We start from the raw sequence: 57048 nt of genomic DNA, 5'->3' as shown, positions 1-57048 counted from the left end.
GCCACGCCAGCCGTAGATCGACTGCCAGTCGTCCCCCACGCACAGCAACGAAGAGCGTTGCGCCCCGCGCCCTACATGCATGGCCGGGCCCCGGCTGCGGATTTCCCGCAGGCTGGCGCGAATCCACGAGACGATCTGCGGGGACACGTCCTGGAACTCGTCGATCATCAGGTGCGACATCGGCCGCAACAGCGGATCGCTGAGCAGCTTGAGGTTTTCCGGGGTGTTCTCACCAAACAGCGAAAACATGCGGTTATAGGTCATGATCGGCGGCGACTGGTCGAGCAAGTGGTCTTCCAGGGCCTTCCAGAAAATGCTCAGGGCCTCGAAGAAGAACCGATCAGGGTCGTCCTTGGCAAAACTCATCTGGCCGACGGCGGTGGGGACGTCGAGGCCGAGGTTCTCGATAAAGCCTGCCGCCATCACAAAACTGTCCAGCAGCGGCGCCGAGGCCAGCTCGCCCTTGACCTTGTAATCAAAGCCAGGCCCCGCTGTGGCGTCACCGGCCAAGCTGTTTAATAACCGTTTTGATGACTCATAATTATCTAACCATATCAACGGATTACGACAGAAAGCTTGAAACAAGGTGCGTTTCACCGCCCACTCTGCACGCACCGACAGTTTCGAGTTGGGACGACTGATCTGGGCGTTTTCGCGGGGATCGAAACCCAGCACCACCCAGGCGTCCAGCTCAGGGATGTACCCGTGACAGTGGAACTGCGCGCCATTGATCTCGACGGTCTGACGATTGGGTTCAATGCCTTTGATTGGCCAGACACCGGCCCTGAACCACAGGTCTTCGATCACATCGCAGAGTTCTTCATCACGCTTGGCAGCCAGTTCGGTCACCGCCATGCGCTTTTGCACGTCGGGGTGGTCGCGCTCCAGCTCCTTGAGTTGCAAGCCATGTCGGGCCAGCGGCGCAATCAGCTCGCGAAAACGTGCATGCTGGCCATAGAGCCGGTGATAGCAGGCATTCATCTGTTGACGCTGGGCATCGCTGATACGCAGATCGAACGGATTGCTGTCGGCGTCTTCGAAACCGGCACTCAGGGTCTCGAAGGCCTGTAGCCGCTCGAAGCCCGGCAGGCTGCGCACCATGGGCAGAATCCGCGAGTGAAAGGTACGCACCACGGCCTGGGCTTCTTTCATGCCAAGGGGTTGCCCCCACAGGCTGAGAACTTCCATGAGCTTATTGATGAAATCCTTGCGTGACTCACGGGTGAAGGTCACCACGGTCATCGAGCTCAGCTCAAACCCCAGGTAATGGGTCAGCAACAGGATGCGCAGCACCAGCGAGGTCGACTTGCCGGCACCCGCGCCTGCAATCACGGAGGTCGAGGGCGTGTCACTGAAGATCATCTTCCACTGCGCAGCACTGGGCTGGGCATGGGCCGGCAGCAGGCGCGCCACGTCAGCCTTGATACGTTTCTTGATCTCGGCGGTCAGGGGCAGGCGCCAGTCATCGAACAAGCTGTCGTCAACGCCGGGGGCACGGTGCTCCTCGGGACGAAAGTCACGGATCAACAGGACTTGGCGCCCTTCCTCGATGCCATCGGCCTTGCCCTCGCGGTAACCATATTCCACGCCGGCTTCATGCCCACTGCGGAACCCATCCGCCTGCCCGTGCAGCCACGAAAAACGGTGCTGCGCCCGCAAGCGCGTCAGACCATGACCAAACAGGCGCGCGGCCAGCCGCTTGAGCAGGGGCATTTCGGCCAGTGGGCGCAGTTCAGGGGGCAGATCAGGCTGTTGTTGCGGCACGCGGACTCCTGCGATGAGCTTGGCTTTGAAGAGTGCGCCATGGTCGCCGGAAACCGCGCGCAGTTCCAGCCAATTGCTTTGTTGTCATGCAGTTAGGCGATGAAGTGAAAGTCAAAACGCCGGCAACTCATCGAGAGAACCGATAGGAACACGGAAGTTTTTACGCTTTTTATCGATCTAGGGCTGTTGGATCATAGATGCCATCAACTGGAGACGATCATGCTTGAACTTCGACCTTTCAACTCCCTGGGCGGCGCCCACCATGGCTGGCTTGACGCTCATCACCATTTTTCGTTCGCCGAATACCATGACCCCAAGCGTATGCACTGGGGCAACCTGCGGGTGTGGAACGACGACATCATCGCCCCCGGCACCGGCTTCCCGCAGCACCCGCATCGCGACATGGAAATCATCACCTACGTGCGCAAAGGCGCCATCAGCCATGCCGACAACCTGGGCAACAAAGGCCGCACCGAGGCCGGCGACGTACAGGTCATGAGCGCAGGCACCGGCATTGCCCACAGCGAATACAACCTGGAGGCCACGCCGACGGAGATCTTCCAGATCTGGATCATCCCGAATGAAGCCGGCCTGCCGCCTTCCTGGGGGGCCAAGCCGTTTCCAAAAGGTGATCGCGAAGGCTTTGTAACCTTGGCCAGTGGCAAGTCCGGGGACAGCGAAAGCCTGCGCATTCGCGCCGATGCACGCCTGGTAGCGGCCAACCTGAAGGCTGGGGAAAGTGCCGAGTATGTGCTGGATAGCGGGCGTCGGGCGTACCTGGTGCCGGCGACCGGTGTGATTGAAGTCAATGGCTTGCGTGCGCAAGCCCGAGACGGCGTGGCGATTGAGGATGAGCAGGTGTTGCGGGTGACGGCGATTGAGGACAGTGAGATCGTGTTGGTCGACTTGGCCTAACATTGTCCCAATGTGGGAGCGGGCTTGCTCGCGAATGCGGTGGATCAGTCAACCTATTCAGCGACTGACCGTCCGCATTCGCGAGCACGTCGAATCGTCGCACCGCCGCTCCCACAGGTTATGTTGCAGTGTTACTGGGAGATAGCACCGTCTACCAACACCTGCGCCTCTTCCACCAGTTGCTTGAGGTGGTCTTCGCCAATAAAGCTTTCGGCGTAGATCTTGTAGATGTCCTCGGTACCCGATGGTCGCGCGGCAAACCAGCCGTTTTCGGTCATCACTTTCAAGCCGCCAATCGCCTGGTTGTTGCCCGGCGCGTGGCTGAGGATCTGCTGGATGCTTTCCCCGGCCAGTTGCGTGGAGGTGACTTGCTCCGGCGACAGTTTGCCCAGCAAGGCTTTCTGCGCCGGTGTTGCCTTGGCATCGACACGAATGGCGAACGGCTCACCCAGGGCGTCGGTCAGGCCACGGTAGATCTGGCTCGGGTCCTGGCCTTTGCGCGAAGTCATCTCCGCCGCCAGCAACGCAGGAATCAGGCCGTCCTTGTCGGTGCTCCAGACGGTGCCGTCCTTGCGCAAGAACGAAGCGCCGGCGCTTTCTTCACCGCCAAAGCCCAGCGAGCCTTCAAACAGGCCATCGGCAAACCATTTGAAGCCTACCGGCACTTCATACAGGCGGCGGCCGATGCGTGCGGCCACGCGGTCGATCAGGCCGCTGCTGACCACGGTCTTGCCCACGGCGGCGTCAGCGCGCCAGTCAGGACGGTTCTGGAACAGGTAGTCGATGGACACCGCCAAATAGTTGTTCGGTGCCAACAGGCCACCGGACGGGGTCACGATGCCATGGCGGTCGTGGTCCGGGTCGCAGGCGAAGGCCACGTCAAAGCGCTCCTTCAGGCCAATCAGGCCTTGCATGGCGAAGCTCGAGGAAGGGTCCATGCGGATCTGGCCGTCCCAGTCGACGCTCATGAAGCGAAAGGTCGAATCGACTTCAGTGTTCACCACGTCCAGGTTCAAGCGGTAATGCTCGGCAATCGCCGACCAGTAGCGCACCCCTGCTCCGCCCAGCGGGTCTACGCCCAGGCGCAGGTCGGCACTGCGGATCGCGTCCATGTCGATCACGTTGACCAGGTCGGCCACGTAGCTGTTGAGGTAGTCATGGCGATGGGTGGTGTCGGCCTTGAGGGCCTGCGCGTGAGTGATGCGCTTGACGCCGGCGAGCTTGTTGGCCAGCAGTTCATTGGCTTTGGCTTCGATCCACTTGGTGACGTGGGTGTCAGCCGGCCCGCCATTGGGTGGGTTGTACTTGTAGCCGCCACTCTGCGGTGGGTTATGTGACGGCGTGATAACGATGCCGTCCGCCAGGCCAGTGGTGCGGCCGCGGTTGTAGCAGATGATGGCGTGGGAAATGGCCGGGGTCGGCGTGTACTCATCACCTTCGGCCAGCATTACGTGCACGCCGTTGGCGGCCAGCACTTCCAGGGCGCTGGCACCGGCAGGCGTAGACAGCGCGTGAGTGTCCAGGCCGACAAACAGCGGGCCGTTGATGCCCTGGGCTTCGCGGTACAGACAGATGGCCTGGCTGATGGCGAGCACATGCCATTCGTTGAAGCTCAGCTCGAACGAGCTGCCACGGTGCCCGGACGTGCCAAAGGCCACGCGTTGGGTGGAGATCGCTGCATCAGGCTGGCCCGTGTAATAGGCCGTGACCAGTCGCGGGATATCCACCAGCAACTGGGCTGGCGCCGGCTTGCCCGCAAAAGGACTGATTGTCATGCATAAACCTCAAGAAGAAGGATTCGGAAAAAGTGACAGTTTACTGAGAGTTGGACTACTGCGCGACGGTATCGATCCTACATCAACAAGAGAAATTTCACGCGCTCAACCCACCTGTGCATGCCGCAGGGCTTCGCTCAGGGCAGCCAGGGTCATGTCCAGGTTGGGATGCCCCTGGAAGGTATGGCTGATGCGCACCTGCTGGTGATGCAGGCCGCTGAGGCTGAACAGCTCGCCGGGGGCCACCACGACTTGTTGCGCGAGCATGCACTGGAACACTTGGCGCATATCCACGGCATGGGCTGCCCTCAACCAGAACGCTGCCCCGCCTGCCGGCATGCGATAGCTCACCTGATGCCCCAGGTGCAGTTCCAGACGCTGGCTGACCGCCTCGGCTTGTTCCTGCAACAACAGGCGCAGGCTGCGCAGATGCTGGTCGATCCGCCCGCTGTGGTACAGGCGAGCGATCGCACGCTGGCGAATGGACGACAGCCGGAACGCCCGCAACAGGAACTGGCGTTGCAACTCACTGCTCATGCGCCGGGACACTACATAACCGTAAGGCGCCTCGGGGCCGAGCACTTTCTCGAAGGATGAAAACACAACCAGCCGTTCCGGGTTGACCAGCTCACGCAGTGGCGCCTGAGCCGCTGCGAAGCTCAACTCGCCCTGCGTGTCATTCTCCAGCAGCCAGCAACCGTACTGGTCCAGCAGCCGCGCGACGTCCAGCCGGTCGCGGGGATGCAGGGCCACCCCCGACGGTAGGCTGATGGCGGACGACAACAGCACCAAGTGCACCGGTTCTTCGCGCAGCAGCCCTTCCAGCAGCACCAGGTCGAGCCGCCCCTCAGCGGTCCACGGCAGCTCGATGACGCGCACCCCGGCATCCTGCAAGAGCCGCAGTATCAGCCAGTCGCACGGCGACTCGACCACCACCGTGGTGCCGCGCAAAGCCAGCACTTCGATGAGGATATCCAGCACACCACGAAGGTCGGCGCCAATGTAGACGTCGTCGGCGTGCCAGCAGCGGGTCGGCGAGGTGGTGTAACGGGCCGCCAATGCCGCTCGCAGCTCCCATACACCACAAGGCTGGGACCAGGGCTGCAACTGGCGTGGGTACTGGCGTACCAACTCACGTTCCAGTCGCAGCAGGGTTGCATCCAGTGATGCCAGCAGCGTGGGTTCATCGCCGCTGAGCACCACCATCCCCGGCCGACGAGTCGCCACGTACAGCCTTTCGAGCAAATCCCCCCCCGGCGATGTCGCCGGGCTGCCCGCCAGTGGCCAGGCGTAGTAACCGGACTTGGCCACGGAATAGACCCGTCCTTCCTTCTCAAGCAGCGAATACGCATATTGGATGGTGGAAATCGACACATTCAGGCGCTCGGACAACTGCCGCAGCGACGGCAGTTTCACCCGGGTATCGGTACTGACCTCATTGATCAGGTTGATCATGTAGCGATAGACCGCCTGATAGGCAAAGCCGGCCTGCCGCGTGCCGCGCGGAGTCATCGCCCGAACAGCTGGAAGGCCTGCGCTTGGCGTGGGGGCGTCGAGTGCGCCTGGCGATGGCTGCACGCGCCGTGGTCGGCGGCCAGCGGCGATGGCCGCTGGCGGTACAGGTGCTGAAGCAGCTGCAATGACAGCCCACTGGTGTCGACCACCCATTGCTGGAGCAGGTCGGCCGCGGGCTTGCCCTGGAGTATTTTGTGCAACTCAGGCAACGCCACCAGCATGCCCGGGTGACACTGGCGCAAGTAACCCTCCAGGCGCTCGCCGTGATGAATGAACGGCGAGAACAGCAGGCAGACCAGCGCCCCCTCCTCCACGCCGAAAAACTGCTGGGCATAGGCGGACGCCAACGCACGCCCCTCCCGCGTTGCAGCCTGGGCCAGCAGTTGTTCCGGAATCTGGCGATCGTGCAGGGCGTTGGCCGCTTGTATGACGAAGCTTTCAGCACCCGCTTCATAGTCCAACTCCCTCAGGCACTCCGCCTGCAGGCCCCGCAGGTGGGCCATCAACAACGGGTTGGCATACATCGGGTTACTGAAGTGAAAACCCAAGGGATCGGCCGCGTAAGCCATGAAGTCGTTGAGCAGGCTACTGTCAAGCGGCTCGATATTCTCCAGCAAGTCGGCAATACCGATGTAGGCCAGCTGACGATGCCCGCCCTTGCAGCGGTCATCACGCTCGACATAGTGCTCGCCGTACAGTTCACGGTAATAACCGTTGCTCCATTCGTCCATGCGCGCATACAGCCCATTAAGCGACGCAGGCTTGCCCTTGGGGATGACAAGGCCTGCGCTTTGCGCGGATTTTTTCAGCCAGGCCAGGAACTGGCTTTGCTTGCGTCCGGAGTCACCACTGACCACGGCGTGCACCCCGCCATTGTAGCTGGTGACACGCTGGTAGAAGTCACCCAGGGCCAGGTAGGTGTCATTGCACAGCGTGGCGCGTATGTCCCCGGACGTCAGGTGCCCTACCATCAGCCGGTTGCGCTGGCTGAGTTCAAGCCCGAGGGCGGATGCCGGGCGCTGATGGTTGAATGGCATCACTTCTTGATTGTCCACCATCAGCAGTTCGACCCTGGGATCGTCATGGAAGAACAGTCGGCCGTAGCCGCGTTGAAGTGTGTCCAGGCTGGCCTGGGTCATCCCGGCGTGGCGCAACGTGGCGACCCGCAGCTGGAACGTCCTGGGCGCGCGCCCGGCGATGGTCAATTGCGCGGCCCGCAACAAGGCCAGGGTGTAACTGCTGACTTCGCCGCCTCCATGGGCCACCAGCACCTTGTAGTCACCCACTTGTTCCATACCACCGGCAGCCACGACAATACGCTGGATCAACAGTTGAAGTGCGGTGCGTTCCGCACGGTTGAAGTGCCCGATCAAACGTTGCAGGACTTGCTGATAAACATAAGTCATGGCCTGTTCGTGAATAGCGCTCATCGTTCTAATACCTGAGTTTAAGTATAAGTTTCGAGCCACTGATAATCGTGTCTGCTCGACCTGTTACGGTTGTAAGAATGTCGCTCGACACAGGGGCCTTTCGATAAATAGACACTAGCACCCTGTAACAAGACGATCTGAACTGCATGCTTGACCCTCCAGAGGGCCTGCGCTGGCAAGGGCGCGGACACAGGGCCTCTTGGCGGCTCCTGGTAGCGCCTTAGGAGGATTCCGACAACTTCCTACACACTCTTAACCCTGATTTAAAAGATCTATCCCACAAATAAATCACGCCAACCGTTTCTGTTTGTACGGTGACAATTTGAGATCTCACCCGAAAACACTCTTCACCCTGATGCCAGGTAAATGCAGAGCCATTAGTTGCAGGAAGTGCCTGCACTAGAATAGTTGATTCAATCATTGCTCAGTCCTTGAGATGACAGTGACAGCACAATTATCAAGGCTGGAATAATGATTAACAGACACAGAACCTGGCCAAAAACCAGTTCAGATAGACAACCGACAGCGCGCGCAAGACGCACACACAAAGACGCCGCGCTGGGATTCAGGGCGGCGTGAGGGAGAAAGGTATCGTTTACAGGACTTGGCGGCGGTCGCGCGCGTCATGCAACGCGCAGGTTACGCCTTCCCAAATGGCGTATTTGCCCCATACGCCACGGGGTTGAAAGACTCGTTTAAGAATATTCCTACGCTTCAAACAGCTTCGACTTGCAACGCAACTCGTTCGCGACATGGGCATTCGTCCATGTAACGGTGCGCTTCCACGAACTGATTGAACGGGAACACGGTGGTCTTCAGCGGCACCAACACACGGTCTGCAGTCAGTTGGTTGATGTCACGCAAGGCCCGTTGCAAGGCAACCTGGTCCTGAATGATGCCCAACTCGGGCTTGCCCGTGAAGTTACCGATGCAGTGCACGAAGAACTGGATATTCTTCTGGAACGCCGCACACGCCGGGAATGGTGTCTGGTTGCCGCCTTGCAATCCGTACAGCACCAAGCTGCCACGCGGGGCCAACACATCCCCCAGCAACGACATCTGCGGGCCGCCCAGGCCATCGAACACCACGTCGACACCGCGGTTGTCGGTGAACTTGTTGATCTGCATCAGCAAGTCCTGCTCCTCAGTCACGATGACTTTTTCGGCGCCCAGGGACAGCAGGTATTCACGCTCCGCACTGTCTTTGGTCGCAGCAATCACCCGCACACCCAGGGCTTTGCCCAGCTGTACAAAAGACGGGCCGGCACAATGGCTGGCGTCGGTCACCAGGGCAAACTGGCCGGGCTTGACCCGCGCCAGGTCCACGTAGGCAAAGTAAGCAATCAGCAACGGCGTGTAGTGCACGCTGGCTTCAATCGGGCTCAACACATCCGGGTAACGGGTCAGGGCTGAACGCGGCAAAACAATCTGCTCGCCATACACCGGGTAATCATTGGGGCTCTCGGCCGGAAAACTGGCCACTTTATCGCCCACCGCCAAGTCATCCACGCCGTCGCCCAGGGCAACCACTACCCCGGCCATCTCATGGCCAAGCCCTGAAGGCAGGCGCGCATGGGAAGACGCCAGGTTCTGGCGCCAGAGAATGTCGTACCAGCTGATGCCAATCGCGTCGACACGCACCTGCACTTCGCCCGGTGCGGGCTGCGCGGCTACATGCTCTTCGCACTTGAGCACCTCGGCCGGACCAAACTTGTGAAAACGGATCGTGCGGGACATCGCAAACCTCGTCAAAGTAACCTCTAATGCCATGAACTCTATCTGGGCTTTCCGGGTAAGACCACCGGTCGCCGTTAATAGTCGACATGCCTGTCATTGATTCCGCAACTGAGGAATCGACCTCAACAATCGTAGGAAAACTCAATTAGCCGGTGCAGAGTACCAGTCTTTACCCGTAAGATTCATGCCGGTCATGCTTCTAAATGGAATCTGAAGGGTTCCAGGATGGCCGCTCACGTCAAGTTTGCTGACTCTTCCAGGACACAAGATGAACCGTAACGACCTGCGTCGTGTCGACCTTAACCTCTTGATCGTATTCGAAACCTTGATGCATGAGCGCAGTGTGACCCGCGCTGCCGAGAAACTCTTCCTCGGCCAGCCGGCCATCAGCGCGGCCTTGTCACGCCTGCGCGGGCTGTTCGATGACCCGCTGTTTGTACGCACCGGCCGCAGCATGGAGCCCTCGGCCCGCGCCGTGGAAATCTTCGCCCTGCTCTCCCCGGCCCTGGACTCGATCTCCACCGCCGTCAGCCGTGCTGCCGAGTTCGACCCGGCCACCAGCACCGCCGTATTCCGCATCGGCCTGTCCGACGACGTCGAATTCGCCCTGCTGCCGCAATTGCTCAAGCGCCTGCGTGCCGAAGCCCCGGGCATCGTGCTGGTGGTACGCCGCGTCAACTACATCCTGATGCCGGGCTTGCTGGCCTCCGGCGAAATCTCCATCGGCGTCAGCTACACCGCCGACCTGCCGGCCAACGCCAAGCGCAAGGTCCTGCGTCGCAGCCTGCCCAAACTGCTGCGTGCCGACAGCGTGCCGGGCTCCCTTAGCCTGGACGACTTCTGCGCCCGCCCCCATGCGCTGGTGTCGTTTGCCGGCGACCTGAGTGGGTTTATTGACGAAGAGCTGGAGAAGCTCGACCGCAAGCGCCACGTGGTGTTGGCGGTGCCGCAGTTCAATGGATTGGGGACGTTGTTGGCGGGCACCGACATTCTGGCGACCGTGCCGGATTATGCGGCTGAGGCGTTGACGTCGGCGGGCGGGTTGCGCGCGGAAGATCCGCCGTTGCCGGTGCGCAGCTTTGAACTGCACATGGCGTGGCGTGGGTCGCAGGATAATGACCCGGGGGAGCGGTGGTTGCGGTCGCGGATTCAGATGTTTTTTGGGGATCCTGAGAGTCTTTAGGCGTTGTAGGGCAGGCTGTTTATCTGATCATTTATGCCTTTTCATAGACTATGGGGATCCATCCACCTCCAGTTACTTCAACCTTCGGGAATTCCCAAATAGGCAATAACTTTCCCGAATGGCGCACTCGCCATGCCGACCGGAACGATCATTCCGGTGTATCCCGGCACGGGGGCGTTCACAGTAAGCACCGTCGCGCCTGGCTTCTCATTATCTGCTGAGACAATCAGAAAATACCTACCGTCCGCAGGTGCGACGCCGGACCATTCAATTGACAGGGGATTCTGCCCCTCCAGATGGTCGGCAACGAGCTTACCCTGCGAATCGACTACCGTTACGCGTGGTTTCAGTATTGTTTTCGAAAAACCGAAACACATGTTATTGCACATCGAAATGACGTTGATGACGTAGGTTTGGCCCTTGCGCAGTTTGAAGTCGAACACTCGGTAGTTACCGGGCGCCTGACCAACCTCGAGTCGAGGGTCAGATGCGTCGATCTCCCAGCGTTCTGGAAATAGACCACGATCAACCGGCAACGGCGTTGCGCGAGCCAACTGGATGGCTTGCTCGAATGAATGTGCAATAGGTGTAGTGGACGAGCTGACGGTTTCTTGATTGATAGCTGAGTGGTTTGTACAGCCCATCAGAAATGAAAGGACAATGACAGGCAGCAGGGATTTCAACATTGATATTCCTTAGAAAAGTAGCCAGTTATTCGCAACCGTGTCGCCGCTATTTAGCGCATACCAATATACGGGTCTGATACGGAGTCACCAAACTCAGATAGCGCGAGTGAAATCTCATTAAAAACTTCCGGCGACACGTCTTTAGGCAAGCGTGAGGCCAGGAAAGTTTTTATCGCCTCAAGCCCTAAGCTCGCCATTATACTAATAACTTCTTCAGCCTGTTCCAGATCATGCCCATTCCATAAAGACAACAAGCAATGTTCAATTCGCTGTCTGAGGCTGTTGTCTAACACGCTATAGGTATGCCACTGCCTGTCACTCAGTTGCACCAATGACTTTATAAGCTGCGCGCTGTACTTTTTTTTTGATTCGAACTCATCCAACAACTCTGCAAACGCCGTTTCAAGCTCCTCCCTGGTCATGAAATCTGGCAGCGCCGCGTAATATTCAAGATTTTTCATGTTTAGAAATCCACAGGTATATGGGTTGTATTCGAAGGCTTCCGGTAAAGCACGCCGTCTTGGCCCAGCAGTTTATTTCCTATTTTTATTTGCGCGGTCCATCCAGCACCCGAGTTCGAACCTACATGATTTATGGCAGCGTTCGCATCTGGAGCATGCCACTTTATCTCGACCCGCTGGCCATTCAACGTGTACTGGAACTTGCTACCGTCGGTGATAGTAGCTGAAGGTTTGAATAGATCTGGCGTGCCAGGCGGAACCAATTTTTGTAAATCTGCGGCGCTAATCCTACCATTATTAATGAAACTCTTAGCTGAAGCTTGAGCATCAAAAAAGGCCGCTGGCTTAATTGGTTCCGGTTGGTTTAAGTAGCCAAAGTCACCATCGGCTTGCGACGCAGGGGAACCCGGTTTTGAGGCCGGCGGAACAGCGGGCCCACCCCTGTCAACTGTAGTACCACCGGTGCCGTTTGGACCATCCAAGCCTTTTGCGCTGCCACTACTTTTTGCCGTATTAAACGCCGCAACAGCCAATCTGACTGCAACGACAAGCGCTGCAGCACGCTCCGGAGACATACCAAGCTTGGAGGCCAAAAGCTCGGTAACGGTGCCGGATGTAACGCCTGCCAAGTCATTCTGAAAACCGTAATTTTCGGCAATCAGCCTATTAAGCATGTTCGCAACGGCAGGAGGAGCACTGGCAGCCATGTCCTTGAATTTGGCCGAGTCCACCTCCGCTTCGCTCACGAGTTTCGAGATACGTGCGCAGGCGTTTATGTCATCTGCGCAGGCGACAAAGGCGTCAGCCGTCTGCTTCGCGCTCAGGTCGTGGTATTTCGTGTAACCATCTAACGCACATGCTGTGTCGTCACCGCACCCTAAAAGCTCCTTGGATGCCCGCTCCAGATCCGAATGGCTCAGATAGTTGTACTGAGTGGCGTTGGCCGCGATGTTAGCTGCGATTTCCGGATCGCCGCCCGTCACTACAGCCGCCAGAACCCCCAGCAGCTGAGACATCGCCATCAAGTTGAGTTGAGCCTGTTGATCGCCAGGTTGATTCGGCTTGTAGTTCGCTGGCAATGCCAACTCCGCAAGGTATTGCACCAGTGCTTCGTTGGCGCCGCCTGCCAAGGCACCTGTCTGGAAGTCGCCCCCCATGGCCATCGACTTCAAGCCACCCAGCAACGCATGGGCAGCAATCTTGGTGGGGCTACCGTCAACCAGATTGGTGTTACCGATCTGTTTGGCGGCCACGGCGCCGGCAATACTGATCACCGAGCCCAAAAGGTTGTTGGCAAAGTTATCGCCCAGACTGCCGCCGTTGATTGCGGTCTGCACGACCGTTTCGGCGCCGGTCTTGAGAACGACCTGGCCCACGCTGTTCCAGTCAAAACCCAAGGTGGTCGGGTCATACCCCATTGCCCCACCAATGCCGCCCATGAAGCCCGAGACGACATAGCCTTTCATTGCGTCTTTGCTGGTGATGTCTTTGAGCGTGCCGCCGAGGTTGCCTTTGTTACTGATCACACTGTTGACGGCTTTATTCATGACCGCCGCCAGCACGGCATCGGCAAACCCACCGGCAAACGTACCGGCGCTTGCCCCTACCATGCCGGCACCCAGGCCCGCACCGCCGGTGACTACCGCCAGCGCGATCGCCAGCACCACCTGAGCGGCGGGGCCAAGCCCCGAATGGGAATACTTGAAGTGGGTGTGAATTTCTTCGACGCGGCGCCAGTCCACATCACCGCGTTTCTCCGCCTCTGCCAGCCACGCCAACTGCGGGTCGGCAGCAACCATCGCGTTGATAGCTTGGTGGACGGTCTGTTGGTTGATCTGTTTGATATCGATGTTCAAGCCGTCAACGGCATTGATCACCAACTCTCCCTGAGCCGTCATTTGCGTCTGACGTACCGTCTCGTCGGTGTGCCCCTTACCCGACATTGAGGTCCAGGCCATGCTGTTCTTGGACTTCTCGTGACTCTCCTGGTGCAGGTCTTTCACCGCCTCAAAGGTGATCGAACCGCCACTGTCGATGATCAAATCTTTGCCACTGGTAAGCTTGGCCACCTGATAACGCTGGTCACCACCGCTGATCAGCGTCAGATCACTCCCCGTGGTGATCTGGGTGCCCACGTTGACGGTTGTGGTCACCTCATCGCGCTTGGTCTGCTTGCGCCCCCAACTGCCCTTGTCCTTTTTGTCATACAGCGAGTAATCGGTGTCCTGGGCCGCCAGTACGTCCAGTTTTCCAGCCGCTACCAGGTACGCCTCGTTGCCGGCATTGATGCGACTCGAGATCAGCTCCATATCTTTGCCGGCATTGAACGTAACGTCTTGCCCGGCGCTGATGACACTGGAAACTTGTTTGACGTGGTCTTCCTGCGCCGTGACCTTCTTCGACTTGGAATACGAATGGCTTTCGTCGGCAGCCGAAGTCACCGTCAGGTTTGCGCCTGCGTCAAAATCGATGTTGCGGTTTGCCTCTATTTGGCTGGCAACCACCGCCAGATCACGCCCCGCCAGGACAGAGAGGTCACGCCCCACCGTTACCTCCGAGCCGTACTGGGTAACGCTGTTGCTCTTGGCGCCAGCCACCACGCTGTTGTGCTGCTCAGCAGCGCCAATAATGGCATCCCGGCCCGCGGTAATCTTAGTGTCACCGCCACTTTGCAACGTACTGCCGGTGCTGACGAAATCCCGCGCGGCGTTGATGGTCAGGTCGTTCGCCGCCTCTATCCGAGCGCCGCTGTCGGCATACTCGTTGTGCCCGCTGTACCCTTTGTAATTGACGTCATTGCCCGCCACCGTGCGTTGGTTGATCACATCGCCGGCGACGGCGGTCATGGTGATGTCACGCCCCGCGATGACACCGCCCGCCTTATTGACAATGTCGTTACCTGCCAGCAGATCCAGGCGGTTACCAGCCTCGATCAAACCGCTGTTGACCAGATTGTTAAACGCAGTGGCAGAAAGGTTGTTGCTCGCCCGCAACGTACCGGCGTTATTCAGGTCCTTGCCGGCAATCAGCGTGACATCCGCGCCCTGAATCAGCGCCCCGTTCGGCGCCAGGCGATTGGTGGCCTGGGCCAGGTAAAGCACCGGCACCAGGACCTTCTCGCCATTGACCTCATGCTCTTCAAGCCAGACGATATCGTGGGTCAGCGCCGCGACCTGCTGGGACGTCAGGCTGACCCCCACCGACAGGTCGAGCTGTTGCTTGCTCTTGATGGCGTTGTCCATCAGGTACTTGTAAAGCGCTTCGTCAGAGGTCTGGCCATCGATGAAACGTTGACCGGTACGCTCGACCACCGCCTGCTGGATCAGCTTCTGCTCATAGAAACCGTCGCCCAGGCGTTTGGCGCTTTGATCAGGGTTGTAGCCGAGATTCGCCAGCAGGTAGTCCGAACTCATGAACTGCTTGAGGTCGGTGAGTACCGGGTTGGTTTCGATCAGGTACTTCTGCGGATTGGACCTGCCCGAGGTGTCCGGCAGGCCCTGCACGCGAGTGATGACCTGGCTGCCTACCGGCGAAATCCCGCCCACCTGACCCGGTAACTGGACACTGCCGGAATCACCCGGAGTATTGACATTGATCACGCTGCCGGACACACCGCCGCCCGTGGCCTGGCGGGTCGTTTGTTCGAGTTGAAGCGTGCTCGCGGCGATCCGCGCCGCATCGCTGAACTGCAGGTTGCGCGCCTGCACGTCATCCGCGCCCTGTTGCCGCTGGGCATTGCTGACTGCCGCGCTGCCCATGCTCCAGGTCTGTGACCCGGTGCTGGCTTGGCTGGCCTGGGTCGCAGAACCACCCTGCCCGCTCAGGCGGAACAGACCGTTTTGCCCGCTGGGCAGGCTGAAACCTTGGGACGCCAGCGGATCCACCCGCTGCTGGGCCAGGTTCGGCGGCAACTGTGGGTTCAAGTAGACGACCGTCGGCTTGGCCACGTTGCCGACCTGGGTACCGGCCCCGCTTTTCGTCGTCCCGGAGAACTGGGTATTGGCATGCAGGTTGCTGTTGTCGATGGTGTTCTTGGCGTTGATCTGTATCGCCTGGCCGGCCTGGACCACCGAAGCAACACTGCCACCCCCTGCGGTAAACACCTTGTTGTCACTGTTGAGGTTGCCCGCCAGGATGCCAGCAGGAACGGCCACATCCGGTCCCTGGCCGAAATTGGCGTTCAAGGTATTGGTTTTTTGCTTGCCGTAATCGTTGAGCTCGGTGTGAGTCCCGCCTTTATCGGGTTCATGCACGGTCTTGGTGTATCGGTAGACGTACTGGGAATATCGTCGCGCGTAAGCTTCCAGCGCGTCGCTCGACATGGTTTTGTTATTGAAGACATTGCGCACGCCGGTATAGACCCGGTTACGGGTGAAGTTGCCGGCCTCCAAGCCCAGGTTCTCGAAGGTGTCCACGTTCAGGCGAATATTCTTGCCGGCGGAAATCGTCGAGGCGGTGTTGGAAAAACGGCCGACATCACCCTCAATGTTTCCGGCCACCGCCACGCTCGCTCGCGTGCCGCTGATGGTCGACTCCGAGGTGTAGTTTTCAGCGATATAAAACGTACTGCCGTTAAACGTGATGTCGCCCGACACCAGCCGCTCTATGCCAATAACCCCTTCGGTCTTGTTGTTGAAACTGTTGGCCGACAGCGAGAAATCCCCATCAACGTTGATCGAGGACGCCAGGTTGGTCACGCTGTTGGCGCGACCGCCATTGAGGCCCGAGATGTTCAGGTTGCCGATGCTGTAGACATTGCCGTTGTTGTTGGTGAAGTCATTGACCAGCAAGCCCATGTTGCGGCCACTGAAGATCAGGCCGTGGTCGTTCACCAGGGTGGGCGTCTTCAGCGTCAGGTCCTGGGCCGCGCCCAGCGTGCCCGTGTTGCCGATGCCATTGGCGGTGACGGTCATCGAGCCGTTGGACGTCAGGCGCCCGGCGTTGCTCAAGCCACCGGCATTGATCGTGGTATCTGCGCCGCCGGCAATGCTCGTGGCAACGTCCAGGTTCACCTGAGCCGCGCTCAGTCCCAGGGTGCCGACGCTGCTGTAGCGCCCGCTGCCGCCGTAGGTGCCGCCAAGGGTCAGGTTGGCCGTGCCGTCACTGGCAATCAACCCATCGTTGTTCCAGTTGCCGCCGTTGCCGGTCAGGCTCTCGGAGGCCAGCAATTGCCCGCCCGCCGTCTGGTTAAGGGTGTTGACGTTCACCGTCAGGCGTCCGGCCTGGATCACGCTGCTGTTGGTCCAGCTGTCCGCCGTGAGCGTCAGGCCACCACGGGTGACCAGGCTGCCGCCGGCGTTGGTGATATTGGCGGTGCTGATATCAAAGGTGCCGTTGCCCACGTGCAGCAGGCTGCCGCCGAGGTTCTGGAAGCTGGCGGCATTGAGGGTCAGGTCGCTGTTGGCGGTTTCCAGCTTGCCGTTGCGGTTGTCGAACAGGCCGCCGATCTGGAAGTCGGTCTTGCCGCTGGCGCCCAGTGCACGGATCTGTCCGGTCTGGTTATCGAGGCTGGCCGCGCGCACGCTCAAACTGCTGTCGCTTTCAATCACGCCCAGGCGGTTGTTCAGCGCGCCGTTGAGGCTGAGGTCGATTCGCTGGCCGGCGATCTGCCCGTCGTTATCGCCGCTGTTGTCGAAGTTGTTGCCGCGGACCTGTACCAGGCCCTTGGCGTACAGGCCGCCATTGCGGTTGTCGAAGTCGCCGGTGGTGATCAGGGCATCGCCGCTTTGCGCCGCGATCCGTCCGCCGTAGTTGTCGGTCCCGCCCAGGGCGCTGAGGGTAAGGCGCTGGGCCTGGAGGATACCGCCCTGGCGATTGTTGTTCAGGTCATAGCCGTTTTTCAGCACGCCGACGATACGGCCGTCGATGGCGCCCTGGATGCTGGCCAGGGTACCGCCACGGTTGTCGAGGTTGGCCGCGCCGACACTCAGGTCGCCATTCTGGGAGATCAGCCTGCCGCTCTGGTTGTCGATATCACCGCTGACCGTCAGGTTCAGTGCACCGTGTGCCTGCAGGGATCCCTTGCCGTTGGCAAGGCTCGCGGCATTGAGGCGTACGTCTCCGTTCTGGCTGTAGATCAGACCGTCACTGTTGTTCTGTACGGCGCCGGTGCTGCCGATTACCAGGTTGTCATTGGCCGCGACGGTACCGCGATTGCGGTTATCCAGGCTGCCAGTGAGCAGGCTCAGTAAGCCTTGGCTGACCAGTTGGCCGCCCTGGTTGTCGACTTGGCTGCTGCGGCTGATGACCAGCGGTCCGCCGCTGGCGAGCTTGCCGTCGCTGTTGGTCAGAGCGCCGAGCAGATCGAGGCTGACCGCGCCCTTACCACTCAGGGTTCCGTTGCGGTTGTCCAGGGTGGTGCCGGTGAAATCCAGGGCCTGTTGCGCGCTGATACTGCCGGTGTTGTTCAGGGCCATGGCGCGCAGTGTCAGGGTGGCGGCGCTGTCGATGGAGCCGCCCTGGGCGTTGTTCAACACACCGCTGACTGTCAGGCGCTGAGCCGCGCCACTGGAAAGAATACCGGCGCTGTTGTCCAGGCTGGCCGCGTTGACGGTCAGGGCCTGCTGGCTGACCAGCGCACCGGCGTTGCTGTTGAGCAATGCGCCACTGAGGTTGACATCCAGGTTACCGCTGCGACTGGACAAGGTGCCGCTATTGCGGTTGTCCAGGCTCGCGCCGTTGACGGCCAGCCCTTGCCAACCGGAAACCAGGCCGCCCTGGTTGATCAGGTTGTTGCCGGTCACGCCCAACTGGTTGTTGCTGATCAGCTTGCCGCCGCTATTGTCCAGCGTGCGTGCGGTGAGGTTGAAGCTCTGGCTGCTGGAAATTTCGCCGCCCTGATTGCTCAGGTCGCGCAAACGGTTGAGGGTCAGGGGGCCCTTGGCGTTGAGCAGGCCGTTGCGGTTGTCGAGATCACCGCCCGCCAGGTCAAGGCGAATAGCCTGGTCGCCGAGCAGGCGGCCGCCGTTCTGGGCCAGCGCGCCGAGGGTCAGGTCGATATCGCCCTTGGCCGAGACTTCGCCGCCACTGCCGGAATCCAGGTTGTTGGCGTTGATCGTCAGGCCGCCCTGGCTGTTGATCAGGCCCTTGGCGCTGTTGTTCAGGGCCATGGCGTTGAGGGTCACGGCGCTGGCACCCAGCAGGCTACCGCCTTGGTTGTCGAGGTCGGCGCTGCTGACGTTCAGGGTTTGGGCAGCGTTGATCAGGCCCTGGTTGCGGTTGCTCAGTTGGCCGCTGGTGGTCAGGGCGAGGTCGCCACGGCTGGTCACGACGCCGCCGCTGTTGTCGAGGCTGGCGGCGCGGAGATCGAGCGCGGCGGCGGCGATCTGGCCTTTAAGGTTGCTCAGTGCCTGATTGATCTGCAGAGTCACGCCCTGGTTACTCAGCAGTTTGCCGTTGCTGTTATCCAGGCTGTCGGCGGCCAATGCGAAGGCCTGCGCACTGGAGATCTCACCGCCGCTGTTGTTTACGCCCTTGAGGTTGTTGAGCACCAGTGACGGCGCATTGATCAGGCCGTTCTGGTTATTCAGTTGACCGTTGTTCAGGTCCAGGGTCAGTGCCGTGTTGCTGAAGAGCTTGCCGTCCTGCTGGTCGAGGCCGGTGACGCTGGCAACCAAGGCCTTGTCGCTGCCGATGCGGCCGTTCTTGTTGCTGACCTGCCCTGCCGTCAGGGTCAGGCTGTCGCCGCTGCTCAGGCTGCCGGTGTTATTGTCATAGGCCCCGGTACTGACCGTGACCGCCCCCTTACCACTGATAACACCCAGCTGGGAATTGTCGAGGCGCTCACTGCTCAGCTTGATACCGCTGTCACTGACCAGGCGTCCGCCGCTGTTACCCAAGGCGCCGTTAGCCTTGACCTTGAGCGCCCCGGCACTCGACAGGCTGCCGGCAGTGTTGGTTAGCCCGGCACTGGTGATATCCAGTTGGCCTTCGCTGCTGATCAGGCCTGCGCTGTTGTCGAGGTCAGCGCCGAGGGTGACGCGTGCATCTTGGCCACTGAGTAGCTGGCCGCCGGTATTGTCGAGGGTCTGGCCATCCAGCGTGACACCGGTCTTGCCCTTGAGCAGTCCCAGATTGCGGTTGAGCACCTGAGCCATTTCGAGGGTCAGCGCGGTATCGGCGAGCAGCTTGCCGCTGTCGCTGTTGTCCAGGCGTTTGCCAGTCAGGCGGATATCGGCGCTGCTGGAGAGTTCGCCGCCACGGTTGTCGATCGCGTCGACATCGAGTGTCAGCGCTTTTGTCGCCCCGACCAGACCGTTCAGGCGGTTATCCACGGAGGCCCCGCTCAGGGCCAGCGCACCGCTGGCGATCAGCTTGCCGTTGCGGTTGTCCAGGGCGGCGATATTCGCCGTGACATCGGCCTTGCCGGAGACGGCGCCGTTGCTGTTATCCAGGCTATTGGCGGTCAACAGGAGCGCGCCGTCGCCCACCAGGGTGCCGCCCTGGTTGATAAACGCCCCGCTCACCCCGAGGTCGACCGCACCCCGGCTGCTGATCAGGCCCTGGCTGTTGTCCAGGCTGGCGCTACGGCTGTCGAGAGACGCGGCAGCCACCAGCCCCTTGATGTTGTTAAGCGCCTGATCGATACGCAGGGTCAGGCCCTGGTTGCTCAGCAACTTGCCTGCGCTGTTGTCGAGGCTTTTAGCAGCCAGGGCAAAGGCCTGGGCGCTGGAGATTTCACCGCCCCTGTTGACCACCTCGTCGAGGTTCTTGAGCACCAGCAGCGGGCCGTTGATCAGGCCGCCGCTGTTGTCCAGGCGGCCGTTGTTCAGGTCGAGGCTCAGTTGGGTCTTGCTGAAGAGCTCGCCGCCCTGCTGGTCGAGGCCGGTGAGGCTTACGGTCAGGTCCTTGGCACTGGCAATACGGCCGGAAGCACCGTTACTGACCTGGGTGGCCGTCAGGTCCAGGCGGTCGTCGCTGGTCAGCCGGCCGCTCTGGCTATTGTCGAGGGTGCCGGTGGTGACGCGGGTCGCGCCCTGGCCGCTGATCAGGCCTGCGTGGCTGTTGTCGAGACTTGTACTGGCGAGTACCAGGCCCTGGTCTGTGAGGATCGAACCGCGCTGATTGAGCACCGCGCCACGGCTGTCGATCGACAGGTCTGCGGCGCTGCCGAGCTTACCGGCCGTGTTATCCAGGCTGCCAACCTTGAGGCCCACGGCACCTTCGCTGCTGAGAAAGCCGCTGTTGTTGAGCAGCGCGCCATCGAGGCGGATATCCAGGCCTTTGAGGGCGGCGAGAGTCCCGCCGCTGTTATCCAGTTGGGTGCCGTTGAGGTTGACGCTGCCCTTGGCGAACAGACGGCCCTGGGTCTGGTTGATCACGTGTGCCACAGCGACGCCAAGATCAGTTTCAGCCAACAGCTTGCCGCCATCGCTGTTGTCCAGGCGCTGGCCACTGACATTGACGCTGCCGTGGGTGCTGGAAAGCTCGCCGGCCCGGTTGTCGATCTGTTCGACCTGGACGGTCAGGCCCTGGGTGCTGGCGAGCGTGCCGCCGTTACGGTTGTCGAGATTTTTGCCGGTCAGCAGCAGAGAGCCCTGGGCCACCAACGCCCCGCCCTGCTGGCTCAGGCTGTCGATGCGGGCTTCGAGGTCGGCCTGGCTGGCAATACGGCCCAAGGTGTTAACCACCTCCTTGGCCTTGAGATTGACCGGGCCGACCGAGCTGAGCAGGCCGCCGCTGTTGTCCAGACGGACGCCTTCAAAGCCGATGGCCGCCTTGGCAACCAGGTTGCCCTTGTCGCGGTTGTCCAGTTGATCGACTCGCAGCGTGAGGTCCTTGTCGGCCTGGATCAGGCCGCCACGATTGTCCGCCGAACCGCCGCGCAAGGTCAGGTGACCCTTGCCCGCCAGGCTGCCGCCGCGATTGTCCAGGCTGCCGGTGCCCAGTTCGATGCTGTCCGTGGCGCGCAGCTTGCCCTGTTCACGGTTGTCGAATACGCCTTGGAGGGTGGCGCTCAGTGTGCCGCCGGCTGCCAGCACCGTGCCCGCCGCGCGGTTGTCCAGGCTGGCGGCGGTCAGGGTCAGGCCCTTGCCGGAACCCAAGGTCCCCGCGTGGTTATCCAAGGCGCCGCTGAGGTCGATGCTCAAGCCCAGGTCGCCGGTGATCTGCCCCCGGGTATTGTCCAGGCTGAGGCCTTTCAACGTGACCTGGGTTGAACTCGACAAGGTGCCGTCACGGTTATTGATCGCGCCGCTGGCAGTGAGACCGAATCCCTTTTCAGCCGCGATCAGGCCCGAGGTGTTATCGAGGCTGGCGACACTCAGGGTGACATCGGCCAGGCTGGAAATTTCCCCGCCGCGATTGCTCAGCTCGCCGACGTTGGCCACCAGGTCGCCGTTGCTGGCGATCAGACCGCCCTGGTCGTTCACCGCTTTGTCGGCAGTCAAGGTCAGACCGTCGGCGCTGAGCACCCGGCCCTTGTTGCTGTTGTCGAGGGTGCCGGCGGTGACGGTCGTCTGCCGCTGCCCGCTCAGGGTGCCGCCTTTGTTGTTCAGGCTCTGGGTGGTGGTGATGTCGAGGTCACGGCTGGCAAGGATGGTCTTGCCAAGGTTGCCGAGGCTTTGCGCGTGGATGCTGACATCGCCCTCGGTATTGCGGGTGTTATCGAGATTGACCCCGGCTTCGATAATGCCGTTGTTGGTCAACTGGCCGCCACTGGCGAGCGTGATGCGGTCCTTGGCGACAAGGTTGTTCTGGCTGGTCAGGTCGCCTTGGGTCTTGATGTCCAGTGTGGTGCCGGCGTAGACCGGCCCTTTGGCTTCCAGGCTGGCAGCCTTGATGTTGACGGCACCGCTCGCCGAAGTTTCCACAAGACTCAAGTGGCCATTGGCATCCAGCTGCATGTCGCCGCCACTGGCGAGCATCTTGCCGTCGAGCTTCACGCCCACGCCGGCTTCACTGCTGACCAGCTTGATTGCGCCGGCGTACATACCGCCTAACGCCGAAGAGTCAATGGCCAGTTGAGGGGCGGTCGCCGGGTCAGCGGCACGCGCCGTGGTTTTGAGGGTCTTGGCATCGACGTCGTTGGCGCCGGCGATAATCGTCAGGTTCTTGGCCTGGATCTCGGCATTGAGCTTGGCCGAGCGGGTGATGATTTCGAAGCGGTCGATATTGTTGGCGTTGAGCCCGGCGCCTTCGATGGAGACGTTGCCTTGATCGACCTGATAGCGGCCGACCTGGCCGTTTTCAATCACTGCTTTACCGGTGGTCAGCGTCGCCTGTGGTGTATTGATAAATCCGCAGCCATTGCAGGTGATGCCGTATGGGTTGGCGACGATCACATGAGCGGATTGGCCCGCCACTTCGGTGTAGCCGCGTAGCTGGCTTGGGCTACCGCCGTTGACTTCATTGAGGATGGTGCTGGCGGCGCGACCGCTGAGGTTGCTGTTGCCGAGAATGATCCCGCCCAGCTGCGTGGACTCGGTGCGATTCGTCGCGTTGTTGAGGATGAGGCCGTTGGCGCCGACGTTGTAGTCCTTGAACTGGTTATGCGACAGCCCGCTGGCATTCGGCGCTGCGATATTGACGATCGGCACGCCATTGCCCGCCTGCCCCAGCGTGGTCCCCGGCCCGCTTACTGCGATACCGTCCGCCTGGGCCAGCAACGGTTGCCAGAACATGGCGTTGGCCAAAACCAATGCCAGCCCACGCTTGGGCATGCCCAGGAAGGTAGTACGGTTTTTTACGGCCGCAGAAGGTTGGCGGGCAAGGAAAGCGAACTGACGAACATCCATGTCGTGTCTCGATGCCCAAAGGGCGGTAAAGATTTAAAGGAAGAAATCCAGGCGAAAATAGATCGGCGCTTCACGCTCGGTGATCGGCCCCGGTCTTTCCAAAGAGTGTGCGAAGGTCACCGTGGCGGCGACGTTCTGGCCGCGGGCAAACAGGTCGACCGAATTGCTGCTCATGCGCCCATGCTGCTCGGCGTTGTAACGGCCGTGGCTGATCACGCCCTGGTCGTAGCCGAGGCTGGTGCCGTACTCGCTGAGCACCGGTTGCAGCCAGGCCCAGGTCACCGGGCGGCTCCAGCGCAGGTCGTTGCGCCAGTAGCCGCCGCTGTCGCCGCTGAGGGTCTGGTCCTTGTAGCCACGAATCGACGACTGCCCGCCCAGGCTCATGCGTTGTGGGCTGAAGAGCACGTCTTCACTTCGCTGGCCAGTCATCAGGCTGCTGAAACTGAACGACTCGCCCCACAGTTTGAACGGGTACAAGTAGCTGACCGTTGCGGTGTATTTGCGGTAGCGCGCATCCGGTTGGCCCGGGCGTGGGTTGTGATTGGCCTGGGCATCGAAGGCGCCGATGCCGTCCTGCATGCCCAGGTCGATGTTGAGGAATGAGCCGCCAATGCGCCGGCCATGGTTGATGCCGAATTGCGCTTCGCTCAAGCGGTTGCTGCTCAGGGCCAGCTTGCTGTCTTCGATGAAGTTATTGGTGCGCAGGTAGGCCACGCCGGTACTGAGGGAGGTCTTGCTCAGCGAGTCGCGGTGGATCACCCGCTCCAGGCGCAGCTGGTGGTTCTGGCTGTCGCCGGACTGCTTGAAGTTGAAGTTGCTGGCCTGGGCCAGGGAGCGATATTCGGACTCGCTGTAGCTGTAATTGAGGTTCCACCAACCAAAGGGCAGGTTGTAATTGAGCATCGAGTTGCGCGAGGTTTTCTGGTGGTCGCTGAGCGCATCATGGCCGCCGCGCAGGGACAGTTGGTCGGCCAGGCCGAGCGGGTTGTCCCAATCGAGGCTCGCGCCCCACTGCTGTTCGCCGGTGCTGCGTTGGCCGCCGTTGTGGCGCGACAGGCCGACGCGCCAGGGCTTCTGCGGGGCGTTCTTCACCAGCACGTCGCTGCCGCCGACGGCCTTGCCGGGGGCCAGTTCCATCTGTGCCTGGTTCGATGGTAGGCGGTTCAACTGGTCAACCATCTGCTCGATTTCACGCAGGTTGAGCAGGTCGCCGGGTTTGCCAGGGAAGGTCATGGCCAGTTGGCGATCAGTGATGCCGCTGCCCTCTTCGCCCTTCATTCCTTCCAGGCGGCCCTCGATCACCTGCACCTTGAGGTTGCCGCTGGAGAGGTCCTGTTGTGGCAGGTAGGCGCGGCTGGTGACCAGGCCTTTACCCAGATAATGGTCGGTGATGACCTTGAGCAACTCATTGAGCTGCGGCACGCCGAGGCATTGGCCGATGTAGGGTTTGAGCAGGCTGTCGCGCTCGCCTTCGGACAGGGCGTCGGCGCCGGTGAGTTCGATGGTGTTGATGGGGAAGCAGCGGGTGTCGGCAGGTGCTGATGGTTTGGCTGGGGCGGAAGTTTTTCCGGGCAGGTCTTTCAGTTCTTCCAGGCGGCGTTGCTGCTCTTCGAGCAGACGGTCCTGGCGGTCGCGGATCAGGTCGGTGACGCCTGGCGTGTTCGGTGGAGTGGCGCCTTGAGCCAAGCTGGCTGTGCCCAGGCAAAAAAAAGCGGACAGCAGGCTGAGCCTGGTCCGACGTACCGAACGCCACATCTTAGATCCCTCTAAATGGCTTTGTGCCACTATTTGTTTGCGGTGATCTTATGGTGGCGTTTTGATGGCGTCAATTAAATGTACGAAATTGTTTCAGAGCTGAAACATTCAGATTGGATGGTCGGGAATTTAATCTTTTGGCATCAAATACTTAACCAACAAACGGATGAAATCCCATTTTGGCTGAGCATTGATGCATTTAGGGTTTACAGGACAGGTAAGAGCGAATAGCGGATTAACAACTGGCTCGACCATTGCGGTTAGAGCCAGCCTGCATGCATCTACAGCAAAACCGTAGCCAGCATGCCCAACGCACCCAGGACAAATCCGACCAACGCGCCGCGCCCCGGCATCTCCTGGAACAGACACCACACCACCAACGGCTCAAGCAGCAACAACGACGTGACGGAAACCACAGTGACCACCCAAATGTCACCCACCGCTACATAGCCAAGCCAATACGCCCCCAGCAGGCACAACCCTGCAAAGCACATCAGCAGGACCGGCACGACAAAGGCCGACCAGGCGCCGTTATCCACTTGCGCAAGCCGGGCGGTGGCTACCTCGCTGTAGATCGCACAAAACTCACCCAATACCATCAGGCCTAGAGCAGAAACTCCGAGTAGTTCTTTGGACATGTCAAAAATTCCTTCGTATTCAGGGACAGGTTTTTCAGCTCCCAGCCCGTGATGGCGCTGCGTGTGGAGCGGATGCCGCGATACGAAGTCATCTTGAACAGCCCTGAATTATCGAAGTACTTACCCACGTCAATCTCCTGATGTACCAGGCGGCCCCTTGCCGCCTGCCGAGAGACTGGCACGAACGCTTCAGCGACGTAAACACCAGAGTGTGATCCCGGACACCCATTGCGCTGGGAATTTTCCTACAGCATGTAGCATCATCCCCAAGGGATAGTCTTCCTGCCTGGAGAGCCGGGCACTTCACTCAACCCTTGAGCACTACAAGGATTTTCTGCCCATGGCCGCTTCAAACAAATGGCTGATGTCATCCGTCGCGTATTACCTCGACTTCTTCACCGTCCCCCTGTTTATCCTGCTGGCGCTGTACCTCGCCCCCGTTGACCCCGTTCAAATCGTCGCAGGCCTGCTGGCCTGGACGCTGGTGGAATATTCGGCGCATCGCTTCCTGTTTCACTCGCTGTATCGCCGCGAACACTGGACCCATCACCTGGATGTACTGGCTTACATCGGCGTATCCAGCTGGAAGACCAGTTCCACCTTTGCGCTGCTATTGCTGTGCGCCTGGTACGTGGAACTGACGTCGGTGTTTATCGGGGCCGTTGCGGGTTACTTTTTCTATATCTCGGTGCATTACGTGATGCATCGTCCCGAGCATTGGGCGTACCGGTTTATTCCTCGGTTGGTGGCCAATCACGACTTGCATCACCGCAAGGGCATCGAGAAGAATTTCGGTGTGTCTTCGCCGCTCTGGGACCATGTCTTGGGTAGCTACATGCGCCCCTCGAACCGGACGTAGAACGAGAACGTCCGGCATGAGTCTAGGCCGGCCAGTCACGGTGTTGCCCCCGCGTCAACCGGGTCGGTCAGAGCCTGCAGCTCAGCCTGTTTCTTGTGCAATTGAATCTGTGCATCGACCAACGCGCCCTGGGCCTTGAGCAGGTTGGCCTCGTTCTCCAGCGCAGTGATTTGCCGTGGCTGAAGCAGCGCCTTCTGAGCGTTGAGCAACGCAACCTGAGCATCGGCGACGGCCTTGTCCTGTGCCAGATCACGCAGTTCTCTGGCGTTCGAATAGAGCTTGATGGCGGTCACTGCGTCGAGCCCCGAATTGAGCGTTTCGCCAACGGCGACGGCTTCTGCGCGAGGCTTCTTGTAGCCCATCGTGATCAGGCTTCCGTCCTCGTTGAACGAGGCCGACAGTTCGTTGTTGGTGAACGGGCCGTTGCGCAAGCCCAGTGACGCCAGGTGCCCCAACTGTGGAATGGGGCGCTCGTCCGTGACCAGCACTGCCGGGTCAGTACCGCTCAAACCGTTGCATTGCTCCGGGTTGGCGATACCTTGCTCGTCTGACAGATAGCGACAGATACGCAAGCGCGCCGGCAAAGGCGTTCTATAAAGAATGCCACAGCGCCGTTCACCCTCGGCGGTGCAAGTCGGCGTATCACCCAGCGCCAACGCATGACGGGTCGACGACAGCGTGTGGGTGGTAACCAGCACATCGGTACCTTGCAGGCTTCGGGTGACCAGGTTGATTTCATCCAGAGCCACGGTGTTTTTCCAGACCGACTGCACGGCAGACGCTATTTCAGCGCGCTCGACCGCATTTGGCTGGCCATCGGCATCCCCCCAGAGGGCCTGCGCCTGGATTGACGCATCGCAATCGAGCGTGAGGTCAGGCCCCAGGGCATGCACAAGCCAGCGCTGTTTTCCGGCCCTGTCACTGGACCAGGACCGTACTTGCACAATGGATTGCGGCGATGTGTTGCCTCCCACCGCATCCACCAGGCCGTTATAGACACCATTGACCTCCCCAGTAGCAGGCACAACAGGCAGTTGCTCCCCGCGGCAACTTTTGAACTTCTGGAGGTGGCGAGCGGCCAGGACGGGCCGATCCGCAGAGGTCTGCCCTGGCACGTAAGTAAACCGAGAGACCACCGTAATTTCGTCAAGGGCCTTGGCCAGCGCTTCGTTTGCCGCCGTCTGAGCGTCCTTCGCCACTCGTTGCGCGCGCGTCAACTGGGCAGCCTGCTTCACCAAGGCGCCTTTACGCGACGCCGCCGGGTGGTCTTCCTCGAACGCCTTCAGCGCCTCTGCAGCTGTTTTCAGCGCTGCATCGCGGTCTTTTACCGCTTGGCGCAACACCGGCACGGCCGCCACCTGCTGGCTGGCATTGGCACTGCATGCCAGGAAGGCATTACGCTGGATCAGCCCCTCGCCCGTCGCCGTCGGCGTGGGTAGCCCGATCGCTATCTTGCCGACACTGACAATCGCCTTGAACGCTTCCTTGGCCACATCCGCCGTGCGGTCATCCACTTTGGCGTTGACCGATTTGATGATGCCGCTGGGATAGCGCTCCAGGTCAAAGCTGGTGATTTTGGTAAACGCCGACAATGCCTCCACGTCAATCACCACCTCCTGCCCGGCAACAGTGCGCGGCGTCGCGGTCGCACGGGTCTGGAACTCAACCTGACCGACCACATCAGGATGGTGTTGATCCGGGAGAATGGGGCACTGGGTCAGGGTGCGTTTCACCTCTACGTCATAGTGCAGTTCCGGCAAATGATACGTGGCCCCTTGCGTAATGCCCTTGTCAGAAGGCGTGTGCGATTGAAGGTGGGTCGTGCAACCCGCTGTGGTGAAACATGCCGCAACCGCAATAGCCGTGCCGAAATAGCGCATATCACCTGCCCTCCTGTGTGACACGCAAGTAGGTGTCCGAACGAATGAATTCCTGAAGATCGCCCAAGGCCACTTCGAATGTTTGCCCCTTGGTGTAACGTGATGCCCCACCCGCCGCGACGTTGAGTTCTTCACGAACCTGAACGATCACCTGAAAGTCTTCCCCCAGGGAGGCGAGTGAAGGCTCGAGCTGGTCATGCCGGAAGCACCACAAACTGCCGGAAGCACTGCGCTTGAGCGCAAAAATGTGCTGCCCGTCAGTCGCCACGCCACAGTCGATCGCCCCCTGTACCTGAAGGTTGCCTAACAGCTCGACCTCCTTTGCTGGTGCGTCGCTACTCGCCGTGTCCGTTACCCGCAAACGCAGGTAGTCCCGGTTGAACAGCAAAGCCTTTTCGATATTCACCCGCGAACGCGAATATATGCGCACAGGGGCTTGATCATTCGCCGCCACCTTGCGCAGGTTGCCGTTATCCAGCCGAAGCACGCCTTCCAGAAGGTCGCCGCTGATCAACAGACGGCGCTTGATGCCCGTTGCGTCCAGCCCGTAGCGTGCCAGCAACGTAGCGGCAAAACTCACCAGCGCGGCGGCTTGGGAGGTGCCACTGAGCAACTCGACCTGCTCGCCATCCAGCGTCGATGCGACGTTGCAACCCAATGCCGCGATATCGACCCGTGAAGCGCTGAAGTTACTGAAGGGGGTGAGGTAGCCGTAACCATTTTCAGCGCCGACGGAGATGACATTGGGGTTTTCGTCTCCACCCAGGCTGGCCGGAATGAGCGCTGTCTGATTCCCATATCGACTGCTGACATCCCGCGCGTCGTTTCCAGCCGCCACGACAAACAGGGTTCCCCGGTTATCGCCGATGACTTTTCTCAACTTCAGGTCCTGCTCGGACCCGTAACGGACACTCATGTTGACGATTTTCGGCTGGCTCAGGCCGACTCGGAACATCGCTTCGTTGAGCGCCATGCGCGAGACCCGTTGGGTGCCGGCCGATAGCGGAATCACGCGCAGGCGCAGCCAGCTTTCCTGGTCACCGGAAACAAACAACGAAGATACGGGGTCCATCCATTGCCCGCCGATCACCGTACCGGTCACGTGCGTGCCATGCCCGGCAATCGCGCGCGGAGCGTTGACATCGGCCAGCTGGATCAACGATTGCAGGCGAACCTCATCCGAGATGGCTACCGGGCTTTCCAGCTCCTCTTCACCGTTGTTTTCGCTCAGTTGGAACAGCGGTTTGGGAAACTTGCTGGCGAAGGTCAACTCGGTACCGGTCAGACGAGCCGCACTGAAACCGTTGTCCAGCACCATGACCGTCACCGTGTCGAGCGGCTTTTTATAGTCACGGCGCAGTGCCGACAGAAGATGTCGGACACGTACTGCATCAAAAGGCGTGGCCTGGCTGCCAACGCAATCGGGCAATGCCACGCCGGTTTCGCTGACAGCGGTCACGATCTCATCGGCCAGTTTGGGCGGCGTGGTCACCCTCATTGCGGCCGTACGGGAAACGCCGTCCGGGTCGATGGCCCGCGTAGCGACTTCACGCTCGAACTCAGCCCGGTCAACACTGGGCGTGAAGGTAACGGACTCGGTTGCGAACGGCAGAGAAACCGTCTCGCCGGGTTGGACCTTGTCAACGTTGGCTCGCTGGAAATACTGTTGCATTTCCTGGGTAGTGCCCGCCCGACCTATGCGCTCCACGAACTTGACACTCAGCGGGCGATTGGGCTGTACCACGAACTCGCTGCTCGTATCGGTGATGTAAAAACACGCAGGCCAGTTCATGGCGTAGACCTGCTCCCCCAGGGGTTGATGCATGTCGAATGTACTCGGCAGGTCATTGCGCTCACGCCACACGGTCTCATACCCGGACTGCCTTTTGCCGCAGAGCAGTTCAATCATGGCTTGGGCACTGACCTGATGGGCCGCTGGGTAAGTCGCTCGGTCCAACAACCGGGGTTCGGCATGGGTCGCGACATAATTGACCAGCGCGTCAGGCAACTCGGGACGGGTCGCACGGAACGTCGAAGCGTTGCCCGGCGAATCGATGGCCGAGGCCTCCAACGCCAGACCGCCGAGCACACAAGCCAGTGTCATTAGAGGGTACTGACGCATGCCGAGGCCTCCTGTACGTTTGGAACGGCGGGCTTGACGTTCACATAAGCGGTGGGATTGGCTTTTTTCCAACACGCCAGAAATTGCGTGAACCGCGCGCTCGACAATGACGCGAAGTACGACACCACCGTGCTCTGGTCGATACGCCGTCTCGAAGCGACTCCCCGAATGGTACGGGCACCACCGGGCTTCATCGCGTTGACACCGCTGAACGCCGGGCCTCCGGAATCGCCTGCACACAGCGCGCTGAGGGTTTTGCCATCCGACTCGCTGGAGAACGTGTCGACTTGCAGGGCATTGACCTTGAAATCGCCAACGGCCAGGATTTTTTCATGCGCGGCTTCGCTGATATGGCCGGTGGACGGGTTGAACGCCCAGGAGACACAGCCATAACCGGCCACCATCAACACATCGTCTTTGGCTACCGCACGCAGGTCCAGCGTGTCCCAGACGAGGTGCAGGAATTCATCGGGAACCTTGTCGCCATAGGGTTCGGCAAGGCACAGGGCATAGTCTGCCGGATGACGCACACTGGGCATCTCTTTCGTTGAAAGATAGGCATCGTCCACAGCGCATCGGTACTTGAACGGCCCTATGCGGATGGACGAGGCGAACCGGTTGTTGCCCAGCACCACGCAGTGAGCGGCGGTCAACAGGACGCCGTTTCCGACAAACGTGGCCGTGCAGGTGGGGCCTGCACCCGTCGATTGGCTAATCGCAATGGAACGCCAGTCGCCGCTCTGGGCGGGTACCCCGTTGAACACCTGAATGTCACTGTCATTCAGCGTTCTCGGCACCAGTGTGAAACTGACCGTCGTGCCATCAATGACAGGTTCCGCTCCGGCAAACACCGGCATACACGCACACATGCCAGAAAAGGCCAGGCAGGTGAGCTGGCCACGTCGCCGCGACCCTCGCAATCTACGTCGAAGCGAACCATACCCTTCCATGCGAGCGGCCTGTGATTGCGTCGTGACATCACCAATATAGTTGCGCCTATTGACCTGTCAAACCGGCTTGCCTCCCTGCTCTCCTGAGCAGCAATTGTGATTATTGCGAAACAATCTAGTCCCGCGAACACTCACCGGTAGCGCGTTATCTACGCTCACAAACGTGCCAGGAGGCGCAGTGAAGAGTCCATGACGGACCGGCGAACTCCTGGCCCTGATGCCAAGGAGATGACGATGAGAATGGAACCCCATCGGCCCAGGCCATGGCTCGGCTGCGCGCTGTTCGGCGCCTTGTTGAGCCCTGTGGTTGTCGCGGCCCCCACGCTGTCTACGCAAATTCCCTTCGATGTCACGGCGACTCCGCCGTTTTCCCTCACCAGCCTGCAGGAAAACTTCGATGAAATGTCCTGGCAGACCTTTATCGCCCTGAGCTGGCCGGCCCTGCCCGATGGCAACCCCGATCCCAAGGTGCAGATCGGCCACGAGGACGCGGCCACGGTATGGGAAAGCTACCGCGAGAGTTACCAGATATTCCTGCCCCAAGGGCAGAAACCGCAGCCCTACCATGCCCCCGCTGCCGTGCCTAAAGCCTGTGAGGGCAAGGGTTCCGGCCGGTTGTTGCAACAAATGGGCAAGGTGCCGGATGTACTCGACGAGTTTATCCAGCCATTTGAAAGCGGCCCATTGGTGGATCAGAGCGGCGTGTATACGCGCAATGAAATCGTGGTGAACCAGCCGATGTTCGACGGCATCGTCAACAACGGGCTGTACAGCATCCAGGGCCAACAGGCGTTCTTTTCTGCCAGCCCGACCAACACCGTGGCATTCAGCTGCGGTAACCCCACCAGCCGCGAGGTGGGTGCGTTGATGGTCAAGGCTTCGTGGAAAGTGCTGGACGGCAATGACCAGCCTGGCAACTTCCACACCGTCGACGCGTTGGTGTACACCCCCGGCAACAGCGACCCAAGCAAAGGGCCGGTAGTGGCCGAGTCCTGCACCGCCGAGCCGGTCGGGCTGGTGGGCTTGCACATCGTGCACAAGACCACCAGCGCCCCCCAGTGGGTATGGTCCACCTTCGAACACGTCGACAACGCGCCGGAAAAAACCACACCGCCTGCCGAGCGCACTGGCCCGTACCTGTTCTACAACGCCAGCAGCAAGGCCGAAGTGAACCAACCGCCACCCCGCCCGTGGAACCCGGCGGTGAAGGCCACACCTTCGCAAATTGTGCGGGAAATACCGCTGACCGACGCCACCAAAACCCTTAACAGCACTTATCAAAACCTGTTGCGCACGGTGAACCCCAACAGTGTGTGGGCCAATTACCAGTTGATCAGCACTCAGTGGCCGACCCTCACCGGCCAGCCGCCGTGTCAGATCTCGACCACTGTCCCGTTGGGCAAACCAGCGCCGTCGTTCCTCGCCAATACCACGCTGGAGACCTACATCCAGGGCACTGTGCCCCAGGCATCTTCCAGTTGCATCGCCTGCCACGGCAATGCCGCCACCCACGTGACCCAATCGCCGCGCACCAGCTTCGCGGACTTCACCTACTTGTTGGAGCGCGCCCAATCCACCGGCGCAACAGGGAGTCAGCCATGAGTACCGACCTGGACAACTTCACCGGCCTGAGTGTGGTGCTCACCGGTATCAATCAGGAGCTGCTGGCGCCGTCCGTAGATCCCATCGGCCTGCCCACCACCTTCCTTGCGTTCATCGGCCCCAGGCTTGGGCAAAACGTGCTCAGTGCCCTGCTCGCTCAATACGCAACGCTGCTGGCAGACCAGTCGACGCCGCAGCAGATCGGCAACGCAATCCTGATGCAGAACGGCCAACCGGCCACTACGCAGACGGCACTGGCGGCGCGCGCGATCATGAAACTATGGCTGCTCGGCGTGTGGTACCAACCCTACGCACAAGGGACGTTTACCGCGGGCGAACAAACCGTCGTCAGCAGTGAGGCTTACACCGAGAGCTGGGCCTGGAAAATGGCCCAGGCCCACCCGATGGGTTACAGCGAGTTCTTCTTCGGCTATTGGAACGAAGTACCGCCGAGTCTTGAGGACTTCACCGGCGTAACGGCCAGCGCCCAGACAGGAGCATCGTCATGAGTACTGAACAAGCAGATGTGGTGATCGTCGGTGCTGGCCTGGCGGGCAGCCTGATTGCCTATCAACTGGGATTGGCGGGGGTGAAGGTATTGGTGCTGGAGTCCGGTCCGCAGATCCCGCCCAACCGTAACCAATACCTGGAGCGTTTCTACACCGCAACGCTGAAGACACCCGAGTCCCCCTACCCTCCAGTGAGTACCCTGAGCCCAGCGCGCAATCCCGCCGAACAGAATGCACCCCGCGCGACCATTGCCGACCTGATCAATGGCTGGAACAACCCGGACGTCAGCTATTTGGTGCAGAAAGGCCCCATGCCATTCACCAGCACCTATGAACGGGTGGGCGGCGGCACAACCTGGCACTGGGTAGCCACCTGCCTGCGCATGCTGCCCCATGATTTCCAGATGAAATCGCTATACGGCGTGGGGATGGACTGGCCGATCGGTTACAACGACCTGCAGAGCGCTTATTGCCGTGCCGAAGCGGAAATCGGCGTGGCTGCCGATGTGGCCGACCAGGCTTACCTGGGCATCACCTTCCCGAGCAACTATCAGTTCCCGATGACCAGCATTCCGCTGTCGTTGGTGGACGGCAGCTTTGTCAGCGCCGTACAGGGCCAGTCCTTCGACGGCTTGCCGTTGGTGGTCAGCCCGACACCCGCCGGACGCAACTCCCAACCCTATGCCGGGCGCCGCGTGTGCGCGGGCAATACCAATTGCACGCCGATCTGCCCGATCCAGGCCAAGTACGACGCCACTATAACGATGAACAACGCTCTGAACACTGGCAATGTGCGGGTGCTCTACAAAACCGTGGCCAGCAAGGTGACGGTAGCGGCGGACAGCACCATCAGCGGCATCGAGTTCATCCAGTACCAGCTCGGCGACGGCCCGGCCACGGCCACAGGGGTTGCTACCGGACAGCGCTACGTCATCGCCGCTCACGCGATCGAAACCCCCAAGCTATTGCTCAACTCCACCAGCAGCACCTGGCCCAAAGGCGTCGCCAACAGCAGCGGTCAGGTCGGCCGCAGCCTGGCCGATCACCCGATCTACCTAGCGTGGGGCCTGATGCCCGAAGGCAAGACGGTGTTCCCGTACCGTGGGCCAGTGTCCACCTCAGGTATCGAAAGCCTGCGCGATGGTGCCTTCCGTAGTCAGCGCGCGGCCTGGCGCATCGAGATCGGCAATGAAGGCTGGAACTGGCCGATCGGCGACCCTTACACCACCGTCGCCGACCTGATCGACGGCACCAACGTCAGTCGCACCAACCCGTTGCCCTCCTCAACGGTGCCGTCCCAGGCACTGTTTGGCACAGCGCTGGTGCAGCAACTCAATAACCTGCTGACACGCCAGTTCCGCATCGGCTTTCTGGTGGAACAGGTGGAAAAGGATCCCGACAACGCCAACTGCTACATCGTGCCGTCCAGCCAGTACAAAGACCGCCTGGGCATCCCGCGCCCAGAAATCCACTATGACCTGTCGGACTACACCAAGGAGGGATTCAAGCAAGCACGCCTGCTCGCCAGTCACATCATCACCGAATTGCTCGGCGCTACCGAACTGACCCAGGACATTCAGCCCGGCGTGTTCGACTACCAGGGACAATCCTATTCGTACCAGGGGGCCGGGCATCTGATGGGCACCTACCGCATGGGCAACGATCCCGCGACCTCGGTGGTGGACAAATACCAACGCACGTGGGACCACAAGAACCTGTTCCTGGTGGGCGATGGCGTGTTCCCCAGCACCGGTACGTCCAACCCCAGCCTGACCATTGCAGCCCTGGCGATCCAGGCCGGCGATACGTTGTGCAACGAGCTCAAGGCCACGACGGTGCAGGTCCAGGCCAACCAGCCGTGGCAAGGCACCGGCGTGCAGATCAGCGGGCCGAGCCCACGATGGGTGCGTTACATAAGTGGCAAATGGCTGGCCAGCCCGGTGGGCGGCATGGTCGATGGCAATGGCAGCCCGGGGTTGATCGCCAAGCCTGGCTACACCTTGCCGGGAGCCAACGAAGGTGCATTGGTGGGCCGCGTGGGGAGTTCCGGTACGCCGTTTCTACTGGGAGACAAGGGTGCGGTTCCGCCCGGCCAAAGCGGCGAACTGCAACTGTGCATCAATGATGACCTGGAGGGGCGCTACGGCATCGGCCTGGCGGATAATCAAGGCGCGCTGACCGTGCAGGTGGCATTCGGTACGTTGTAGCAAACGGGGTTGCGGGTAGAGATGCCCGCAGCCCTGCTCCTCTCGCAATGGATAAATGGCTACTCGCCATCACTCGGCTCGATAGGTAGACTTTCCGACTTCAACGTCGGGGCGCACTCCCCAGTCTTTATCGCCATTGGTACCGGGTCGAAATTCATGGAAGAAAGTCACATCTGGCTGAGCAGGTTGCTTAGACGTGCGCAGGACAGTCAACTTCAAGGGCAGATGAGCGAAGGACAGTTTCAGCAGACGCTGCTTTACGTACTCGCCGCCCAGATGATCGATTGGGACAGTCCCAAGTGGACCCAGGAGCGGGAGGCCAAGTATTGGAACTATCACGACACGTCTCAGGCCAACGTGCACTTGCTGATGGAGCATTGTCGCCACCCAAGCATGTCCACCACGTGTGACGAGCAGACCTACGAACAGCTGTCAGCCTTGTTGGATGAGGTCACAGAGGAACTGGATGGCGAAGAATGCCTCGATCTATTCGATTCACTTTTCTATCACATCGTCACCCAGGGACGCTTTGATCGCCGCCATGCACACATCAGCGGCGCACTCGCTGCGGGCCTTGCGCATGCGGAGGGGCTGATCGACATTGCGCCCTACAGCGGTGAAGCTTTCATCAAGCATTTCGAACTGTATCAGTACAGATTCGACTATAAGCTGGTTGATCGGCAATCTCCCTTGCAACACTTGACCCAGCTCAGGCTCGTCGTGCAGGGCATCGATGCCGAACTGATCCAGCTTGATCCGCGCCACTTCAAGCGCACCGAACTGTCACTGCTGGACAACCCGTCGTTCCTCAAACGTCCTTTCAGCACCTTGCTGCATCTGCTTGAGGAACGCACGATCATCGGGCCGACGATGACCGGTCGAACGCTGGTGGTATTCCGGTCCGGCAGTACCGATGATCCTAAGGCGCTGGAGGCGCTGAAGCAGCATTTATCCGACAGGGACTTGCTGGAAGCCGTGTTTGACTTCATCAGTTACAACGATGCCGGCAAATCGAGCCGACACTGTGCCTGGCTGTTGAATGACGAAAAAACCCTACCGGGTCAGACCCTTTGCATCGACACACGCCAATTGCTGGAGGTCACCCGAGGTGTCACCTCGGAAGAACTGGCGTGTTTCGCCGCTGGGATATACCAAGTCTGGAGATCGAATGGAGCACTGAATTCCAGCCGATACCCTCAATCAAAACAGTTAGGTTCGCTCCAAGGCCTGTTCGCCCGTTGGTTCGACGAGGGTTATAGCCCTATCGATGGCATTTGCACGCAACTGGAAACCCGGGAAGTTCTCAAGAGTGGCATTTCAGCCAGGCGGGTGAAGCGCAAGGACCACGAACGTGATGTTTCACTGCTCGACCGTCGCCCACTGGAACACTTGCTGGGACAATCCGATCATTTATCCGCTTGCATCTACGTCATTGGTAACAACGGCGCAGGCAAAAGCCTATTGCTGTCGTCTCTGGTCAACCACCTCAAGCAACAATCAATTTCCAGTGTGGCGATCGTGATCGGGCCCATTGACCGTTTTCCTTTGGCAGACCGCGAAAAATACCCGGATTATCGATATCTGGGCGACCGAACGAGCACCGGTTATTCCTCGCAAACCATTGAACGCAAGTTGATCGACCTGCTGATCGAAACGGTCGGTATTCCTGAGCGTCTGACCTTGCTGGAAAGCGTGCTCGAGCGCCTGGGTCTCAAACAGCGCCTGTATCTTGCACCCAAAGGCGCCTTCAACGAATTGTTGCAACCGCTCGATCTGGCCGCCCAAGTCATTTCATTGGCGGACGCCGTCCACTCGAATGTCTCGATCAAAGGGCTGACCCTCGCGCTGAGTCGGCAGGGTAGCTCCACCTTGCTGAAATTCACCGACCTCAGCTCCGGCGAACAGCAGGTGCTGGTCCTGTTCGCAAAAATCACGGCAAGCGCCGGGCCGGGCAAAGTGCTACTGATCGATGAGCCGGAAGTCAGCCTGCATGTGGGCTGGCAACAATTGCTGCCGAGCCTGTTCAGCTTGATGGCCCAACAGCTGCAGACTCGATTCGTGATCGCCACCCACTCGCCAACGCTGGTGGCCAACGCCAAAGACAACCTCAGTCATTGTTTCATGGCCAAGGACAGTCAATTGACTGAGATCGCGCCAGCGCAACGTCACTCAGTGGAAACCATCCTGCTCAAGGGCTTTGAGACCTACACACCGCACAATCGTGAGGTCGCGGAGCGTTGTGCGGCCCTGGTCACCGAGGCGATCCGAACGACCAACCGAGACGACACGGAAAAGTACGCCGAGCGTCAGGAAGGCTTCAAGAAAGCCCTGGATTATATGACCGCAATCATGGTCAGTTCAGGCAATGCTGAAGACAAACGTTTCCAGCTGGACCTGCAACTGATTGAGCAGGCGGGACGGGCTATCAACGAGACCTTTGCATTAGCTGCGCAGGAAGGGCTGGCATGAAGACGAGCAAGCCCGATGAGCTGAAGGCGCCAAAGAAAAAGCTCACCTACCGTGAAAAGATGGCATTGCTGCATAAGTTGCGCAGTGCAGCCCATCTCAATGACAAAACGGTCTGGGGCGAATTGGGCGACACGACGAATCCCGCGTATGCCGCTATTAAAAAGCACCTACGCCTGGCGTTGAAAAACCGCCAGGAGCCCAGGTGCTGTTATTGCAAGCGCTGGCTGCTCAACCACGCCAGTGCCGCGCCCATCGAACATGTACTGTCACGCGATACCTATCCGCAATTCGCCTTACAGCCACGCAACCTGGCGATCTCCTGCGTCGACTGCAACTCTGTGAAGGGCAAAGCCGACTGGGGTGGTTTCCCGGTAGCCCCCAGCCGTTACCCGGCGGTTGAATCCTTGGACTTCTTTCATCCGCGTCACCATCGCTATGATGAACATATTCGCTTCATCCGCATGGAGACCAATCGGCAGGAGTTTGTCAGCTACCACGGCCTCACGCCCCAAGGCCAGCACTTGTGCACACAGTTGCTCAGTGCTGTGGTTGGCAAGCGCAGCCTGAAACGCAGCTACCCTGCACTGGCGGGCTGGCAACGCACGTTGGATGACCTGGACGCCCGAGGCGACTCGACCGACCGGCCACAACTGGATGCGTTTCGCCAAGCCATGGAAGTCGCCATCACCGAACGGTTACAGGACGGCGACATGGCCAATGCACTGTGGGTCATTCCTGAAGAAGGGAGACCTCACAAAGCCCCCGCCACGAGGCGCGACGGCGGTCAGCATCGGCAGGCATCGGAGCCTCCTGGCGTCATTCATGAACAGTTGAGCCTATAAACACGCTACCAGCCGCCAGAGGGTTCCTTGCAGGTTTCACAACACTCTTTTGTCATCACGCCCATTGATAGCCCCCTAACGAAACCCCCATGCTAGAGGGCTAACCTCACGCTTATATCATTCCGAATGATAGTTACCTTTGTTTCATTCGATTCGTGACATAGCACATCGCCGCGCATGATCCGCCCATCTCAAATACATTGGCGGATGCACCTCATGGAACAGTCACTCAAACATATGCGCTTCCCCTTGGCGATTTTGGCCGTGGTGGTGATGAGCGCATGCGGTAAAGCCCCGGAACAAGCGGCCGCCATGCCCCCTGCAAAAGTGAGCGTGGCCAAGGTGCTGGAACAACCGGTCAACGAGTGGGACGAATTCACCGGCCGTCTGGAAGCCCCGGAAACCGTGCAGATTCGTCCGCGCGTGTCGGGCCAGATCGATCAGGTGGCCTTCACCGAAGGCGCCCTGGTGAAAAAAGGCGACCTGCTGTTCCAGATCGACCCGCGTCCGTTCCAGGCTGAAGTGCGCCGCCTCGAAGCTCAGCTTGCCCAAACGAAAGCCGCCGCCACCCGTAGCGATAACGAAGCGCAACGGGGCGAACGCCTGCGTCAGAGCAACGCGATCTCCGCCGAACTCGCCGATTCGCGTACCACCGCCGCCCAAGAGGCCCGTGCAGCCGTCGCCGGTATCCAGGCGCAGTTGGACCTGGCCAAGCTGAACCTGAGCTTCACCCGTGTGACCTCGCCGATCAGCGGCCGCGTCAGCCGTGCCGAAATCACCGCCGGCAACCTGGTGACCGCCGACGTCACGGCACTGACCAGCGTGGTCTCCACTGACAAGGTCTACGCCTACTTCGACGCCGATGAGCGCGTGTACCTCAAGTACACCGAACTGGCGCGCGAAGGCCGTCGTGGCGCAACCACCCCGGTGTACCTGGGCCTGTCCAACGAAACCGGCAACCCGCACCTGGGCCAGATGAACTTCGTCGACAACCAGGTCAACCCGGCCACCGGCACCATCCGCGGTCGCGCCGTGTTTGATAACAGCAAAGGCGAATACACCCCTGGCTTGTATGCCCGCCTGAAATTGGTTGGCAGCGGCACCTATTCGGCCGTGCTGATCAATGACGAAGCCGTGGGCACCGACCTAGGCAAGAAGTTCGTGCTGGTGATGGACGGCGACAAGCCGGCTTACCGCGCGGTGGAACTGGGGCCGAAGATCGAAGGCCTGCGCATCGTGCGCAGCGGTTTGAACAAGGACGACACCATCGTCGTGAAGGGCTTGCAGCGCATTCGCCCGGGATCGCCGGTTGCACCGGAAACCATCCCGATGGCCAGCAAGGAAACCCTCGCCGCCTTGGCACAACAACGACAAGCGCTTGAAGCCAGCAACCTGGAGCAAGTGGCGCCGGATAAAGCCGCGCCCAAGCTCGCAGCCGTCGCGACTCCACGCGGTTAAGGGATACAACTCAAGATGAATTTTTCCAAGTTCTTCATTTCGCGGCCGATCTTCGCAGCGGTGCTCTCGCTGTTGATCCTGATCGCCGGTGCGATCTCGCTGTTCAAGCTGCCGATCAGCGAATACCCGGAAGTGGTGCCGCCGACCGTGGTGGTCCGTGCCAACTTCCCGGGCGCCAACCCCAAAGTCATCGGTGAAACCGTGGCTGCTCCTTTGGAGCAAGCCATCACCGGCGTCGAAAACATGTTGTACATGTCGTCGCAGTCGACCGCGGATGGCAAGCTGACCCTGACCATCACCTTCGCCCTGGGCACTGACCTGGACAACGCGCAGGTGCAGGTACAGAACCGTGTGACGCGGACTCAGCCAAAGCTGCCTGAGGAAGTGACGCGTATCGGTATCACCGTGGACAAGGCCTCCCCCGACCTGACCATGGTTGTGCACTTGACCTCACCGGACAAGCGTTACGACATGCTCTACCTGTCCAACTACGCCTTGCTCAACGTCAAAGACGAGCTGGCCCGTTTGGGCGGCGTGGGTGACGTGCAACTGTTCGGCATGGGCGACTACTCCCTGCGTGTATGGCTGGACCCGAACAAGACGGCTTCGCGCAACTTGACCGCCACCGATGTAGTGACCGCGATCCGCGAACAGAACCGCCAAGTGGCCGCTGGTGCCTTGGGTGCACAACCTGCGCCGAATGCCACCAGCTTCCAGTTGTCGATCAACACTCAGGGCCGTCTGGTGACTGAGGAAGAGTTCGAGAACATCATCATTCGCTCTGGCGACAATGGTGAAATCACGCGCCTCAAAGACATCGCACGGGTAGAGCTGGGTTCCAGCCAGTACGCCTTGCGTTCGTTGCTCAACAACCAGCCGGCCGTGGCGATCCCGATCTTCCAACGCCCGGGCTCCAACGCGATCGAGATCTCCAACGAAGTGCGCGACAAGATGGCGGAGCTGAAAAAGAGCTTCCCGGAAGGCATGGACTTCAGCATTGTCTATGACCCGACCATCTTCGTGCGTGGCTCCATCGAAGCGGTGGTTCACACCCTGTTCGAAGCGCTGATCCTCGTTGTATTGGTAGTGATCCTGTTCCTGCAGACCTGGCGCGCCTCGATCATTCCGTTGGTGGCGGTGCCGGTATCGTTGATCGGTACGTTTGCGGTGATGCACCTGTTCGGCTTCTCGCTCAACGCCCTGTCGCTGTTCGGCCTGGTACTGGCGATCGGTATCGTGGTGGACGACGCCATCGTGGTGGTGGAGAACGTCGAGCGGAACATCGAACTGGGCCTGGAACCGTTCCCGGCCACTGAAAAAGCCATGAGTGAAGTGACTGGTCCGATCATTGCCACGGCCCTGGTGCTGTGCGCGGTGTTTATCCCGGCTGCGTTCATCAGCGGCTTGACCGGGCAGTTCTATAAACAGTTCGCCTTGACCATTGCGATCTCGACGGTGATTTCGGCCTTCAACTCGCTGACCTTGTCCCCTGCCCTCGCGGCCGTGTTGCTCAAGGGTCACGATGCACCGAAGGACGGGTTCTCGCGGTTCCTCGACAAGTTGCTGGGTGGCTGGTTGTTCCGCCCGTTCAACCGCTTCTTCGAGAAAGCCAGCCACGGTTATGTCGGCACCGTTCGCCGAGTGATTCGCGGCAGTGGTATCGCGCTGTTCCTGTACGCCGGCCTGATGGTCCTGACCTGGCTGGGCTTTGCCCACACGCCCACCGGTTTCGTACCGGCCCAGGACAAGCAGTACCTGGTGGCCTTCGCCCAATTGCCGGACGCCGCGAGCCTGGACCGCACCGAAGACGTGATCAAGCGCATGTCCGACATCGCGCTGAAGCAACCAGGCGTGGAAAGCGCGGTAGCGTTCCCGGGCCTGTCGATCAACGGTTTCACCAACAGCCCGAACAGCGGCATCGTGTTCGTGACCTTGAAGCCGTTCGACGAGCGTAAAGACCCGAGCATGTCGGCCGGTGCGATTGCCGGTGCACTGAACGGCAAATACAGCAGCATCCAGGAAGCCTACATGGCGATCTTCCCACCGCCGCCGGTACAGGGCCTGGGTACGATCGGTGGTTTCCGCCTGCAGATCGAAGACCGTGGCAACCTGGGTTATGACGAGCTGTACAAAGAAACCCAGAACATCATCACCAAGAGCCGTACCACGCCGGAGCTGTTCGGCCTGTTCACCAGCTACACGGTCAACGTGCCCCAGGTCGATGCTGCCATCGACCGCGAAAAGGCCAAGACCCACGGCGTGGCGATCAGCGACATCTTCGACACCCTGCAGATCTACCTGGGTTCGCTGTATGCCAACGACTTCAACCGCTTTGGTCGCACCTATCAGGTCAACGTGCAGGCTGAGCAGCAGTTCCGCCTGGATGAAGACCAGATCGGCCAGCTGAAAGTACGCAACAACAAAGGCGAGATGATCCCGCTGGCAACCTTCATCAAGGTCAGCGACACCTCGGGGCCGGACCGCGTGATGCACTACAACGGCTTTATCACCGCTGAAATCAACGGCAACGCCGCACCGGGCTACAGCTCCGGCCAGGCCCAGGCCGCGATTGAAAAGCTGCTCAAAGAAGAACTGCCGAATGGCATGACCTACGAGTGGACCGACCTGACCTATCAGCAAATCCTCTCGGGCAACACCGCGCTGTTCGTGTTCCCGCTCTGCGTACTGCTGGCGTTCCTGGTACTGGCCGCCCAATACGAAAGCTGGAGCCTGCCACTGGCGGTGATCCTGATCGTACCGATGACGCTGCTGTCGGCCATCACCGGGGTGATCATCTCGGGCGGCGACAACAACATCTTCACCCAGATCGGCTTGATCGTACTGGTGGGCTTGGCGTGCAAGAACGCGATTCTGATCGTCGAGTTTGCCAAGGATAAACAGCAGGAAGGCCTTGATCCGCTCGCGGCGGTACTGGAAGCCTGCCGTCTGCGTCTGCGGCCGATCCTGATGACCTCCTTCGCCTTCATCATGGGTGTGGTGCCTCTGGTGTTGTCCAGCGGTGCCGGTGCCGAGATGCGTCATGCCATGGGCGTGGCGGTGTTCTCCGGGATGATCGGTGTGACCTTCTTCGGTCTGTTGCTGACGCCAGTGTTCTACGTATTGATTCGTCGCTATGTCGAACGCGGCGAAGCGCGCAAAGCGGCCAAGGCCTTGAAGCTGGAGACACAGCAATGAGCGTAAAAGTATTCCTGCCGAGCTTGTTGGTACTGGCGCTGAGTGCCTGTGCCGTGGGCCCGGACTACAAGACCGAGAAGCTGGAGGCGGCCAACATCACGGCCGCCGCCGACACCAAGAGCTACGACCACGCCAAGTACGAAGGCATCTGGTGGCAGCAGTTCGACGACCCGACCCTCAACCAGCTGGTCACCCAGTCGTTGAGCGGTAACCGCGACCTGCGCGTGGCCTTTGCCCGCCTGCGAGCGGCACGTGCCATCCGTGACGATGTGGCTACCGACATCATGCCGGTGGTCACCACGCGCGCCAGCAGCGATGTGGGCAAGGGCCAGATCCCGGGCCAGACCACCAAACGTGTGAACAGCGAGCGTTATGACCTGGGCCTGGACATGGCCTGGGAAGTGGATTTGTTCGGCCGCATCCGCCGCAACCTGGAGGCCAGCGACGCTGACCAACAGGTCGCCGAAGCCGACCTGTACCAACTGCAAGTCACCATGATTGCCGAACTGGTGGACGCTTACGGGCAACTGCGCGGCGCTCAACTGCGCGAACGCATCGCCCTGGACAACCTGAAGAACCAGCAGGAATCCCGCGCCATCACCGTCAGCCTGCGTGACGCCGGTGTGGGTGATCAGCTGGATGTGGAACGCGCTGACGCACGCCTGGCCGCCGTCGAGGCCAGCGTGCCGCAACTGCAAGCCGAGCAAGTGCGCGAGCGTAACCGCATCGCCACCCTCCTCGGCCAGCGTCCGGACAAGCTGACCGTGGACCTGAGCCCCAAAGACCTGCCGGCGATTGCCAAGGCGTTGCCAATCGGTGACCCGGGGCAACTGCTGCAACGTCGCCCGGACATCCTCAGCGCCGAACGCAAACTGGCCGCCGCCACCGCGCGTATCGGCGTGGCCAAGGCCGACCTGTTCCCACGGGTCAGCCTCAGCGGCTTCCTCGGGTTTACCGCAGGGCGTGGTTCGCAGATCGGTTCAGCCGCCGCCAATGCCTGGTCCCTGGGCCCAAGCATCACCTGGGCAGCGTTTGACCTGGGCAGCGTGCGTGCACGTTTGCGCGGCGCAAATGCCGAGGCCGATGGCGCGTTGGCGACCTATGAGCAGCAAGTGTTGCTGGCATTGGAAGAGTCGGAAAATGCCTTCAGTGATTACGGCAAGCGCCAACAGCGTCTGGTCTCACTGATTCGTCAAAGCGAATCCAGCCGCGCCGCCGCTGACCTCGCCGCGATTCGTTATCGCGAAGGCACCGTGGACTTCCTGGTATTGCTCGACGCCCAGCGCGAACGCCTGGCCGCCGAAGACTCCCAGGCCCAGGCCGAAGTGGACCTGTACCGCGGCATCGTCGCGATCTACAAGGCCTTGGGTGGTGGCTGGCAGCCAGACACGGTGGTGGCCAGCGCCAAGTGATGTAAAGAGCTCCTTTGGTTGGTCGCATCCAGCCAATTTTTAGCCCCATGCCCCATTCGGTCGTGGGGCTTTTTTTTGTCAGGACTTCCTAAAATGTTGAAAGCAACTTCTGTAAGTCAAATTAGAAGGCCTTCGTAGGTAATATCCTAGTCCCGCGTTGTACCTCGCCGCCCGGCTTTAATGCCTCACAACCAACTCACATTTCAGACGCCACGCGCCATTAAAGCAATACGCACACGTGTCGACAACGAAGTGTCACTTATTGCTAATGGGGGAAGGCGACATGGCTATCTTGTTGACTGCTGAACAGATGCGGTATGCCAAGGTTTGTTTCAACGTTATTACCTGGGGGTTCAGAGCATCTTCTCCTGCGGGTGTCAATGCCTTGAAGCGGACCGCGGCCGCAAACAGACCGTCAGCCAGTGGCAACTTACCCGAACGGGCACTTTGGGCAAGTTGCGGCAGCATTTTCTTGAGTCCCGCATGCCCGATATCCGACGACATGAACACCGGATCACTGCTGGAGCGCCAGTAGTGATATGCCTGCCCCGAGGCTGGCTTGTAGATGTCAGCCAGAGGGGTTCGTCAGCCGATCCGCAGCTGACGCTCGATTCCTGAAAAAGCGCGTGATGTCCTTCGAAGTGATCCTGCCCGGGCCACGTTCGTTAGGAGCGGCAGGTGGTGTGGCCGCAGGAGTGTTCCAGCCTTGATTGAGCGTGTATCCACCTTCAATGAACTCATTTGGCCCAGGAGTAGCCAAGGTAGAAAGTTCGGTTTCCGCCGACCTCAGGTTAGAGAAGTCCTTGTATTTGATCAGCATTTTTTCATTTGCCGTTTGATACTTTCTCATCAGTGCCGGTTCCGGCAGGATCATCGGCTCAGACAACGAAGGCATGCCTTTATTAGCGAACTGGGGCGCCGTCAGGTCAAAGGCGTACGTCTTGCCGTTGAAATCGCCGATAGGGAAAAAGTGATTTTGCACGCTGTTCGGGTTACGCGTAGGCCATATAAGCAGGGTTCGGTACCTGATGTTTGTAAAACCTTTGCGCCTCATGAAATCGGCGACAGTTTCCGCGCATCTGGCGCACTCCCCTGCAGGATTCGTAAACGCCGTGGATAATTTGGGATCATTGCGGAGCATGTTCATGAAACCCTGCATTTCAGCGGGCAACTCACTGCTAGGGTTGGCTTCAATCTGTCGAAATGGCTGCACCCTGGAATCGACGACGGGCGGCGCAGTGCTTATTTGGCGCCTGTTGCTGGGGATGGGGGCCTGCACTGGCTCAGGCCGCGACAATTTCAGTTCGGTGGTTTTTGTGATCGCCTTGAACCCGTTGTTATTCGAGTCTTGAAGGTCCGCCAGGGCGTACAGCACCCTGGCCAATGGGTCATTGTTTTTTCCGAACGGTTGGTAACTCTTGGTCAGCGCAAACAACCAACTCGCGCGCGACAGCCCAGCAGGAGCATCAAGCGGCTTGAGGCGCGCCTCGAAGGCCGAATGGGCTATATCAGTGCCCAGCAGGTTGCTGGTACCTGTGGCGCGAAAATCGGTCGACGTGCCTGACAACGACCGTTGAATGTCCTCAATCACACGCATATCGGTCAAATCTGCGTGTTGAAACTGTTCAATCAGCTTGCGTACCTGTTCCTGGGGGAGCTTCACGCTGCTGGATGCTGCTACCCATGCAGCTGCCGCATTGATCGGCTGGCCCATCGCCGGAGTCACTTCCAGCGCAGGAGTATTAGTACGCAGCCCACCCAAAAACTCATCGATTGCCTTCAGACGCTTTAACTCGGTTTGCAACTTCGCTATGGCAAACTTGGTCTCGGTAGCACCGCTGTTCCAATTACGTGGCACCTGCAGATCTGAGCCGTGCGGTAGCAGGTTATTGGCGATCGACGCTCTGACCGCGTGCTTGCTGGTTTGCCCAATCAGTTGCAACCCGGTGGCTGAGGTGGTCGCTTTAAATTGCACGTGCTCGATCTTTTGAGCATCGTTCATTTTGTTCCAAGGGACATTCACGCCTCCAAAGCCGGGCCCCGCCGTTGGGGCAGGGGCAGGAGCGGGAGCGGGAGCAGGAGCGGGAGCAGGAGCAGGAGCAGGAGCAGGAGCGGGAGCGGGAGCAGGAGCAGGAGCAGGAGCGGGAGCAGGAGCAGGGGAAGTGCCAGGCTTGCTCTCAATCGGCAATTTCGAGTTCTGAGTGGGCTTAACTACCTGGCTGCCCACGCGTTTGCCCAAGTACTCACGAACGATACGCGGCATGTTGGCGTTAATGTACTGCTTGGCAAATCGTTGATAGCCAATTGCCGAAGCAAATTTATTCACGGTCTTTCCTGCGTCGATCGCCTTGCCACCAGCGAAAAAAAAGCCCGACAGCGTCGATTGAATGGCAGTCGTCAGCATTGAGATAAACGCCGCTCTATTGGCACCATCTCGTACAGTGGGGTCGTCGGTGATCGCCCCCCGCAAGGCATTCACCCCGGCGTTGGCGGCGCCGAGCGCAGCAAAGGTGATCGCCTTGAGCATAAACATCCCCGTTCCAGCACTGCCCAACATCGACAAATTGCTGAAGGTATTTAACATTTGTTGTATCACACTCAGAGCTTCAAGCCCGAAATCCTCCCATTTGGTATAGATCAACGAGTCAATATCCGAACCGACACGCGCGATATTCCCTTCGTATAACGCCTCGGCGAGTTTTTTTGTACTGTCTTGAGCTTCGAAGCTAAAAGGCTTCTTATTGATCTGCCCGACCGTCCTCGAAATTCCGATGTGCGCATTCGTGGAGTCTTTGTCTTTGAGGAATCGAATGCCTGCGTATTTCTCTGCGTTTTCAGCTGTTCGATAATTGGTAATTTCTGGGTGATCCATTCCTTGAATTTAGGGTCTGTTGGATACGTCGGTTCAGGTTCACTTTGGCGAGCACCAAACTTCCAATAGCGATTATTTCGCTCGCCAATATAAAAGGAAATGTCATCATCTACGCTGCACAGGACCGCTTTTTCGCCTTGAGTGACCGCAAATACGCCATTAACCACTGCTCCATGGAACTTAACCTGCGACGCCTTGAGATCGCCGTTCAGGAAGGCACTCATCAACTTGTAACCAGGGTCTGTGACGGGTGTTCTCTCTAGATAATTCAGGGCCGCGCTACGCACTCTGCTTTCATAGTAGGCGACGGATGCTTCCTTGATACCGGGCCGCGCTTTGTAGGCGGCGAAGTCGTCATCCAGGCGCTTCTGTATAGGGTTCCCTTTGCGAATGAAATCAACCAGCGCCTGCTGTTCAACTTCCACGGCCTCGAAGACTTGCCCATACTTGTCGCGCATTAATCTGATGTCGTTCAAATAGGTGCCCGTGACGATTTCCTTGAGGGTGTAGACCCTTTGCTTTCTAACGGGAGCCGTAAAATGCAGATTCGGGTTGGCCGGCTGCTTCTCCATGTAAGTCACGGTCAACTTGGTATCTGGCGTCATTCCCTGTTCGTCATCGGTCTTCTTTTCATATTCACGAATACGTCGCTTGATGACCTCATCCACCACGCTCGAAGGGTTCAGAATCGGCGCATAAATCGTATCGACCCATTTGCTCACCTGCGCGAGCACTTCGTCGATCTTGGCGACCAACTGTGATTCGTAAAGAGTTTCCTCCGGAGTCTTCTGGACCTCGCCACGCTTCACTCTCCCACTGCTCGACTGCGCGTTCAACTCCTCCTGGGTGGGCGCCGGATAGCGTGTCTTAAGTTTGGAACGCTGCACGCTTTCGTCGCTCAAACCGAAGTTGCTGCCCTCTCCAGGAGGCACTGGAGTGGATTTCGCCCTGACAGGAGCCTGTGGGGTATTGCCGGGAATTGAGGTGCCGGGGGCGCGTAGCGGGGTAAATGTCGACAGCGGCATTTGACGTTCTCACACGAGGAAAGATCTCCACAGCCTGAAGTACGATTTACCAATGCTCTATCGGAAAAGTCTCTGCGAGGGGTCATACACAACGATCAATCAGCTTCACTCAAGATCAGGCTTCGATAGTGCCCTGGGTTGGAGCCAACCCATTTACGAAACGCCTTATAAAAAGAACTGATATCGGCAAACCCCAATCGCGCCGCTATCTCGGCAAAGCTGATCTGTGGTTCCGCCAGCCACACAATCGCCAACTCTTTGCGCACGCTGTCCTTAAGGCCCTGATAAGTCTGCCCCTCCTCCGCCAGGCGGCGGCGCAGAGTGGAGGCCGAGATGCAATGGGTAGCCGCCAAGCCCTCGGTTTCAGGCCAGGTGTCGGGGGGCATCTGACGCAGGTTGTGCTTGATGCGGGTGGCGAGGCTTTCGGGATCGCGGTATTTGACGAGGATGTTGGCGGGTGCGTGGGCAAGGAAACGTTTGAGTTCTTCAGCGTTGCGCTTGATCGGCAGGTCGAGGCAGTCGGCAGAAAAAATCATCCGCGTCCGTGGCCGATCAAACCGCAGGTTGTCAGAAAACATCACCTGGTAATCATCACAAAAATCCGGCTGAGGGCTGCGCAGCTCAATGGCCAGGATCGGAATGCGCCGTCCTGCCAGCCAGCACGCCACGCCGTGGACAATCATCCAATAGGCAAAGTAGGTAAACGCACGCTTGGGCTGTGGCTCGGGTTCAAGCAAGACAATCTCAGCCAGGCTCTGCTGACGCACCAACTGCGCCGGCAGGTGATCCAGCATCAACGACAGAAACCCCAGGCCGGCCTCGATCCCCTGCGCCAGGGTCGGTTGAGCCATGGCGGCACGGCACAGAAACTCCAGGCTGCCGGATTTGAGCTTGCGCGGGTCCATGCCGAAGAACTCATCGTCCATGCGCCGGGCCAGCAAACGCCACAGGCGCGCGTATGCCGTTGCTGGTACGCGGGCATCGGGAAGGTCGAGCCAGGCGGGGTCGATACCCACCTTGTTCAGCGCTTCGGTAGTGGCCATGCCGGGCGCACAGCTTTGCAGCAACGCCTCGCGGACAAGGTGAATGGAGATGGTGTCTTTTTCGGACATTGGCGCGTTCCGGGCCCTGTGTTGCGTGGAGTGCCGCCATCTTAGGGACTCGACTTACAAAAAAGTAGGTGTAACCCCGTCCCCCTGTGACGCAATGCCGCGCGACGGCCGTTTGGCGGGCCGTTCAGTCAAGGTTCAGTAAAGGTCAAGATTGCTTGTTTAGTAATGAGTATCATTATGTTACAAATTAGCATCCTATCCAGTCTCGACGCGGTGCCGAATGCTTGTTCCCTTTTTAATCATGCTGCGCGAAGGCATTGAAGCCGCACTGATCGTTGGCATCATCGCCAGTTACCTGCAGCAAACCGGCCGTGGCCAGTGGATGCCTGCCGTATGGATCGGCGTGTTCCTGGCCGCCGCACTGGCCCTGCTGGTGGGCGGTGGCCTGGAGTTGGTCAGTGCCGAATTCCCGCAGAAACAACAGGAGCTGTTCGAAGGTGTCGTCGGCCTGGTCGCCGTGGGCATTCTCAGTTCCATGGTGTTCTGGATGCGCAAGGTGGCCCGCTCCATCAAGCATGCCCTGCACGAATCCCTGGATCACGCGCTGGCCGGCTCCAAGCACCAAGTCATCGCGCTGATTGCCATGGTGTTTTTCGCCGTGGCCCGTGAAGGGCTGGAGACGGTGTTCTTCCTGCTGGCCGTGTTCCAGCAGAGCGAAGGCCCCGGCGCACCGATTGGCGCCCTGCTCGGCCTGATCCTGGCGATTGTGGTCGGTTTCCTGATCTATTCCGGCAGCATGCGCTTGAACCTCGGCGCGTTCTTCCGCTGGACCGGCCTGTTCATCCTCGTGGTCGCCGCCGGCATCCTGGCCAATTCGGTCCAGGCCCTGCACGAAGCCGGGGTGTGGAACCACCTGCAAACCGTGCTGTTCGACTTCAGCGCTGCGCTGCCCATGGACAGCCCGCTGGGCTCGGTGCTGGCGGGCATGTTCGGCTATCAAGAGGCACCGACCGTCAGCACCCTGGGTGCTTATCTGATTTACCTGGTGGTGGCCCTGGTGATGTTTTTCCTGCCTTCGGCCCCTGCCAAGCCTGTCGCCAACTCTTCTTCCGTTTCCAGCCAGTAAGGACCGTCTCTTGTCCAACCCTACCCCTCAACCGGCCTCGCCCCCTCGCGCCCTGCGCTGGGCGGTGGCCGGCTCGGTGGTCGTGATGATCGCCGCCGGTGGCCTGTTCTACTACGCCTCACAATTGGCCGCCGCTAAACGCCAGACCAACCACAACGAAATTGCCGTGACCATCCACGGCCACGCCTGCGAGCCCAATGAGCTGACCGTGCCCGCAGGACGGGCGAGCTTCCGCATCATCAACCGCTCCGACCGGGCGGTGGAGTGGGAAATCCTCGACGGCGTACTGGTGATCGAAGAACGGGAAAACATCGCCCCGGGCCTCAGCCAGGTGATCAACGCCAACCTGTTGCCTGGCGACTACGCCATCACCTGCGGACTGTTGAGCAACCCACGGGGCACGCTGCACGTCACACCAACGGCGGAGTCCGACGCCCAGGCCAAGGCCAAACCGTCGATGGTGGCCTTCATTGGCCCGTTGTCGGAATTCCGCGTGTACCTGAGCGGCCAAGGCAGCGCATTGGTCAAGGCCGCCACGGCCCTGCAGCAAGCCATCGACGCCGGTGACCTGGCCCAGGCGCAAGCCTTGTACGTGCCGGCCCGCGAGGCCTACCAGCGCCTGGCCCCGGCGTCCCAGCGCCTGGCGGAGCTGGACAACGCTATCAACGCCCGCGCCGACTACTTTGAAAAACGCGAACAGGACCCAGCGTTCAGCGGCTTCCACCGCCTCGAATACAGCCTGTTCCAGCAGCGCAGCCTCGACGGTCTGGCGCCGGTTGCGCAGCGCCTGGTCGCCGACGTCACCAGCCTCAAACAACAACTGCTGGCCCAGTCCCTGCCACCCGAGCAACTGGTGAGCATTGTGGTGCGCAACCTCAACAGCCTCGCCGATGTACGCGCCGTCAGCGGTGAAGAGGAACGCTACAGCCATGTCGACCTGAACGGTTTTGCCGCCAATCTTGAGGCCGCCCATAAAGTGGTCGAGTTGATGCGTCCTTTGCTGACCAAATCGGCCGCCGACCTGTTGCCGAAAATCGACAGCGCTCTCAGCGCGTTCGATGGCGAACTCGCGGGTTTCAAAGTCAATAACAGTTACAGCTCGTACGACAGCGTTACCGCCGATCAGCGCAAGCAGATCGCCGACAAGGCCAAGGCTCTGGCCGTTGCACTCGATGGAATCGACCCCGCCCTTGGCCTTTCCGGCCTGCAGTGAAGACGACCGCACAGATGAGTGATTCAGAACAGTTTGACCTTCAGCGCCGCCGCGTCCTGCTGGGCATGGCCGCCACCGGTGCAGCCATTGCCGGCAGCACCCTGACCTGCCCGGCCATGGCCGCTGCCGCCGAGCAAGTCACCACCGCGCCGCGCAGTGACAAGACCCAGGACCACCATGATTTCTTCGGCAAGCACCAGAGCGGCATCGTCACCCCGCGCCCGGCTTGCGGCATGGTCGTTGCGTTCGACGTACTGGCCAGCGACCGGGAAGACCTGGAGCGTCTGTTCCGCACCCTGAACGAGCGCATCAGCTTCCTGATGACCGGCGGCACCGTGCCTCAGGTGGACCCGAAACTGCCACCGACCGATTCGGGCATCCTCGGCCCGGTGGTCACGCCGGACAACCTGACCATCACCGTGTCGGTCGGCGAATCGCTGTTCGATGAGCGCTTCGGCCTCACCGCCGTCAAACCCAAGCGCCTGAGCCGCATGGTGGGTTTCCCCAACGACGCGCTGGAGCCTTCGCAATGCCACGGCGACCTGAGCCTGCAGTTCAGCTCCAATACCCCAGACACTAACATTCACGCCCTGCGCGACATCGTGAAGAACCTGCCGGACTTGCTGCTGGTGCGCTGGAAACAGGAAGGCAGCGTGCCACCCCAGGCCCCTGCCAAACCGGGCGAACCGGCGCAAAGTGCACGTAACTTCCTCGGTTTCCGTGACGGTTCGGCCAACCCGAACTCCACCGACGACAAGGCCATGGACCAGATTGTCTGGGTGCAACCTGGCAGTGACGAGCCCGCCTGGGCCGCAAACGGCAGCTACCAGGCCGTGCGCATCATCCGCAACTTCGTCGAGCGTTGGGACCGTACCCCTCTGCAGGAACAGGAAAGCATCATCGGCCGCGTCAAACCGACCGGCGCGCCCATGGATGGCGACAAGGAAACCCAGGTGCCGGACTACAGCAAGGACCCGGAAGGCAAGCTGACCAAGCTCGATGCCCACATCCGCCTGGCCAACCCACGTACCCCGCAGACTCAGGCCAACCTGATCCTGCGCCGGCCGTTCAACTACTCCAACGGCGTCAATAAAAACGGTCAGCTGGACATGGGGCTGTTGTTCATCTGCTACCAGGCTGACCTGGAGAAAGGCTTCATCAGCGTACAGACCCGGCTCAACGGCGAGCCCCTGGAGGAGTACCTCAAGCCGGTGGGCGGCGGGTATTTCTTCACCTTGCCGGGCGTCACGGGGCCCAAGGATTTCCTCGGGCGTACGCTGCTCGCTGCAACGCACCCTCAAACCACTGCCAACACCTAAAATAAACCCAGAGCGGAAACTGTCCCATGAAGAAGTCGACTATTGCGTTGTCGTTGTTGCTGTCCCTTTCGCCGCTGGCAGCCTTCGCCGCCACCGCACCGCTGGACCTGGTAGGCCCGGTTTCGGACTACAAGATCTACGTGACCGAAGAAATCGGCGAGCTGGTCACCCAGACCAAAGCCTTCACCGACGCGATCAACAAGGGTGACCTGGCCACCGCCAAGAAACTCTACGCACCGACCCGCGTACACTATGAGTCCATCGAGCCGATCGCCGAACTGTTCAGCGACCTCGACGCCTCGATCGACTCCCGTGTTGACGACCATGAAAAAGGCGTGACCGCCGAAGACTTCACCGGCTTCCACCGCATCGAATACGTGCTGTTCTCGCAGAACACCACCAAAGGCCTGGAAACGCTGACCGCCAAGCTCAACACCGACGTCAACGACCTCAAGACCCGTGTCGACGGCCTGACCTTCCCGCCTGAGAAAGTCGTGGGCGGCGCCGCAGCCCTGCTCGAAGAAGTCGCCGCCACCAAGATCTCCGGCGAAGAAGACCGCTACAGCCACACCGACCTGTATGACTTCCAGGGCAATATCGACGGCGCGAAGAAAATCGTCGACCTGTTCCGTGGCCAGATCGAGAAGCAAGACAAGGCCTTCCTGGCCAAGGTCGACAAGAACTTCGCCACCGTGGACAAGATCCTGGCCAAGTACAAGACCAAGGACGGTGGTTTCGAGACCTATGACAAGGTCAAGGAAAACGATCGCAAAGCCCTGGTTGGCCCGGTCAACACCTTGGCAGAAGACCTGTCCACCTTGCGTGGCAAGCTGGGCTTGAACTAAGCAGCAGCGCAAAAAAAGACCCGGGCCCATCGACAGGGCCCGGGTCTTTTTTTGCCCGGTAATCAGAGTATCCGGTACAGCAAGCGCTCAATGCGTACGCGGCTGACCCGACGCAGGAACTTGCCCACCGCTTCCGGGTAGTCCAGCAGGGTTTGCAGCTGCTGATACCCTTCGATGCGCGTGGTGTGCTGGTAAATCTGCGTCAGCTCCATGCGCCGAGGTGCCAGCCACTCACCCTGCGGGTCATCGATGAGCAAGGCGTTTTCCAGGTCGAGGCGGAACGCGCGGGGGTTGAGGTTGTTGCCGGTGAGCAAGGTGTAGCGCTGGTCAACCCATATGCCCTTGAGGTGGTAGGTGTTGTCGCCGTCGCGCCACAGGTGCAGGTTCAACTGGCCGCTGTCGATCATCGGCTGATGGCGTTTGGCGAAGCGGCGCAGGCTGATTTCGTAGAGGTACGGCAGCGCCGCGATCACTTTGAACGGCTCACTCGGCGGGATGTAGAAATCGTTGGCGGTCTTGTCGCCGACGATGATGTCGATCTTCACGCCTCGCGCCAACGCCCGGTTGATCTCTCGCGTCACCGGCAACGGTAGGTTGAAGTACGGCGTGCAGAGGGTGAGCTGGTGTTGGGCGCTGGCAATCAGCTCCAGCACCACACGGTTGAGTGGGTTGTTCTTGCCCACCCCCAGCAACGGGCTGACCGACAGGTGGCCATTGGGCAACTGCCCCGCCGTGGTGTCATAGGCCGCGTGCTTGAGGCGGCTGCGCAAGTCGCCAATATCGTTGCGCAAACTGCGGGTGGTGGGCGGGTTGGGCAGATCCAGGCGATTGACCGCCTTGGAGGCCACCAGGCCGTGCTCCACCAAATGCTGCATGGAGTCTGCCAGCGGTTGGCTGTGGATCAGGTGGTAACGGTCGAAGCGGTATTTTTCGAATTTGTGCAGGTACACATTGTTCAGGCTGGCGCCGCTGTACAGCACGCTGTCGTCGATCACGAAACCCTTGAGGTGCAGCACGCCAAACAGCTCGCGGGTTTGCACGGGCACGCCGTATACCGGCACCTGGCTTACGTGGGACGCAGTCATCGCCTGGTACCAGGCGNNGACCACCACCACGATGTCCAATTCCGGTCTTGCCGCCTTGGCCGCGTGCAGGGCGTCGTAGATCTCCTGCCCCGCTTCGTCCTGCTGCAAGTACAACGCCACAATGTAGATGCGCCGGGTGGCCTGGGGGATCTTCTCCAACAGGCAACGGCGGAACGCATCGGCGCCAGGCAGCACCTCGATGGAATCGCTGGAAAGTGGGAAACCGCGCAGTTTGGGCAGCAGGGAGCGTTTGAAGAACGACGGCATAAGGCTCGCAATGGGTCGAATCCGAAGAGGCCCCGAGCTTACACCATGGGGGTGCTCAGGTCTCGCAGCAGCGCATGGAAAAAAGTTAATTGACCAAGAAGAATGATCGTTCTACTGTACGCCACATGAACGATATGACAGGCAACGAAACCCGCGACATCATCCTCGACGTCACCGAAAAGTTGATCTACCGCCATGGCATCGCCGCCACCGGCATGGACTTTCTGGTGAAAACCGCCGGTGTCTCGCGCAAAAGTATTTACCGTTACTTCGCCAATAAAGACGAGTTGGTGATTGCCGCCCTGCAGCGCCGCGACGAGCGCTGGATGCAGTGGCTGCGTGGCGAGGTGGAACGCAGCGAAGGCACGGGTGATCGCCTGTTGGCGCTGTTCAGCGCCCTCAAGGCCTGGTTCGGCTCGGCGGATTTTCGCGGCTGCGCCTTTATCAACACCAGCGGCGAAACCGGCGACCCGCACAACCCGGTGCGCCTGTTGGCCAAGGCCCACAAACAGAAACTGTTCGAGTACGCACTCGAACTGTGCCAAGCACATGGCACCCCCGACCCGGAACGGCAGGCCGCGCAACTGCTGATCCTGATCGATGGCGCCATTACCGTTGCCCTGGTGATGGGTGATTCAACAGCTGCCGATGATGCGCAATGCATGGCGCGAACGTTATTGGGACTTTGAAACCGCACGCCAAGCAACTTTCGATCATCCGTTATTGTATTCAGGAGCTGCCCGATGTCCTCTACCGCTGAAACTCGCCCGCCGCTGCCGCCGTTCACCCACGCCTCGGCCATCGAAAAAGTGCGCCTGGCCGAAGACGGCTGGAACTCCCGCGACCCACAACGGGTGTCCCTGGCCTATACGCTGGACACCCACTGGCGCAACCGCGCCGAATTCGTCACCAGCCGCGAAGAAGCCAAAGGTTTTCTGACCCGCAAATGGGCCAAGGAACTGGACTATCGGCTGATCAAGGAATTGTGGGCGTTCACCGACAACCGTATCGCCGTGCGTTATGCCTACGAATGGCACGACGACTCCGGCAATTGGTTCCGCTCCTATGGCAACGAGAACTGGGAGTTCGATGAGAACGGCCTGATGGCCAACCGCTTTGCCTGCATCAACGACCTGCCGATCAAG

Annotated in this window: 35 protein-coding genes; 17 read left to right on the top strand and 18 right to left on the bottom strand. The window is 60.0% G+C overall.

Translation table 11 applies throughout. From position 1 onward, the window contains the following. Positions 1-1764, bottom strand: a 1764-nt coding sequence (locus HX803_RS23195; RefSeq protein ID WP_178923861.1) for a UvrD-helicase domain-containing protein, incomplete at its 3' end; no start/stop codon positions are given. Between the two features lie 219 nt (positions 1765-1983). Here HX803_RS23195 and HX803_RS23190 point away from each other — a divergent pair. Next, positions 1984-2679 (top strand): pirin family protein, encoded by a 696-nt coding sequence (locus tag HX803_RS23190; protein WP_178923859.1) that lies wholly within the window; start codon positions 1984-1986, stop codon positions 2677-2679. A gap of 131 nt (positions 2680-2810) precedes the next feature. Here the strand turns inward: HX803_RS23190 and pgm are convergent, their stop codons facing one another. The 4 genes from pgm to HX803_RS23170 form a co-directional block, all read right to left on the bottom strand. Beyond that, positions 2811-4454 carry a phosphoglucomutase (alpha-D-glucose-1,6-bisphosphate-dependent) gene (pgm, locus tag HX803_RS23185; RefSeq protein WP_178923857.1) on the bottom strand — a complete coding sequence of 548 codons (1644 nt, stop codon included), beginning with the start codon at positions 4452-4454 and terminating at the stop codon, positions 2811-2813. 105 nt (positions 4455-4559) lie between these two features. Continuing rightward, the gene (locus HX803_RS23180) at positions 4560-5966 is read right to left on the bottom strand and encodes a PLP-dependent aminotransferase family protein (RefSeq protein ID WP_178923855.1); all 1407 of its coding nucleotides are present in this window, start codon (positions 5964-5966) and stop codon (positions 4560-4562) included. Further along, a complete protein-coding gene (locus tag HX803_RS23175; RefSeq protein WP_178923853.1) occupies positions 5963-7399 on the bottom strand; it encodes a hypothetical protein in 1437 nt (478 codons plus the stop codon). Before HX803_RS23175 ends, HX803_RS23180 begins: the two co-directional genes overlap by 4 nt. Positions 7400-8113: 714 nt before the next feature. Continuing rightward, entirely contained in the window at positions 8114-9136 is a 1023-nt protein-coding gene (locus HX803_RS23170) for a zinc-dependent alcohol dehydrogenase family protein (RefSeq protein ID WP_071483319.1), read from the bottom strand. 268 nt (positions 9137-9404) lie between these two features. Between HX803_RS23170 and HX803_RS23165 the strand changes: the two genes are divergently transcribed. Beyond that, a complete protein-coding gene (locus HX803_RS23165; protein WP_010210548.1) occupies positions 9405-10319 on the top strand; it encodes a LysR substrate-binding domain-containing protein in 915 nt (304 codons plus the stop codon). Between the two features lie 77 nt (positions 10320-10396). Here HX803_RS23165 and HX803_RS23160 read toward each other — a convergent pair whose 3' ends face one another. The 5 genes from HX803_RS23160 to HX803_RS23140 form a co-directional block, all read right to left on the bottom strand. After that, complete coding sequence (locus tag HX803_RS23160) at positions 10397-11005, bottom strand: hypothetical protein (RefSeq protein ID WP_178923851.1); 609 nt, start codon at positions 11003-11005, stop codon at positions 10397-10399. Between the two features lie 50 nt (positions 11006-11055). Then, positions 11056-11466: a hypothetical protein gene (locus tag HX803_RS23155; RefSeq protein WP_178923849.1), complete on the bottom strand. Its 411-nt coding sequence runs from the start codon at positions 11464-11466 to the stop codon at positions 11056-11058. Between the two features lie 2 nt (positions 11467-11468). Continuing rightward, positions 11469-23201 carry a filamentous hemagglutinin N-terminal domain-containing protein gene (locus HX803_RS23150; RefSeq protein WP_256732915.1) on the bottom strand — a complete coding sequence of 3911 codons (11733 nt, stop codon included), beginning with the start codon at positions 23199-23201 and terminating at the stop codon, positions 11469-11471. Between the two features lie 33 nt (positions 23202-23234). Continuing rightward, on the bottom strand, positions 23235-24956 hold the full coding sequence (locus tag HX803_RS23145) for a ShlB/FhaC/HecB family hemolysin secretion/activation protein (RefSeq protein ID WP_178923847.1): 1722 nt from the start codon (positions 24954-24956) through the stop codon (positions 23235-23237). 281 nt (positions 24957-25237) lie between these two features. Beyond that, a complete protein-coding gene (locus tag HX803_RS23140; protein WP_178923863.1) occupies positions 25238-25555 on the bottom strand; it encodes a hypothetical protein in 318 nt (105 codons plus the stop codon). Positions 25556-25934: 379 nt separating this feature from the next. On the opposite strand from HX803_RS23140, the gene HX803_RS23135 reads away from it, so the two are divergent. Then, on the top strand, positions 25935-26453 hold the full coding sequence (locus HX803_RS23135; RefSeq protein ID WP_178923845.1) for a sterol desaturase family protein: 519 nt from the start codon (positions 25935-25937) through the stop codon (positions 26451-26453). 35 nt (positions 26454-26488) lie between these two features. Here the strand turns inward: HX803_RS23135 and HX803_RS23130 are convergent, their stop codons facing one another. From HX803_RS23130 to HX803_RS23120, 3 genes are read right to left on the bottom strand one after another with little or no spacing between them, the layout of a single operon-like run. Continuing rightward, entirely contained in the window at positions 26489-28333 is a 1845-nt protein-coding gene (locus tag HX803_RS23130; protein WP_178923843.1) for a hypothetical protein, read from the bottom strand. A 1-nt stretch (position 28334) separates the two neighbouring features. Beyond that, positions 28335-30455, bottom strand: a complete 2121-nt coding sequence (locus HX803_RS23125; RefSeq protein WP_178923841.1) for a S8 family serine peptidase — start codon at positions 30453-30455, stop codon at positions 28335-28337. Beyond that, positions 30437-31312: a serine protease gene (locus tag HX803_RS23120; protein WP_178923839.1), complete on the bottom strand. Its 876-nt coding sequence runs from the start codon at positions 31310-31312 to the stop codon at positions 30437-30439. Before HX803_RS23120 ends, HX803_RS23125 begins: the two co-directional genes overlap by 19 nt. A gap of 327 nt (positions 31313-31639) precedes the next feature. On the opposite strand from HX803_RS23120, the gene HX803_RS23115 reads away from it, so the two are divergent. The 8 genes from HX803_RS23115 to HX803_RS23080 all read left to right on the top strand — a co-directional run bounded on the left by HX803_RS23115 (position 31640) and on the right by HX803_RS23080 (position 45099). Further along, positions 31640-33007 (top strand): cytochrome C, encoded by a 1368-nt coding sequence (locus tag HX803_RS23115; RefSeq protein ID WP_178923837.1) that lies wholly within the window; start codon positions 31640-31642, stop codon positions 33005-33007. Then, positions 33004-33516 (top strand): sorbitol dehydrogenase, encoded by a 513-nt coding sequence (locus HX803_RS23110; RefSeq protein ID WP_178923835.1) that lies wholly within the window; start codon positions 33004-33006, stop codon positions 33514-33516. The genes HX803_RS23115 and HX803_RS23110 overlap by 4 nt, the downstream gene beginning before the upstream one ends. Then, a complete protein-coding gene (locus HX803_RS23105) occupies positions 33513-35723 on the top strand; it encodes a GMC family oxidoreductase (RefSeq protein WP_178923833.1) in 2211 nt (736 codons plus the stop codon). The genes HX803_RS23110 and HX803_RS23105 overlap by 4 nt, the downstream gene beginning before the upstream one ends. A 21-nt stretch (positions 35724-35744) precedes the next feature. After that, positions 35745-38192, top strand: coding sequence for an AAA family ATPase (locus HX803_RS23100; RefSeq protein WP_178923831.1), 2448 nt, complete (start codon positions 35745-35747; stop codon positions 38190-38192). Further along, entirely contained in the window at positions 38189-39034 is an 846-nt protein-coding gene (locus HX803_RS23095; RefSeq protein ID WP_178923830.1) for an HNH endonuclease, read from the top strand. Before HX803_RS23100 ends, HX803_RS23095 begins: the two co-directional genes overlap by 4 nt. A gap of 216 nt (positions 39035-39250) precedes the next feature. Then, positions 39251-40492 carry a multidrug efflux RND transporter periplasmic adaptor subunit MexE gene (mexE, locus tag HX803_RS23090; protein ID WP_178923828.1) on the top strand — a complete coding sequence of 414 codons (1242 nt, stop codon included), beginning with the start codon at positions 39251-39253 and terminating at the stop codon, positions 40490-40492. A 15-nt stretch (positions 40493-40507) separates the two neighbouring features. After that, a complete protein-coding gene (locus HX803_RS23085) occupies positions 40508-43687 on the top strand; it encodes an efflux RND transporter permease subunit (protein ID WP_178923826.1) in 3180 nt (1059 codons plus the stop codon). Continuing rightward, a complete protein-coding gene (locus HX803_RS23080; RefSeq protein ID WP_178923824.1) occupies positions 43684-45099 on the top strand; it encodes an efflux transporter outer membrane subunit in 1416 nt (471 codons plus the stop codon). The genes HX803_RS23085 and HX803_RS23080 overlap by 4 nt, the downstream gene beginning before the upstream one ends. 255 nt (positions 45100-45354) lie before the next feature. On the opposite strand, the gene HX803_RS23075 is transcribed toward HX803_RS23080, so the two are convergent. The 4 genes from HX803_RS23075 to HX803_RS23065 form a co-directional block, all read right to left on the bottom strand. Next, positions 45355-45603, bottom strand: a complete 249-nt coding sequence (locus tag HX803_RS23075; RefSeq protein WP_178923821.1) for a hypothetical protein — start codon at positions 45601-45603, stop codon at positions 45355-45357. Positions 45604-45667: 64 nt separating this feature from the next. After that, positions 45668-46240: a hypothetical protein gene (locus HX803_RS32840; RefSeq protein ID WP_256732916.1), complete on the bottom strand. Its 573-nt coding sequence runs from the start codon at positions 46238-46240 to the stop codon at positions 45668-45670. A gap of 1496 nt (positions 46241-47736) precedes the next feature. Beyond that, a complete protein-coding gene (locus tag HX803_RS32835; protein ID WP_256732914.1) occupies positions 47737-48996 on the bottom strand; it encodes a hypothetical protein in 1260 nt (419 codons plus the stop codon). Between the two features lie 95 nt (positions 48997-49091). Continuing rightward, a complete protein-coding gene (locus tag HX803_RS23065) occupies positions 49092-50108 on the bottom strand; it encodes an AraC family transcriptional regulator (RefSeq protein ID WP_178923816.1) in 1017 nt (338 codons plus the stop codon). A 220-nt stretch (positions 50109-50328) separates the two neighbouring features. On the opposite strand from HX803_RS23065, the gene efeU reads away from it, so the two are divergent. From efeU to efeO (HX803_RS23045), 4 genes are read left to right on the top strand one after another with little or no spacing between them, the layout of a single operon-like run. Beyond that, positions 50329-51174: an iron uptake transporter permease EfeU gene (gene efeU, locus HX803_RS23060; RefSeq protein ID WP_178923814.1), complete on the top strand. Its 846-nt coding sequence runs from the start codon at positions 50329-50331 to the stop codon at positions 51172-51174. Positions 51175-51184: 10 nt separating this feature from the next. Beyond that, positions 51185-52387, top strand: a complete 1203-nt coding sequence (efeO, locus tag HX803_RS23055) for an iron uptake system protein EfeO (RefSeq protein ID WP_178923812.1) — start codon at positions 51185-51187, stop codon at positions 52385-52387. Between the two features lie 14 nt (positions 52388-52401). Then, the gene (gene efeB, locus HX803_RS23050; protein ID WP_178923810.1) at positions 52402-53706 is read left to right on the top strand and encodes an iron uptake transporter deferrochelatase/peroxidase subunit; all 1305 of its coding nucleotides are present in this window, start codon (positions 52402-52404) and stop codon (positions 53704-53706) included. 26 nt (positions 53707-53732) lie between these two features. After that, positions 53733-54551, top strand: coding sequence for an iron uptake system protein EfeO (gene efeO / locus HX803_RS23045; protein ID WP_176998162.1), 819 nt, complete (start codon positions 53733-53735; stop codon positions 54549-54551). 62 nt (positions 54552-54613) lie between these two features. Here the strand turns inward: efeO (HX803_RS23045) and pssA are convergent, their stop codons facing one another. Next, the gene (gene pssA, locus HX803_RS23040) at positions 54614-55903 is read right to left on the bottom strand and encodes a CDP-diacylglycerol--serine O-phosphatidyltransferase (protein WP_178923808.1); all 1290 of its coding nucleotides are present in this window, start codon (positions 55901-55903) and stop codon (positions 54614-54616) included. Positions 55904-56028: 125 nt separating this feature from the next. Here pssA and HX803_RS23035 point away from each other — a divergent pair, with 125 nt between their 5' ends. Beyond that, positions 56029-56592 carry a TetR/AcrR family transcriptional regulator gene (locus tag HX803_RS23035; protein ID WP_178923806.1) on the top strand — a complete coding sequence of 188 codons (564 nt, stop codon included), beginning with the start codon at positions 56029-56031 and terminating at the stop codon, positions 56590-56592. A gap of 54 nt (positions 56593-56646) precedes the next feature. Next, the coding region (locus HX803_RS23030; RefSeq protein WP_178923804.1) for a nuclear transport factor 2 family protein at positions 56647-57048 on the top strand (402 nt) is incomplete at its 3' end.

Origin of the sequence: Pseudomonas sp. P7548, assembly GCF_013386585.1 — a bacterium.
Lineage (GTDB): Bacteria > Pseudomonadota > Gammaproteobacteria > Pseudomonadales > Pseudomonadaceae > Aquipseudomonas.
Note: the sequence above shows the minus strand (reverse complement) of the source record. Positions and strands in the feature narration are given on the sequence as shown.

What these genes read in the sequence shown, in the direction of transcription:
- HX803_RS23180 (WP_178923855.1), bottom strand. Translation starts at nt 5,966, where the DNA reads ATGACTCCGCGCGGCACGCGGCAGGCCGGCTTTGCCTATCAGGCGGTC.
- HX803_RS23105 (WP_178923833.1), top strand. Translation starts at nt 33,513, where the DNA reads ATGAGTACTGAACAAGCAGATGTGGTGATCGTCGGTGCTGGCCTGGCG.
- mexE (WP_178923828.1), top strand. Translation starts at nt 39,251, where the DNA reads ATGGAACAGTCACTCAAACATATGCGCTTCCCCTTGGCGATTTTGGCC.
- HX803_RS23140 (WP_178923863.1), bottom strand. Translation starts at nt 25,555, where the DNA reads ATGGTATTGGGTGAGTTTTGTGCGATCTACAGCGAGGTAGCCACCGCC.
- efeB (WP_178923810.1), top strand. Translation starts at nt 52,402, where the DNA reads ATGAGTGATTCAGAACAGTTTGACCTTCAGCGCCGCCGCGTCCTGCTG.
- HX803_RS32835 (WP_256732914.1), bottom strand. Translation starts at nt 48,996, where the DNA reads ATGCCGCTGTCGACATTTACCCCGCTACGCGCCCCCGGCACCTCAATT.
- HX803_RS23095 (WP_178923830.1), top strand. Translation starts at nt 38,189, where the DNA reads ATGAAGACGAGCAAGCCCGATGAGCTGAAGGCGCCAAAGAAAAAGCTC.
- HX803_RS23085 (WP_178923826.1), top strand. Translation starts at nt 40,508, where the DNA reads ATGAATTTTTCCAAGTTCTTCATTTCGCGGCCGATCTTCGCAGCGGTG.
- HX803_RS32840 (WP_256732916.1), bottom strand. Translation starts at nt 46,240, where the DNA reads ATGCTCCGCAATGATCCCAAATTATCCACGGCGTTTACGAATCCTGCA.
- efeU (WP_178923814.1), top strand. Translation starts at nt 50,329, where the DNA reads ATGCTTGTTCCCTTTTTAATCATGCTGCGCGAAGGCATTGAAGCCGCA.
- HX803_RS23035 (WP_178923806.1), top strand. Translation starts at nt 56,029, where the DNA reads ATGAACGATATGACAGGCAACGAAACCCGCGACATCATCCTCGACGTC.
- HX803_RS23075 (WP_178923821.1), bottom strand. Translation starts at nt 45,603, where the DNA reads ATGTCGTCGGATATCGGGCATGCGGGACTCAAGAAAATGCTGCCGCAA.
- HX803_RS23135 (WP_178923845.1), top strand. Translation starts at nt 25,935, where the DNA reads ATGGCCGCTTCAAACAAATGGCTGATGTCATCCGTCGCGTATTACCTC.
- HX803_RS23065 (WP_178923816.1), bottom strand. Translation starts at nt 50,108, where the DNA reads ATGTCCGAAAAAGACACCATCTCCATTCACCTTGTCCGCGAGGCGTTG.
- HX803_RS23170 (WP_071483319.1), bottom strand. Translation starts at nt 9,136, where the DNA reads ATGTCCCGCACGATCCGTTTTCACAAGTTTGGTCCGGCCGAGGTGCTC.
- HX803_RS23080 (WP_178923824.1), top strand. Translation starts at nt 43,684, where the DNA reads ATGAGCGTAAAAGTATTCCTGCCGAGCTTGTTGGTACTGGCGCTGAGT.
- efeO (WP_176998162.1), top strand. Translation starts at nt 53,733, where the DNA reads ATGAAGAAGTCGACTATTGCGTTGTCGTTGTTGCTGTCCCTTTCGCCG.
- HX803_RS23145 (WP_178923847.1), bottom strand. Translation starts at nt 24,956, where the DNA reads ATGTGGCGTTCGGTACGTCGGACCAGGCTCAGCCTGCTGTCCGCTTTT.
- HX803_RS23155 (WP_178923849.1), bottom strand. Translation starts at nt 11,466, where the DNA reads ATGAAAAATCTTGAATATTACGCGGCGCTGCCAGATTTCATGACCAGG.
- HX803_RS23165 (WP_010210548.1), top strand. Translation starts at nt 9,405, where the DNA reads ATGAACCGTAACGACCTGCGTCGTGTCGACCTTAACCTCTTGATCGTA.
- HX803_RS23125 (WP_178923841.1), bottom strand. Translation starts at nt 30,455, where the DNA reads ATGCGTCAGTACCCTCTAATGACACTGGCTTGTGTGCTCGGCGGTCTG.
- HX803_RS23130 (WP_178923843.1), bottom strand. Translation starts at nt 28,333, where the DNA reads ATGCGCTATTTCGGCACGGCTATTGCGGTTGCGGCATGTTTCACCACA.
- HX803_RS23190 (WP_178923859.1), top strand. Translation starts at nt 1,984, where the DNA reads ATGCTTGAACTTCGACCTTTCAACTCCCTGGGCGGCGCCCACCATGGC.
- HX803_RS23160 (WP_178923851.1), bottom strand. Translation starts at nt 11,005, where the DNA reads ATGTTGAAATCCCTGCTGCCTGTCATTGTCCTTTCATTTCTGATGGGC.
- HX803_RS23115 (WP_178923837.1), top strand. Translation starts at nt 31,640, where the DNA reads ATGAGAATGGAACCCCATCGGCCCAGGCCATGGCTCGGCTGCGCGCTG.
- HX803_RS23120 (WP_178923839.1), bottom strand. Translation starts at nt 31,312, where the DNA reads ATGCCGGTGTTTGCCGGAGCGGAACCTGTCATTGATGGCACGACGGTC.
- HX803_RS23110 (WP_178923835.1), top strand. Translation starts at nt 33,004, where the DNA reads ATGAGTACCGACCTGGACAACTTCACCGGCCTGAGTGTGGTGCTCACC.
- pgm (WP_178923857.1), bottom strand. Translation starts at nt 4,454, where the DNA reads ATGACAATCAGTCCTTTTGCGGGCAAGCCGGCGCCAGCCCAGTTGCTG.
- HX803_RS23150 (WP_256732915.1), bottom strand. Translation starts at nt 23,201, where the DNA reads ATGGATGTTCGTCAGTTCGCTTTCCTTGCCCGCCAACCTTCTGCGGCC.
- HX803_RS23175 (WP_178923853.1), bottom strand. Translation starts at nt 7,399, where the DNA reads ATGAGCGCTATTCACGAACAGGCCATGACTTATGTTTATCAGCAAGTC.
- HX803_RS23100 (WP_178923831.1), top strand. Translation starts at nt 35,745, where the DNA reads ATGCCCGCAGCCCTGCTCCTCTCGCAATGGATAAATGGCTACTCGCCA.